Source organism: Xanthobacter pollutisoli, from assembly GCF_040044995.1.
GTDB lineage: Bacteria > Pseudomonadota > Alphaproteobacteria > Rhizobiales > Xanthobacteraceae > Xanthobacter.
This window is the reverse complement of sequence record NZ_JBDZDP010000014.1, coordinates 57,672-115,342: the sequence shown is the minus strand read 5'-3', so window position 1 is coordinate 115,342 and position 57,671 is coordinate 57,672. Positions and strand designations below refer to the sequence as shown.

Below are 57,671 nucleotides of genomic sequence, written 5' to 3'. Positions count from 1 at the left end.
AAGATGGAGGCGCCGGTGGATTTCAGGCTGGTGAGATATTCGCCCTGGTCCACCATCTGCTGGAGGGTGTCGCCGGCGGCATCGAGGCTGAGGATGGCGTAGTCCTGCGCCAGATTGTCGATCACGTCCCACAGCAGCACCGGATATTGGAACCAGCTGTCGCCTTCCGAGACGATCACCGGCCCGTCGTAGCCGCCCGCCATCCGCCGCTCGAAGGCCATGCGGCGCTTCATCCGCTCCACCCAGTTGAGGCTGGCGAGGGCGATGTCGCCGCGGGCACGCGCCTCGGCGGTGGCCGGCATGTCCACGGTCGCGGGATTGGGGGCAAGCACCGGCCCGAAGGGCTGCGAGCGTGTCTCGTCCACCACCAGATAAGGCCGGAGCGCCTCCGGGGGCGTCGCCGGATCGGCGATCATCTGCTCCAGCTGGCCGAGGCTGATCCGCCCCGGCGGCACGACGATCCCCGCCGGACGGGCACCGCCCGCCGTCTTGCGGGCACCGGCGGCGGGACGGGCCTTCGCCGTCGTCTTCGGCGGCAGCGTCTTGGCGCTGGTCATTTTAGGGCTGGTCGTCTTGAGGCTGGCCGTCTTGGGGCTCGCCGTCTTGACGCTCGCGGTCTTGGGGCTCGCGGTCTTGGGGCTCGCGGTCTTGGGGCTCGATGCCTTGGACGCGACGCGCGACGCCGTCGCGCTCTTGGCCGCCGTGCCTTTTGGCGCCACGGCTTTGGCGCGGGCGGGCTTCGACGGCACCTTGATGGATTTCGTGGCCATGCTGCTTCTCCCCCTGCCTGCCCGAGCGGCCGAGCGCCCGCGCCGAACGGACTGCGGTTCCCGGGTTCGCAAACGTGTTCGCATGCCGTCCTTCACGCACGATGGATCGATCCGACCGAACGTCCGGAAGGTCACGCGGCGTAGTTCATCTGGTCTTTCGTGAATCGTCTGCTGGATAAGCGCGATCCAGAACGTACGGATTACGTCAGATCGTCTTCGATCTGCCCAACGTCGACCTAGTCGTTCGGCCGAAGAAGAACGATTCTTTTGAACAACGAATTCTGCAATAGAATAATATTATCCGAGATACCAAACTGGACATGCAGATTTACGCTCGAGCGTCCAGGATTCAGGCAAATAGAAATCTCAAATCCCGCATGGGAGCCTATACAGGCACGTGCCGGGCAACATCCCTAATTTGGGGGAAGCGGTGCTTTGGTTCGAGGCCGGTGGCAGGGGGCTCGGCCTAGGTGCCGAACACCCCTGCCTTGGGTTCGCGCCGGCCGATGCTCTTGACGACGTCGCCCCCCGCCTCGCCCTTCCACACCTGGATCTTGCGGTAGATCGTGGAGGGGCTCACCTCCAGAAGAGCGGCGGCGCGGGGCACGTCGTTCTCGGTTGCCTCCAGGGCGGCGAGGATGGCGTCCTTCTCCAGCTGCCACAAAGGCTTGATGCGGGTGTCGGCGATCGCGGCCGGCACCGGGGGCAGCACATTGCGCAGCTGCGACGTGCCCTCCATGGCGCCCACCGGATAGAGCGGCCGCGGTAGCATGTCGGCAGTCACCGTCTCGCCATCGTGGAGGATCACCACATTGCGCAGGACGTTCAGCAGCTGGCGCACGTTGCCCGGCCAGTCATACGTCCGGAAGATCGCCTCCACCTCCGGAGCAAGCGTCTTGAACTGGCGCCGCTCCTCCGCGGCCACTTCCTGAAGGTGGTGGCGGGCGATCAGCAGCACGTCGTCGCCCCGCTCGCGCAGCGGCGGCAGATGCACCGGCACCACATAGAGCCGATAGAACAGATCCTCGCGGAATCGCCCGGCCGCCACCTCAGCCTGGGGATCGCGATTGGTCGCCGCGATGAAGCGCACGTCCACGTTCTGGCCCCGGCTGGCACCCACCGGCTGGGCGACGCCGGTCTGCAGAAAGCGCAGCAGCTTGGCCTGAAGGTCGTAGGGCATCTCCCCGATCTCGTCGAGGAAGAGGGTGCCGCCGTTCGCTTGCTGCGCGGCGCCGATCCGGTCGGCGGTGGCGCCGGTGAAGGCGCCTTTCACGTGGCCGAAGATCTCGCTTTCCAGCAGTTCCTTGGGGATCGCCGCGCAATTGAGCGTGACGAAGGGCGCGCTGCGCCGCGGCCCGGACAGATGGATCGCCTCGGCCGCCAGCTCCTTGCCGGTGCCGCTCTCGCCGGTGATGAAGACGCTGGCCTTGCTTGGCCCCACCGTCTCGATGATGCGGTAGACCGCACGCATCTCGTCGCACGCGCCGATGAAGCGGTGGAACTTCTCGCGGTCGAGAAATTGCTGGTAGCGGGCGATCTCTCGGCCGAGCTGTCGGCGCTCGGCGGCGTTGCGGAGCGTCACTTCGAGGCGCTCGGCGTTGAACGGCTTGACCAGGAAATCGAAAGCGCCGGCGCGCATGGCTTCTACCGCCGTGCCGATGGAGCCGTTCGCCGTCACCACGATCACGGCGATGGACGAGTCCTTGGCGTGGACCTCGCGCAGCACGTCGAGGCCGTTCATGTCCGGCAGCTGGAGGTCGAGAAGGATCACGTCGGGCCGCTCGGTCTCCAGCGCGGCGAGCGCGGCGGCGCCCAGCTCCACGTGGCGCACGTCGTAGGGCATGTTCGCAAGGTACATCAGGTAGAGCCGCGCGATCGGCACGGTGTCCTCCACCAGGAGGACCTTCTGCCGTCCCGCCCCCTCGCGTTCCTGGGCCATCCTGCGCACTCCGGTGCCCCCGGCACCGAGTTGCAATCCAGCCGGGAGCCCGGTGATCTTACGTCACGGCCGATGGCGCGCAAACGTCAATCCATGTGGGCGATACCCCGCTTGAATGTCCACAGGACGAAGACCGGCACCGCCACCACATGGACGATGACCATGGACCAGGCCACACCGATGAGGCCGAAGGGTGCGGCCGCGGCCATGCCGAGGCCCAGCAGCACGGTGAGCACGACGTTCCATGCAAGGTCCGCCCCAGGCCGCCCTGCGGCGCGCAGGATCTGCGAGCAGGCGTCCGACAGCGCCCGCGGCATGGCCGAGAGGCAAAGCACCATCACCACCGGCACCGCCGAGGCCCATTCGGTGCCGAACAGGATGGGCACGTAGAACGGTACCGCCAGCGCCTGGGCCAGGATGATGAGCGGCACCGTCAGCGCCACACTGCGCAGCGTGCTGCGGGCGTGGGCGCGGAACACGCCGGAGCCGGCCCGCGTGTCGCACAGATGCGGCAGCAACGCCACGGACAGAGCCCCGAGAATGGATTGCGAGATTCCGAGACCCGCATTGAAGGAGAAATAGTAGATGCCCAAGGTTTGGACGCCGAACATCAGGCCGATGAGTGGTTTGTCCAGCGTCACCCGCAACGTCTTCAGGACTTCGACGCCGAATACCCGCCAGCTGTAGTCCAGGACGGACTGCCAGCCGGCCCACCCGCTCTCCCGCGTCGGCGCCCAGGGGCGTGCGGCGCGATAGGCCAGAACCCACAGGAGCGTAGAGGCGAAGCGCGGCACGATCACCGACCAGACGCCGAACCCGGCGATCGCCAGCGCCGCTGTCGCGATGTTGTCCACGAGCAGGGTGGAGCCGCCGATCAACCCCGTCAGCCGCAGGCCGTTGGCCCGCTGGACCAGGAAGACCGACACCATCGACCAGGGAAACATAAGGTGGAGGAAGGCGAGGCTGAAGATCATCCAGCCCAGCTCGGGTGAGCCGGCCGCCAGGGCGATGGGATAGGCCAGGGCGGACTGGATCACGAACAGCGCGCTGGCGAAGATCCAGTTCAGGCGGTTCGCCACCGTGCAGACCTGCTGCAGTTCCTGCGGCAGCGCCTGAATGATCTTGATGCCGAGGCCGGCCGAACCGAGGGCGCGCACCAGATCGTGCGTTGTCAGGGCGGTGGCCACAATGCCGAAATCCTCCGGCAGGAACACGCGCGCCAGCGCAATCGCTGTGACGAGGCGCGACACCCGGCCCATGGCCTCGGACACCCCGAGCCATCCCAGATTCCGGAACAGGCGCCCCGCCCGGCGCGGGACGCGGACACCAGCGGTGGCTGAAGCGGTGCTCATCACATGGCTTTCAAAAGGAGCGCGATCAGGCCGCGGCGCGGCGCGACAGACCGCCGTCGGCGCGGGGTGCAAGGTCGAAGAGGTCGTCGGCCTGCACGAGCTCGAGGAAGGCACCGAGCGCCGGCCCGACATTCTCAAGCCGGAACGCGCGGCCGGCCGCGAGGCGCGCGCGGCGCGCGGCCAGGAGCTCCGACAACAAACAGGCGTCCGGCGCAACCACTCCGGCGACGTCCATCGCCTCGCCATCGGCGCTAAAGGAATGGAGCCCGCCCCGACGCGCCCGCTGCGGCGCGGTGGGTGCGGGCTGGGGCTGAGGACTGCCGGCTCCCTCCTCGGGACGGACACGGATTGCGGTGCACATTCTGGTCATGGCGGTTCCTGATCGGTCAGTCATTCCCGCTGCGATTGGCAAGAGCCGTGCCATTCAGCCCGGGAAACCCGTCATCCGCTTCAGAACGTCGAACAGATGCTCTTCCGAATAGAGGTCGATGCCCAGCGCCGACTTCAGGAGATAGATCGAGAAGGCCAGCCCCACGACAGCGAACAGGAGAAGAAGAGCGAGCGCCGCCACGGCCAGCGCCAGCCGCACGCGGAAGCCGGCGCGCGCCTGCTGCGAGGCGACCGCCTGGCGCACCGCCCGCCGGCGGTCTTCCCCGATCAGAAGCACCACGTAGTAACGGCGGAACGGCCCGCGCAGGAGGAAGCGCCAGTCCACCATATGGCGCTTCTGGGAGCGCGTGATGCCGAGCGCCTGAACGATCGCATCCATCTGCTTCTGCGTCAGCGAATTCTGGATGTCGCGCGGAATCGCATTGATGACGTTCTGCGCGAACGGGTCGGATTCAATATCTGCCAAGGGTCCACGCTCCCGCACCGGCCGGCCGGCGACATCCACATCCTAATTCACGCCGCCGCGTCCCGTGAGCCGGGCCAGTTCGCGCAAACTGCGGCTGGGCCGCACGCTCATTCGCAAATTGCATCCGTGAATGCGAACGGTCGACAAAAACACCCGAAGACCACCACGTCTAATGCCATCTAACGGCAAATAATACCTCACTTCTTCTGGCACGTCGCTTGCGGAAACGCCGAACACTTCATCCAGAAGAAGAGTTTTACCATGACCACGCTCATCTCGGGATCGGACCGCATCGCGCCCGCGCCGTTCTTCGTCCCGGCCGCGACCCGGCGCATCTCCCTGCGCCTCTTCGACATCGGCCTCGCCCTGCTGCTGGTGGCGATCACCGCGCCCCTCATGGCCCTTCTCGCCTTTCGCAGCCTCGCCACCCGCGGGCGCGTGCTGCGGCGCGAGCGCCTGCTTGGCAAGGGCGGCGCCATGATCCACCGCCATGCCTTTGCCGCGCGAGGGCCTGGCCGTGCGCTGCCGGCGCTCTTTGACATCCTCGCCGGGCGCCTCGGATTCGTCGGTCCGCGGGCGCTGGCACCGGCGCGGCTCCCCGCCCTGCCCTTCGTCGCGCGCGGCCGCTTCGCGGTGCGTCCGGGTCTCGTCTCCATCCGCGACGTGCGCCAGCACGCCGGCCTTGCCTACGTGGTGGACGATGCTTTGGATCTTGAGGAGATCCCGCGGCTTGGGGCGCTCTACAGCATCGGCCTGATGCTGCGCCTCGGCGCCGCCGCGCTGATGGGCGGCACCGCCACGGCCAGCTCCGGCACTCGGGTGACGCTGTTCGGCGTGGGCGTGGCGAACATGACCATGGCCGAAGCGGTGGGCTGGATCCTGCGGCGTGCCTCCGGGAGCGCGCCGACGAACCTGTGCTTCGTCAACGCCGACTGCTTCAACCATGCGGCCAAAGACGCGCACTACCGCGCCGTGCTCAATGCGGCCGACTGCGTGCTGCCCGACGGCGCCGGCGTCGCCATGGCCGGCAAGATCCTCGGCACGCCCTTCGCCGAGAATGTGAACGGAACCGACCTGTTCCCGCGGCTGTGCGAGGCGCTCGCCGGCACCGGACACAGCATCTTCCTACTCGGCGCCCAGCCCGGCGTGGCGGAAACCGTCGCCCGCAACATGACCGAGCGCATTCGGGGCCTGCGCATTGCCGGCACCCGGCACGGCTATTTCTCCCCCGAGGAGGAAGACAGCGTGCTGGACGAGATCAACGCCTCCGGCGCCTCGATCCTGCTGGTGGCCATGGGTGCGCCGCGCCAGGAGAAGTGGCTCTCGCGCCACCACCACCGCCTCACCCCGGCGGTGCGCATGGGGGTGGGCGGGCTCTTCGACTTCTATTCCGAGCGCGTGAGCCGCGCGCCGCTCTGGGTGCGCGAGGTGCGCCTGGAATGGGTGTGGCGGCTGATCCAGGAGCCGCGCCGCATGTGGCGCCGCTACCTCCTCGGCAACGGTGTCTTCCTGCTGCGCCTCGCCCGCGACGTGGCATCCATGCGCCTCGGCGTCGCCCTGCGGGCCTAGGTCCCGGCGCGACCGCCACCGTCAGCTCCCTCCCGCCGCTGCTGGATTTCGCAACATGAGCAAGATCTTCCTCTCGGGCTTCTACGGCATGCGCAACACCGGCGACGATGCGCTGCTGGCAGTCAGCGCCTGGGGCGCGCAGACCTATCTCGACGCCGACTCCTGCCGGGTGACGGCGGGCGAACTGCCGCGGCTGCCGGGGCTCGCGCAGCTGAGCCCCATCTTCCGCCCCGCGCCCGCCGCCCACGACCATGACCGCGGCGTGCGCATGGAACGGCGGCTGCGCAGCTTTGGCGCCGCCCTGGGCACGCGGCGGGTGCTGTTCGGTGGCGGCTCAGTCTTCCACACCCACGGCGATCTGCGCGACAAGCTCATCGTCACGCGGTGCTCGGGGGGAAGTGGCCATCTCGCCCTGGGCGTCGGCGTCGGGCCGTTCCGCGACACCCGGGCCGAGCGCACCTGCGCCGAGCTGTTCAAGCGCTTCGCCTTCATCGGAACGCGCGATGCCGAAAGCCTCGAGATCGCCCGGACCCTCGCCCCCGACACGCCGTCCGCCCAGACCTTCGACCTCGCGCCGCTCTTGGGCGAGGCGCTGAACGTGGCGCCGGATACGGCGCGCGGCACGCGGCGCGGCATCGGCATCGCCCTGTGCAAGGACGAACACGCCAGCGACCGGGATGCCCGGGTGGTGGACAGCATCGCCCGCGCCATCGGCCGCGATGCCGGCGCGATCGACGAGATCGTGCTCATCGACTTCAATGGGCATGAGCGCCTCGGCGATCACCCACTCCACCGAGCCCTCGCAGAACGCATCGCATCGTCGGTGCCCATTCGCCATTTGCCGTACGATCCCAACCCCGCGGCGGTGCTCAAGACCATCGGGCGGCTGCGCGGCATGGTGGCCATGCGTCTCCATGCGGCGGTCTTCGCCTATCTGGCGCGGACGCCCACCGTCCTCCTCTCATACCACCCCAAATGCATGGGCTGGGCGCGGGACGCGCGGCTGCCCGCGGCGGTGGTGCTGGATCGGCCCGACCCTGCCCCCGAAGCGCTTTACGCCGCGCTGGAAGCCGCACTGACGGGTGGCGGCAAGCCGGGCCTCGCCCTGCCAAGCGCCATCGCCGCTGCGCGCCAGAACTGGCTCCTGGCTGCGCGCGCCGTGACCGGGGTCGGCACCGTCAGGCAGGCCGTGCGCGCGGCGTTGTAGGCCCGCACCTCTTCAGACCTCCCGGCGCCGCCCCCTCGCCGGGATGTGTCCGCGCCGCTGTGGTGCCGGTTCCTCCGGGGCCCCGCAGCGGCGCGGTTCTTTTTCGGCAGGACCGCACCTGAAGGAACGCTTGGCACGCCGCTTGCGCTGGGAAGCTCGTCGCCCAGCCACGAAGGGTCTCATCACCCGGCAAACCCACGGTCTTTCATCATGACTCCGAGCCCGATCTCCCGTCACTCGCAAATTGCATCGCAGCTTGAGGCGCGATTTTCGCCGCAGGCCATCGCCACCAGCCGGCGCAGGGCGGCACGGGTGCGCCGCTACTGGACCTGGCGGCGCGAGGTCGGCGGTCGCGCCAAGCGCGTCCTGGACATCGGCGTCTCGGCCGGCCTGCTCGTCGCCGGCCTGCCGTTCTTCGCCGCGCTTGCCGTGGTCATCAAGGCCGATTCCTCCGGCCCGGTGCTGTTCCGCCAGACCCGCATCGGACGCGGCGGGCAGCCGTTCGGCATGTGGAAGTTCCGCTCCATGCATGTGGATGCCGAGCGCCGCCGCGCCGAGCTCGCGACCCAGAATGAATCGGCCGGCGGCGTGCTGTTCAAGATGCGTCACGACCCGCGCGTAACTCGGGTCGGCCGCTTCATCCGCCGCGCCTCCATCGACGAGCTGCCGCAGCTGTGGAACGTGCTGAAGGGCGACATGTCCCTCGTGGGCCCGCGCCCGCCGCTCGCCGCCGAAGTGAAGTCCTACGGCCAGCGCGAGCTGAGACGTCTCGACGTGGTGCCGGGCATCACCTGCCTCTGGCAGATCTCGGGGCGATCCGACCTGTCGTTTCCCCAGCAGATCGAGCTCGATCTCGCTTACATCAACCGCCAGACCTTCAAGGCCGACGTCGCGATCCTCGCGCGCACCATCCCCGCGGTCGTGACCGCACGGGGGGCGTACTGAACTCGCCGAACAGCCTCAGGCATTGGGAAATAGCGCCATGAAAGCCATCGTCTATTGGGATCGCCGCGGCCATGACCTGGCGCCGCTCACCGATCATCTTGCGGTTTGCCTCCATCCCATCGCCGGGCGCGCCCTGATCGCCCTGGCGCTGGACCTCCTCGCCGACCTGCGCATCCGCGACGTGGCCATCGCCTCGTGGACCCGGGACGACAGCGTCGCGGCCGCACTCGGCAACGGCGCGCCCTGGGGGATGGAGCTGCGCCAGCTCCAGCTGAACTACCACACCAATGAAGTCGACGTCTGGCTGGAGGGCACGCAGGACGACGTGCTGGTGGTGCGCGGCGACGCGCTGATCTCGCCGGTCCTCGAAGCGTTCATCGCCCGCACCGGCGACCTGTCGGGCAGCTTCATCCATGGCCTGCTCGACGGCCACCCGGTGCTGGCGCTCGCCCGGCCGTGGGCCGACGGCTCCTGGCACTTTCCGGTGGAGCCGTTCGGCGGCCGCGACCGGCCGAGCCCTGTGGCGCGCAGCGTGACCCTCGATGGCGATGCCTCGCTCATGGAGAGTCTCGCCGCCTACCACGCGGCGCATCTGCGGGTGGTCCGCGGCCAGTTCGCGGGCCGCAAGCCCTTCGGCCGCGAGCAGGACCACGCCGTCGTCGGCGCCCGCGCGCGGATCGCCGCCAGCGTGCAGGCGCGTGGCTCCGCCCATGTCGGCGCCGGCAGCGCCCTGCGCGAAGGCGTGGTGCTGGACGGGTCGGTCGCCATCGGCGAGCGCTCGGTCATCGACGCTGACACCACCATCAGCGACAGCGTGATCCTGCCGGACACTTATGTGGGCCGCCACCTGCGGCTCAGGAATGCGATCGTCGCGGGCAACATCCTGATCCGCGTCGACACCGGCGCCGTGCTGCGCCTGGAGGACGACTTCATACTCGCGCCGCTCCGCCCCAAGAGCTGACCGCAACCGAGCCGACCGACGATCCGGATGGATCGTCCAATCACCAAGGTGTCCTGGAGGAAGACATGCCCGTCGTTTCAGTCGTGATGCCCGTCTACAATGTAGAAGCCTATGTCGCGGATGCGATCCGCTCGGTGCTGGCGCAAACGTTCACGGATTTCGAGCTGATCGTGGTCGACGACGGATCGACCGACGCCAGCGCCGCCATCATCGCCGGCTTCGACGATCTGCGCCTGCGGGTGATCCGGCAGACCAATCGCGGCCTCGCCGGCGCGCGCAACACCGGCATCCGCGCTGCCGCCGGCCGCTACATCGCGCTGCTCGATTCCGATGACCTTTGGACGCCGGACAAGCTGGACGCGCACGTCCGCCACCTCGACCGCGCCCCCCACGTGGGCGTCAGCTATTCGCAGTCCGACTTCATCGACGACTCCGGACGCCGCCTCGGCCTGCGCCAGGCGCCCAAACTCACCGACGTCGATCTTCTCGACGTGCTGACGCGCAATCCCGTCGGCAACGGATCGGCGCCGGTTCTGCGGCGCGCTGCGCTGGACGAGATCGCCGAGCCCATCGCGCGCGACGGACGCATCGAGCCCGCCTATTTCGACGAGACCTTCCGCCAGTCGGAAGACATCGAATGCTGGGTCCGCATCGCGCTCCGCACCCAGTGGCGGTTCGCCGGCATCGGCCGGCCGCTGACGCTGTACCGCGTCAACTCCGGCGGCCTGTCGGCCAATCTCGACCGCCAGCTCGCCTCCTGGGAGCGCATGATCGCCAAGGCCGCGCGCTACGCGCCCGAGACCATCCGCCGCCACGCGCCCCTCGCCCGCGCCTACCAGTACCGTTATCTGGCGCGGCGGGCGGTCCGCATGCGCGACCGGACCAAGGCGTTGCCGCTGATGGTGGCGGCCCTCAGGAGCGATCCGGCCATTCTCTGGCAGGATCCGGGCCGGACCCTGACCACCCTCGTCGCAGCAGGGATGCTCTCGGGCATTCCCGCCGCCGTGTACGCGCGGCTGGAATCCGCCGCCATGGCCATCACCCCGACCGCCCGCGGGGCCGCATGACGCACCCAGCCTGATCCCTAACCCATAGGTTTCCCCATGGTCTCCTCATTCACGCACAGCCATCGGCGCAGGGGGGCGCAAGGCGGAGCGTCGGCCGCGCAGCATCCGGCAGCACCGAACCCCGGGCCTCGGACCGCGGCGGACGAACCGAGCGGGGTCGACGCGGGCCCGCAGGCAGACTTCCAGCGCCTCGCACAGCTCGCTGCCGAGCTGTTCCGCGCGCCCATGGCCGTCATCACCGTCACGGTGCGCGGCGAGCCGCAGGTGAAGGCGCTGGTGGGGCCGCAGGAGGCGGCCGAGGCGATACCCTTCTGGGAACACGCCGTGACGGCCGCGGGCGCGCTGATCGTGCCCGATGCGGCGCAGGCTGGGCGATCGTACAAGCTGCCGCCGGGGCCGGCGCCCGCCTCCGTCCGCTTCTTCGCCGGGCACGTGCTGCGCGCGCCGTGCGGCGAGGACATCGGCACGCTCTGCATCATGGACACCGCCCCGCGCGCTGGCGTGACGGAGACGGCGCGGCGCCAGCTCGCCGTGATCGCCCTTACGGTGATGGACCGGCTGGACCTGCTGCGGGCGCACGACATCCTCGTGGCCGGCCGAAACCAGTTCGAGAACATCGCGACGACCTCGCCCGACGCCATCATCTGCTGCTCGGCGCGGGGGCAGGTGAAATTCTGGAACAAGGCCGCGGAATCGCTCTTCGGCTACGTCGCGGCCGAGATCCGCGAGCTTTCCATCGCCTCCATCATTCCCGACGGCATGCGGCGGGCCTACCGGGCCGAATTCAATCGCCTTCTGCGGCGCGGGCCGGCGGAGCCGCCGAACCGCACCATCCAGCTTCTCGCCCGGCGCAAAGGCGGTGGCGTGTTTCCGGTGGAATTCTCGGTCTCGACGTGGGAGGAGGACGGCACGTTCTGCATTGGCGCCATCGTTCGCGACATCAGCGAGCGGCAGGCCAACGAGGAGCGCCTGCTGCAGCTGGCCTCCCACGACCCTTTGACCGGCCTGCCCAACCGCAGCACATGGCACGCCTGCGTTACCGATGTCATTGCGGGCGGCGCCCCTGCCACCGTCATGCTGCTCGACCTCGACGGGTTCAAGACCATCAACGACACCCTGGGCCACAGCGTCGGCGACGCCGTGCTGCAGGAGGTGGCCGCGCGGCTGGTGGAGACCTGCGGCTCGGTCAACATGGTGGCGCGGCTCGGTGGCGACGAGTTCGTCCTGCTCCTCACCGGCGACGACGAATGCGACGCGCAAGCCTATGCGGCGCAGCTCGTCGCTGCCCTTTCGCGGCCCTACAGGGCCACCAATGGCCGCAAGACGGTCGGCGTCAGCGTGGGCATCGCCTTCGCGCCGCAGGACGGCAGGTCCTGCGAAGAGCTGCTCAACGCCTGCGACCTCGCGTTGTTGCGCGCCAAGGCGGCGGGAAAGGGACGCCACGACTTCTTCACCCCGGACCTTCGGCAGAGGGCCAATGCCCGACGGGCCTTCGAGCACGAGCTGAGACACGCCTTTGAAAATGGCGAGTTCGAGATGTTCTATCAGCCGCAGGTGTCCACCCACGACCGGCGGCTGACCGGAGCGGAAGCGCTGATCCGCTGGAACCATCCCGAGCGCGGACTCCTTACCCCCGCTGCCTTCATCGAGGTGCTGAGCCAGAAGCCATCGGCGGATGCGGTGGGCGAATGGACAATCCGCACCGCCTGCCGACAGGCGGCGCAGTGGCGCAAGATCATCCCCAGCTTCCGGCTGGGGGTGAATCTTTTCGACGCCCAGTTCAAATCCGGCCGGCTGCTCGGCGTCGTAGAAGACGCTTTGAAGGAATGCGCCTTGGCGCCCGACGCTCTCGAGCTGGAGATCGTGGAGAACGTGCTGCTCCAGAACGACAGCAAGACCATCGACCTGCTGCACGCCCTGCGCGGGCTCGGGGTGGGCCTTGCCTTCGACGACTACGGCACCGGCTTCGCCTCGCTGAGCCTGCTGAAGACCTATCCGGTGACCCGCCTCAAGATCGACCGCTCTTTCGTGCGCAACATGGCTACCGACCGCGAGGACGCGGCCGTGGTCAAGGCGGTGCTGTTTCTGGCGGAGAATTTCGGGCTGGACGTGATCGCCGAAGGGGTGGAGCAGGAGGAGCAGTTCCGCTTCCTGCACCGTTACAACTGCCACGAGGCCCAGGGCTATCTCTTCGGCCGTCCGGTGAGCGCCAAGGACTTTGCCGCGGCGCTGCCGCCGGTTGCGCCGAGAAGCAGTACGCAAGGGGGAACTGCGCAGGGCGGCGCGCAGGAGAACGTGGGATCGCACGGAGAGCCCCCCGCCCCCAGCAGTCTGTCCTCCCCCGCCATGCGCCCGTCGGCGGCGCCGCGGCGTTTCGGGCGCGATGCATCGGGCGACCGGGCATGACCCAAAGGAGCCCTCCCCATCTCAGGGCGGTGCGCCCGGCACCGCGGGTTAAGTCCCGGCTCGCCGGCGTGCGCCTGTTGCTGGCGGAGGACAACAGCATCAACCAGGAGGTGGCGCGGCGCGTTCTGGAACTCGAGGGAGCGACCATCACGGTGGTGGGCGACGGCCGCGCGGCGGTGGAGACCATCGCGACGCACAAGGACGCATTCGACGCGGTGCTGATGGACGTCCAGATGCCGGTGATGGACGGCCACGAGGCAACCCGCCACATTCGCCTCACCCTCGGGCTGGCGACCTTGCCGGTCATCGCCCTTACGGCGGGCGACATCGAGGCAGAGCGCGGGCCCGCGGCCGCGGCGGGGATGGACGACTTCATCGCCAAGCCGTTCGACGTGGAGTTGATGGTGGCGACGCTGAGCCGCCACCTCAGCCTCGGCGTCGACGACCCCGCCCGCAAGGCCGCGTCGCCGCCCGTTGGAGCCGCACCCGCCCTACCTTCAGCGCCGATTGCTTCAGCGGTTATCCCTGGCGTCGACGTGGAGACGGGTCTGGTGCGGGTCAGCGGCGACATGCGCTTGCTGACCTCCCTTCTCGCCCACCTCGCGCGGCAGTTCTCCGACGTGGCGGAGCGGGTGCGGAACGACCTCGACGCCGGCCGCCCGGACGACGCCATGCGCCTGCTGCACGCGTTGCGCGGCGCGGCCGGCACGGTGGCGGCGACGGAGGTCTTTTCCATCGCATCGCGGGCCGAGCACGCCATCCGCGCCGGCCGGACCGCCGAGGCCGATACCGTCCTGACGCAGCTCGCCCAGGCCATGGCCGCCCTGGTCGCCGGCATCGCTTGGCACGCCGCCCCGCCCCCGGCTGCGCCCGCGGCGGAGGCGCCCGCAATGACGCCGGACGATCTGCGGGGCTTGCTGGCGGACCTCGATACGAACAACATGCGGGCGGTAGAGGCGTTCGAGCGGCTGCTGCCCCAGTTGACCTCCGCCTTCGGCGCGGATTTCGTCGCGGCGATGGCGCGCGCCATGGACGATCTCGATTTTGCGGCGGCCGGCACATCGCTGCGCGCGATCATCCGTACATGACCTTGAACGCGGTCGGCCCCAAGCAACAACGGACGCTCCGGTGAACTCCCTTTTGCCCGCACGCATCTTGATCATTGACGACGACGTCGGGACCATCCGGTGGCTGTCGGCCGCCGTTAAGGGGATGGCGGAAGTGTTCTTTGCCACCAGTGGCGATGCGGGTATCGCCATGGCGCGCAGCCGGGCGCCCGACCTGATCCTGCTCGATGCCGAGATGCCGGATCTCGACGGCTTCGCCGTCTGCCGCATCCTGAAATCCGATCCCGCCTTTTCCGACGTGCCCATCATCTTCGTGACGGCCCATTCGGATCCGCACATCGAGGAGGCGGCGCTGGATCTGGGCGCGGTGGACTTCATCACCAAGCCATCGAGCGCCGCCATCGTGAAAGCACGCGTGCGGAGCCACCTCGCCCTCAAGCAGAAGACGGACGAGCTGCGGCGGCTTGCCACCGTCGATCCCCTGACCGGGGCGTCCAACCGGCGCGCCATGGACGCCTGCCTGAGCACGGAATGGCGCCGCGCCTGCCGCTCCAGGTCCAATCTCGCGCTGATCCTGGTGGACGTGGACCATTTCAAGCGCTTCAACGACCATTACGGTCACCAGGCGGGCGACGAATGCCTGCGCGCCACCGCCGCCGCCCTCATGCGGACCGTGCGCCGCCCCGGCGAGATGGTCGCCCGGTACGGCGGCGAGGAATTCGCCGTCATCCTGCCCGACTGCGACGAGGCGAACGCGCTAAGGATGGCGGAGCGCCTGCGCCAGGCGGTCATCGCGCTCCACATTCCCCATGCCGGGTCCGAGACCGAACCCCGGGTGACGGTGAGCCTGGGCATCGCCGGCGGCCCCTCGGACTGGGGCCAGATCGTGTTTACCTCTGTGGGCGAGAGCGAGCCCGAGGGCGATATCGCCATGTCGAAACGTGGCCCCGAGCAATTGATCGCCGCCGCCGACCTCGCCCTTTACGCGGCCAAGCGGCAAGGCCGCAATCAGGCGGCGCTGCGCCGCTGGAGCGACCGCTCGGCCGAGAAGGCGCCGCTTCAGTTCAGCCAGGCGAAGAAATAGCCAAGCTCGGCGGCTCCGATCGGCGTCTCGTCCTGCCACCGGCGCTGCGGGTGGCATGGATGATGCTGTGGTCTGGTGGACGCCCGCGCGCGCCGGTCACGCCGAAAGATCTCGGGTGGTATTGGGCGCCGCGCGACGCCGCAATCAGGGACCATTGCGAGGACGTTCCGTCATGGGCAAGGGTGATACAGTGCTGGTGTTCTCGGTGGCGCTGAACCACTACGAACACATCTATGATCGCAATATTGCGAGCCACCGTGCCTATGCGCAGCGTCTCGGCTACGAATATGTGTGCGTGTCCCGCCCGGCCTGGACGACTGTCACCGAGGCGGTCTGGCTCAAGATCGAGCTGATGCGTGCCGCGCTCGCAAAAGGCTACGGCTGGGTCCTATTTGTAGACGCAGATTGCGAATTGCGACCCGGCGCGCCCCCCGTTTCGCAGGTCGGTGTCCCGGGCCGGTCGGTCTATCTCGCCGCCGGCTTTTCCGGGAACGTCAATTCCGGAGTCATCATCGCCCGCAACGACGACGCCTCGCGCGCCTTCTTCGACCGGGTGATGGCGCTCGCGCCCGCCCCCGTCCCCGAGATGGACTGGGGCGAGAACGGCCACGTCATCCATGTGGCGAAGCAGGCCGCGGCGGTGGCAATCCTCGATCGGCGCTGGAACAACAATGCCGATCCCGCCCTCGACGATTTCGTGCGGCACTACAGCGCCGGCGGCCCCATGCGGCCGCTCTACCGCATGGGCGCGTCTGCCCGCGCAATCCAGTACGCCGTCCGCGCGCGCCTGAAGCTCTTGAAGCTCGCCAACCGCCATATGATCGCCCGCGCCGAGATCCCCGCCCGCATGGCGGCCTTGGCCCGCCGGTGCGGCCAGTTCTACCCGCAGTTCCGGAGCGCCTGAGATGACCGCCTCGCCCCAGATCTCCATCGTCATCCCTTGCTACAATGCGGCCGAGACCATCGCCGAGACCCTCGCCTCGGCCTGCGCCCAGACGCTGACAGACACGGAGATCGTGGTCGTCGACGACGGCTCCACCGACGCGAGCGCCGCCATCGTCGCCCGCGCTGCGGAACGCGACGGCCGCATCCGCCTCGTGCGGCAGGAGAATGGCGGGGTGGCGCGGGCGCGCAATGTGGGCGTCGTCCATGCCCGCGCGCGCATCATCGCCTTTCTCGACGCCGACGATCTGTGGGCGCCCAATGCCCTCGCCCAGCATCTGTCGCACATCATGATCCGGCCCGGCCTCGGCGTGAGCTTCGCGCGCGTCCGCTTCATGCGCCGCGACGGCACGGACACCTCCACCATTTCCTCCGGCGCCATCCGGGACGTGTCCGCCGAGCGCTTCCTGTTCGAGAACCCCACCGCCACCACCTCCACCTGGGTGGTGCTGCGCCGGGCTTTCGAGGACGCGGGTGGTTTCGACGAGACCATGCGCCACGCGGAAGACCAGGAATTCCTGTTCCGCCTTCTGACGCGCACCGCGTGGAAGGTTTCGGGACTCGACACCGTGCTGGTGCGCTATCGCGCCAGCGGCGGCGGCCTGTCGTCCGATCTTGCCCGGATGGAGGAGGGCTGGTGCGACCTCATGCGCCGCGCCAAGGCGCTGGCGCCGCAGCTGGTGGACGCCCACGGGGCACGCGCCCGCGCGGTGATGATGCGCTATCTCGCCCGCCGCGCGGTGCGCCTGCGGGGCGGCATCGTCCCCGCCTTCGCCTATATGGGCCGCAGCATCCAGGCCGACTGGCGCCTCGCCTTCGCCGAGCCGCGGCGCACGCTGCTGACCTTCGCCGGGGTGTGCGCCTATCCCCTCATGCCTGCCGAAGCCACGCGCGGCGGCTGAGACGACGACCGACGCGGGCGCGACACGCGCCCGCTTTTCCTCCCCAGGCGGGACAAGCCATGAACGATCTTTCCTTTTCCCCCCGCGCGCACTGGCGCGCCACGCGGGTGACGATGCAGCGCAACCTCGCCGCCGCCCCCCGCCCGCTTGCGGAACGTGCTGTGAAGGCGGGCCTTCGGCTGGCCGGGGCGCTGCTGCGCTGGCGGCCGCTGGAGGCCATGCTGGAGGAACGCGCCTGGCGGCCGCGCCTCGAAACCATTGAATTGCGCATGCCGGGCCTACCCGCCGGCTTCGACGGGTTGCGCATCCTGCACGTCTCCGACACCCATCTGGGTAGCCGCCACCACCGGCTCGCCGGGCGCATCCGCGACCTTCTCGACGGCGTCTCGGCCGATCTCGTGACCTTCACCGGCGACGCCAATTGCGACGCGCTGGAAAGCCCGCCGGAAATCGGCGCCCAGTGGCTCGCCCACGCCCTCAGCGGCGTGCAGGCGCCGCTCGGCACCTTCGCCGTGCTGGGCAACCATGACCCGGCCGGCATGGTGGAGGCGCTGGAGGCCTGGGGCATCCGCGTGCTGGCGAATGAGCATGCGATCGTCCGCCGCGGGGGCGACGCCATCTGCATCGCGGGTACCGACGATCCGCACGCCTTCTGGACGCCCGGCGCGGACGCCACCCTGGCCCATGCGCCGAAGGACTTCTATCGCATCGCGCTCATCCATTCGGCCGCCTGCCGGGAGGCCGCGGCGCGCGAGGGCTTTCAGCTCTATCTGTGCGGTCACACGCACGGCGGGCAGATCTGCCTGCGGCCCGGCCGGCCGCTGCTCGCACTTTTCGGCACCGCGCTCGGCTTCGCCTCCGGGGTGTGGCGGGAAGGGCGCATGATTGGACATACCTCCCGGGGCCTCGGGACCTCCAGCCTGCCGGTTCGCATCCAATGCCCACCCGCTGCGACCCTGATCGTGCTGCGCGCCGGACCGGCATCGGCGGGAGCGGCGGCATTCCCTATGGATAACCCGAACTGACAGCTCGGTAGTGCATCGGATAAAATGCAACACTTGGTCCTACTGAGTCGCGACTGGCCCGCATGGCGAATGCTTTCAAGCATCTGACAATGCTGCTGTTTTTATCAGCATGCTCCGTGCCCGGTCCGATGGTGGAACCGGGACCCGAGCTGTCGAACGCCTACATGCCGCAGAACCGTCCGCCCGGCGCGGAATGGAACGCGTGCCCGGGCTCCGGCGGCGTCGGTACGGACATGCCGGCGAGCACGGCATCCCTGCACCGCATCCCCTCCGTTCCCCTCTCCCCTGGGGACGAGGTGGACGTGCGCGTCTACAACGACACGTCCTTCACCGGCGTCTTCTCGGTGAATATGGACGGTACCCTGACGGTGCCCTACCTGAAGGATCTGAAGGTGGCCGGTCTGACCACCGACGAAGCGGAAAAGCGCTTCGCGCGGGCGCTGGTGGATGCGGGCTTCTATCCCTCCACCTCGGTGCGCGTCAGCATCAAGCCGAAGCGCTGGGCGCCGATCCAGATCAGCGTCGCCGGCGCGGTGTTCCAGCCGGGGCGCGCGCTGGTGGGCGAGCGCAAGCCAGAGATTGTCGGCGAGGACCAACTCGGCGACAGCACCCCCGGGCGGTATCTGAGCTACGCCATCAAGGGCGCCGGCGGCATCCGCCCGTATGCGGACCTGCGCCACGTCCAGTTCATCCGCGGCCAGCACACGCGCACCATCGACCTCACGGGCGTTTTCACCGGCGCGGCGGTGGACGATCCTCCTATCATCTTCGGCGACCGGGTGGTGGTGCCGAGTTCGGGCTGCATCCAGTCCAACTACATCCGGCCCTCGCAGATCACGCCGCCGGGTATCCGCGTCTTCCTCTCGAACCTCACGGTACCTGCCGCGGGCAATGCCCAGTCGGCCGTCACCACGCAGGCCACCAACGTGCCCTACGGCACGCGCCTGCTCCAGGGCGCGATCTCCGCCAATTGCGTCGGTGGCACCCGCACGGTGAATGCGGCGCGCAGCGTGGTGCTCGTCACCCGCAATCCCATCACCGGAGAGACCGAGGTGGTAGAGCGCTCCATCGAAGCGCTGGTGACGGAGAAATATCGCGATGCCGTGAACCCCTATCTCATGCCGGGGGACGGCCTCGCCTGCTATGATTCCGCGGTGACGAACGGCCGCCAGGTGGCCGGCACCATCAGCGAGATCCTGGCGACCTACGTCATCGCCCGCGGCCTGTGACGATGTCCATCCAAGCGAGCCCCTCGCCTGCAGCCCCCGCCGAAGCGCCGATCCGCCGGATGCCGGGCAGCGCCAAGCTGAACGTGCGCGACCGCATGCTCAAGGGGTTCGGCGGCAACCGCCAGCGCCGCTACCTGAAGCTTGCGGCCGCCGGGCTCGTCGTGCTCTGGCTGCCGGCGGTGCTGTTCGTCACGCTCAGCCCGCCGCAATACAAGTGCAGCTGGACCATGATCCTGCCGGCGGCGGGCGGGAATGCCAACGTCAGCCTCGACAGCATCGGCAACGCCACCTCGAGCACGCCCTCGCCCTATGGCGGCGCGACGCTGAGCCCCACCGCCAACTACAAGGCCATCGCCACCAGCGACGGCCTGCTGGATGTGGCCGCCGAGAAGATCGGCCTGACCGGGGGCGGTTTCGGCAAGCCGCAGATCAAGCTGACCGATCAGACGTCCGTCATTGATTTCAGCATCAAGGGGGAGACGCCGGAGCTGGCGCGGGCCAAGGCTGTCGCCTTCATCGATGCGCTCCAGGACCAGTTGCGCCGCCTGCGCGCGGACGAGGCCAAGAGCCGCGAGGGCGGGATCTCGGAGAACCTGCTGGTGTTCCGCCAGAAGCTGGAGGCCGCCAACGCCGCGCTTCTGGCCTTCCGCATGAACAACGACTTCATCACGGTGGAGCAGTTCAAGGATCTCGCCAAGAATCTGGAACAGCTGCGCCAGCAGCGCGCCGCCCTCATCGCCCAGCGCGAGCATCACGCCGGCGTCATCAACGCTTTGGGCAGCCAGCTCGGCGTCAGCTCCGAGCAGGCCGCCAAGGCGATGATCCTGCAGAACGATCCCCTGTTCGCCAAGCTCTACAGCCAGTGGAGCGACCTGATGGCGGAGCACGCGCGCCTCACCTCCACCATGGGCGAGCGGCACCCCAACGTTGCCATGGTGGCCGAGCAGGAAAGGAACATCCGCAAGCAGGCCGAGAGCCGCTCGAAAAAGCTCGCCGGCAACATCTCCGACGCGGTGCTGCAGCTCGTAGTGCTGGCACCCACGGATTCGCGCACCGGCCTGTTCCAGACCATGCTCTCCACCATCGCGGAGGAGCGCGGCCTCGCCTTCCAGGCCGAGCAGGTGGGCCGCGAGATCGCCAATACCGAGAAGCGCCTCGATCTCGCCGGCCAGCAGCTGGCGAAGCTCGACGATCTGACCCGCAGCCAGCAGGTGGCCGAGGCGGTCTTCAGCTCCGCCGTCGCGCGGGTGGACGTGGGCAAGTCGGACCTCTACGTCTCCTATCCGCTGCTCCAGGTGCTCCAGCCGCCGGAACTGCCGCAGAAGCCGGACCGGTTGGCCAAGCTCCTCGCCCTCGTCGGCGCGCTCGCCGGCAGCGTGATGTATCTCGGCGGGCTGGCGCTCCTGTGGGTGCGCATGCCCATCATCCGCAAGCTATCGAAGCTCCTGTGATGGCGGCGACCGCCGCACTGCTGCCGGACCGTTCGGACTTCACGCCGGAAGAGCGCATCGTCTGGTTCTGCATCTCGGCGACCTGGCTGTTCTATTTTGCCGGCGCGCTCTACATCATGGCGCCGGTGGTCGGATGGCTGCTGACGTTGCTTTTGGTGGCGCGCAAATACCTGACGCCGGAGGACGGCCCGGAACGCTCGCAGGTGGTGATGCCGTTCGGCGTCATGCTCTGGATCGCCGGCATGCTGATGATGGAGGTGGCGCTCATCATGGGCCACCTGGACTTCGCCCTGGGCGTGCCCTCGCTCATCAAGTCCAGCATCGGATGGGCCAAGGGCTGGGCGCTGCTCGCGCTGTTTCCGGCGATCGGCGCCGGCCTCTTCATCCGCCCGGCGCTTTTCTATCGCCTGAGCTGCATCGTCGGGCTGCACGTGCTCCTGCTGCTGCCGGTCTTCATCCTGGCCTTTCTGTTGCGGCTGCCCCAGCAGCTGTACGTTTCCCCGCTCCAGATCGTCGGCGGGCCAGGGCCGGAATTCTTCTCGGTCACGCTCTACAACATCGACGCCACCACGGGCGACGCGCGCTGGCGGTTCTTCACGCCCTGGGCACCCGCCGCCGGCTTCGTCGCCAACATCTACTTCGTCCTCGCCCTGCAGGAGCGCTCGCGGCGGTGGCGCTGGATCGGGCTCATCGCCTGGACCCTCGTCGCCATCCTCAGCAAGTCCCGCCTCGCCCTCGTCGTCCTGCTCCTCGCGTGGCCGCTGACGCTCCTGCTCAGCAACCTCACCCGGCCGCGCGCCGTCATCGCTCTGGGATCGGTCGTGGCCCTCGCGGGGCTGGTGGGCGGGGCGCTGATGGACCTGTTCACAACGGTCATGGATGCCTTCACGGCGGCCCGGCCGGAATCGAGCCGCGTGCGCGCGACGCTGGGCCGGATGGCGGTGGACCGGTGGCAGGGCGAAGCGCTGATCTGGGGCCACGGGGTGGTGGAGACGGGTCCCCACATCGTCGAGCGGATGCCCATCGGCTCCCATCACAGCTGGTACGGCCTGCTGTTCGTGAAGGGCATCGTCGGCTTTCTCGCCCTCGCCATACCGCTGGCCTGGACGGTGGTGGAAATGCTCGTGCGGGCACAGAAGGACCACACCGCGCGCGTAGCCCTAAGTCTTTCCATCATGCTCGTCTTTTACACCTTCGCGGAAAACCTTGAGATCCTCGCTTATCTCCTTTGGCCGGCCCTCATGTTCATCGGCATTGCCATGCGGGGCGAGCGCGTGCCGCGCGCGGCAGGTTTGCAGTGCACTCCGGCGTAGAAGGAAAGTAATATGGTAGGATCACGCCATAGCTTTGCTTGCGTCCATTTGCGGAACCCCTCGCGATCGCACAGTATCGGCCGCCCGGCGCTGCGGGCTCCGGTGGACGGGGGCCGGTGGGCATGCGTCCGGTCGGCCAGATCTTGGGCACTGCCAGGGACATGAGCAAATCGTCGCCGCACCGGGCGCTGCCGGTATTCCTTCTGGTGCTGGGGCTGGGCCTCGTCTTCAGCCTGCTGGCGGCGCACCAGACCCAGCTGCGCAACGCCGGCGTGCGCACCAAGGAGCTGACACGCGCGGCTGTCACCGCTGCCGATCTGGTGATGGAGCGCATCAATCTCTACCAGTACGGACTGCGCGGCATGCGCGGCGTCGTCCTCACGCTCGGCGCCGACAAGATCACCCGCGACGACGTCTACCGCTACGGCCTGACCCGCGACCTGGAGCTGGAGTTTCCCGGCGCCCGCGGCTTCGGCTTCATCCGCATGGTGCCGCGCGCCGACGTGGACGCCTTTCTCGCCAGCGCCCGCCGCAACACCACGCCGCAGTTCGCCATCCGCCAGATCGCCCCGCACGACGGCGACCTCTTCGTCATCGAGCTCATCGAGCCGCTCGAGACCAACCAGGCGGCGGTCGGGCTCGACATCGCCTCGGAGACGAACCGGCGCACCGCCGCGCTGGAGGCCGCCCGCACGGGACAGGTGCAGATGACGGGGCCCATCACCCTCGTCCAGGCCACCGGCCTGCCGCAGCAATCCAGCCTCATCCTGATGCCCATCTATTCCACCTTCCGCACGCCGGCGACGGAGGAGGAGCGGGTCGCTACGGCCATCGGCTGGTCCTACGCGCCCCTGACCATGCCGCAGGTGGTGGACCTGCTGCACACCGCCCGCGACAAGACCTCGCTGGAAATCTGGGACAAGACTGACCCCGACAATCCCCAGCGCATCTTTGGCGGGGCAAGCCCGATGGACCGCGGCCTCGAAATCCCGCACCAGGGCGTCACGCGCGAAGTCTTCGGCCGGCTCTGGGAGATCCGCCTCATTGCGCTGCCGGCCTTCGAGCAGAGCCTGAACCTCACCGCGCCGGGGCATGTTCTGGGCGGGGGCGTGACCGCCAGCCTGCTCCTCGCCGCGCTGGTGGGCGCCATCGCCGTCAACCGGCAGAAGGCGCGGGAACTGGCCGAGCAGCAGTCCACCTTCGCCGCCATCGTCAAGGGCGCCAACGACGCCATCATCGCCGAGACGCTGGAAGGCACTGTCACGGCCTGGAACGAGGGCGCAACCCGCATGTTCGGCTACAGCGCCCCGGCGGCGCTCGGTCAGCGGCTGGCCGACATCATCCCCGCAGACGACCGCGCCATTCTCGACGCTTCCGGGCAGCCGCAGGCCTGGAGCGGCCATTTCATCACCAAGCTGCAGAAGAACGACGGCTCCCTTCTGGATGTCTCCATCGGCGTCTCGCCGATCTTCGGCGAGAGCGGGGAGCCTATCGGCCGGGCCAGCACCATCCGCGACATCAGCCGGGAGAAGGAAGCCGAGCAGAAGATCCGCGAGCTGAACGCGACGCTCGAGCAGCAGGTGATCGAGCGCACGTCGGACCTGGAAGGCGCGCGCCGCATGCTGCGCACGGTACTGGACGCCGTGCCCTCCATGATCGGCTATTGGGACAAGAATCTCGTCAATCTGGAGGCCAACAAGGCCTATCATGACTGGTTCGGCCTGCCCCCCGGCGCGCTGCGCGGCATGCGCATGCAGGACCTTTTGACCGACGGCATCTTCGAGGAGAACGAGCCGCAGATCTCCCGCGTGCTGCGCGGCGAGACCCTGTCCTTTGAGCGGCGCATACGCCGGCCGTTCGGCAAGCCGGAGCGGCACGCCCTCATCTATTATTTGCCCGACATGGTGGATGGCGAGGTCCGGGGCCTCTACGTCGTGGTCCACGATGTCAGCGAGCTGGTGGATGCTCGGCTCAAGCTGTCCACGGCGCTTCTGGAAAACCAGGTGCTGCTCGACACAATCAACGAGCAGTTCCTCTATTCCGTCGCCGACGTGGAAGGCACGATCACCGACGTGAACGAGAAGTTCACCAAGCATTCCGGCTATCAGCGCGAGGAGATCGTCGGCCAGAATTACCGGATCCTTTCCTCCTCCACCCATCCCTCGCAGTTCTGGCAGGACATGTGGCGCACGGTGCAGGGGGGCGGCGCCTGGCACGGCGACATCCTGAACCGCACCAAGGACGGGCATCTGTGCTGGCTCAACACGGTCATCGCCCCGTTCATCGACCCCGACGGCAAGACCACGCGCTACATCGCGCTCCAGACCGACATCACGGCACGCAAGAATGCCGAGGCGGAGCTGGCGCGGCTCAACGACCTGTTGAGCAACGTGCTGCGCGCCGCGTCCGACATCTCCATCATCGCCAGCGACCCCTCGGGCGTCATCACGGTGTTCAACACCGGCGCCGAGCGCATGCTCGGCTACGCAGCCGACGAGATGGTGGGCAAGGCAACCCCCGCCGCCCTTCACCTCGCCCGGGAGATGGAGGCGCGCGGCTCCGACCTCTCAGCGAAGTACCAGCAGCCCATCGGCGGCTTCAGGATCCTCGTCCACGAGGCGGACCTCGGCGCCACCGAGACGCGGGAATGGACCTATGTCCGCAAGGACGGGACCCATCTCTCCGTCCTGCTCATGGTGACGGCCATGCGCGGCGCGCGCGGCGAGATCAACGGCTATCTCTGCGTCGCCACCGACATCACCACCGCCAAGCAGCAGATGAACGAGCTGACCACGACGCGCGACCAGCTCGTCATGGCGGCGGCGGTGGCCCGACTCGGCATCTGGACGTGGCTGATCGACGAGGATGTCATCTTCATCAACGCCGAGATGCTCGACATCTACGATCTGCCGCCGGACCATGCGCTGCAGATGTCGTATGCCGCCTGGCGCCAGCTGATCCATCCGGACGACATCGCGGCGCTGGAGGCCGACATCGGCAATGCCGCCACCCATGGCGGCAGCTTCGAGGCGGTGTTCCGCGTGCTGCACGACAGCGGCAAGGTCACCTATGTGCAGGCGCGCGGGCTCACCGACACCTCCGGCGGCGTGCGGCGCATGGTGGGCATCAACCGCGACATCACCGAGCAACGGGAGATCGAAGCAACCCTGCGGCACGCCAAGGAGGAGGCCGACGCCGCCAATGCCGCCAAGTCCACCTTCATCGCCAACATCAGCCACGAGATCCGAACGCCGATGAATGCCGTCATCGGCATGCTCCAGCTCGTCCGCCGCACGGAGCTCAGCACGCGGCAGCTGGACTATATCCAGAAGGCGCAGTCGTCCGCCTCCTCCATGCTGGTGCTGCTGAACGACGTGCTGGATTTCTCCAAAGCCAGCGCCGACATGATGCGCATCGACGCGCATGAATTTGTGCCGGAGGAGCTGTTCTACGATCTGGCTTCGGTGCTGTCGGGCAGTTCCAGCGACAAGGACGTGGAGGTCATCTTCGATATCGACCCCGACATGCCGAAAACGCTGGTTGGCGACCGGGTGAAGCTGCTCCAGATCATGGTCAACCTTGCCGGCAACGCACTGAAATTCACCGAGGCCGGGCTGGTGGAGGTGGGCGTGAACGTCATCCGGCGCGACGGGGAGGACATCTGGCTGCGGTTCTCCGTGAGTGATACCGGCATCGGCATCGACACCCAGCAGCGCGCCCGCATCTTCGAGGGGTTCGTGCAGGCCGAGGTTTCCACCAGCCGCCGCTACGGCGGCACGGGGCTCGGCCTGTTCATCTGCAAGAAGCTGGTGGAATTGATGGGCGGCGACCTGCTCCTCGACAGCGAGATCGGCCGCGGATCGCGCTTCTGGTTCGACATCCCCCTGCAACTGGGGCCGGCGGCGACGGCCGCGATCCCCGCGCCGCGGTTCCCGCCCCTGCGTGTTCTCGTGGTGGACGACACCCCGGAAGCCAGCCGGGTCATCGCGCGGAGCCTCACGCCGCGCGGCTTTGAGGTGACCTGCGCGGCCGACGCCGAAGAGGCCATCGCCCTGGTGCACGAGAGCGCGCAGGACAACCGGCCCTGGGATCTCATCCTCATGGATCTGCGCCTGCCGGGCATGGACGGGCTCACCGCGGCGGAGCGGCTGCGGGCTGATGCCGACCCGCTGGTCGCCGCCATCCCCGTGGTTCTGGTCACTGCCTTCCGCCATCGCATTCCCATGCGCGAAAGCGCCCCCGGCACCGCCGTTCTGGACGTTCTGGCCAAGCCCTTCTCGCCGCGTCAGCTGGTCGAGACCGTGGAACGCGCCATCGCCCGCTCGCCCCACGACTCCCACGCCAAGATCGCGCCCACGGCGCACCGCGGCCGGCTCGCCGGCGTCCGCCTGCTGGTGGTGGAGGACAATGCGATCAATCGCCAGGTCGCCTTCGAGCTGCTGACGCAGGAAGAGGCGGTGGTGACCCTGGCCGAGGGCGGCCTTCAGGGAGTCGCCATGGTGGTCGAATCCGGCCAGACCTTCGACGCGGTGCTGATGGACGTCCAGATGCCGGATTTCGACGGACTGGAAGCGACGCGGCGCATCCGCGCCGACCGGGCATTCGCCACCCTCCCGATCATCGCCATGACTGCCAACGTCGCCCAGGCCGACCGGACGGACTGCCGGCAGGCCGGCATGGATGCCCATGTGGGCAAGCCCCTGCATCTCGACAGCCTGATCGAGACCATCCTCCAGTTGCTCCCGCCGCGGCCGACGGACGCCGCCGCCTCCTCGCGCCCTGCCGCCGTCCCCGCCCAGATCGATCGTGCGCAGCCGGCGGACGATCCGGCCCAGGTGGAACCCATGGCGCAGGTTCTCGAACGGTTCGGCGGCGCGTCGCAGGTCTATTTCGAGATGTACGGCAGCTTCCACGACGAGATCGAGCGCCTCTCAACGGTGCTCGAAACCCAGGTCGCGCAGGGCAAGGCCATGGACGCCGCCGGCACGCTGCACACCCTCAAGGGGCTGGCGAGCACCATGGGCGCCGCAGCTCTGGCGCGGAAGGTGTCGGCGCTCGAGGCCGCCGTCCGCGCCGATCCCGCGGCAGCGATCCCCGCCCACCTCCATGCCGAGACGGGCGCGGAGCTGCGCCACATGCTGAAGGTCGCCGACACGCTCCTGCGCCAGCAGCTGGACGCCGTGGGCACCTGACCGAGGCCGCAGCGGGGGACTGCGGCGGCTGCGGCCTGGCGCGGCCGCGCGCACCGGTCGCAGGAGCCGATGGCCGATCCCACGTCGATTCGAAGGAAGATTGGAGCGGGTGAAGGGAATCGAACCCTCGTATTCAGCTTGGAAGGCTGCTGCTCTACCATTGAGCTACACCCGCATGCCGTGAGGCTTACCACGCCGCTCCGGGACGCGGAAGACCGGCCGGAGCCCGCGCAAGCCGCTGGCCGCAAGCCGTCGGCCGGCAAGCCCCGCGGCCGGACCGCGGCGCGCTGCGCCGGGCCGTGCGGCCCCTTCGACGACGGGTGGTGGAGGGGGTTGGATTCGAACCAACGTAGGCAGAGCCAACGGATTTACAGTCCGTCCCCTTTAACCACTCGGGCACCCCTCCATAACGACGCCCGTCGTCGCGGACCCACCTGCAGGGCAGGAAGGCTTCGAGCCGAACTGGTGATGCTAGGAGACACGCCAGCGGGCCGAAGGCAGCGACGAGCAAAGCTCAAACCGCCGTCCGAGGCCGGGTTTATGTGAAAGCGGCGCGCCGAAGTCAACCGGAAATCGCCGCTGCGGCCGTCGCGCGGGCGCGGCTGTGGACACACGGGCGACCCCTCGCCCCTCCCGCCGGGCTCACGGTCGGCGCCGCCTCGCCCCTTGCGCCGCGCCCCACGGTCTGACAAAGCCTCAGCATGTCCGATCGTCCGCCCCGCGAACCTCGCCGTCCCGGCGCCCGCCCGCCCTTCGCCGGCCGCGGCGGCCGCACGCCCGGCGGCCCCTTTCCGCCGCGCCGGGGGAAGGGGCAGGCCAAGGGCGGCAAGGCGCCGCCCTGGGCGGGGGCGGACGACGTGGCCCTGCTCTACGGCTGGCACACCGTGGCCGAGGCCATCGGCAACCCCAAGCGTCGGTTCCGCCGGCTGATGGCGACGGAGAACGCCATCCACCGCCTCGCCGAGGAGGGGCTGGAGCCCCCGGTCGCCCCCGAGCTGGTGCGCCCGGGCGACATCGACAAGCTGCTGGGGCCGGACGCGGTGCACCAGGGCCTCCTGGCGGAGGTGGACCACCTGCCCTCCCCGCACCTCAAGGACATCGCCAAGACCGACCTGGTGCTGGTGCTCGACCAGATCACCGACCCACACAATGTGGGCGCCATCGTGCGCTCGGCGGCGGCGTTCGGCGTGAGCGCCATCGTCACAACCGCCCGCCACAGCCCGGCGGCCACCGGCGTTCTGGCGAAGAGCGCGTCCGGCGGGCTGGAGCACGTGCCGTTCTGCCTGGTGCAGAACCTCGCCCGCGCCCTCACCGAGCTGAAGGACAACGGCATGCTGGTGGTAGGCCTCGACAGCGAGGGCCCGGCCGACCTCGAGGACACGCCGCTGCGCGCGCCCCTCGCTCTGGTGCTGGGCGCCGAGGGCAAGGGCCTGCGCCAGCTCACCCGCGAGACCTGCGACGTGCTCGCCCGAATCGACCTGCCGGGCGCCATCAAGAGCCTCAACGTCTCCAATGCCGCAGCCCTCTCCATGGGCATCGCGCGCCGGGTGATGAAGCGCGGCTGAGCCGTCGCCAAGCCCGAGAAGGGCATCAGCCCGGCTGGAGCGCAGCCATGGCGCTGCGCCGCGGCGGTTTTTTGCCCCGCACCTACGACCAATGACCAATCGTAAAGACGCCACAGACTCGCCATGGTACCGCCTCGGCGCATTATGCGCCCAGCCCTGCTGGATATCCGCACGCCTTCAAGATGCGGGACCACGGGGGAATGCCGGAGGAACGCCCCATCACCGCCGCACGCCCGTGCGCGCGGACGAGCGGCGATGCGCCCGTCACGCCCCCCTCCACGCAGGACCTGAAACGGTTCGACATCCGCCGCCGGCGGAGCCCTGAGCGATGGGAGGAAGTTTTCATGAGCAGCGTGACGACTGCGGGCGCGGCAGCCAAGCCACGGCCCATGACCCGGGAGGAGAAGAAGGTCATCTTCGCCTCGTCCCTCGGCACCGTCTTCGAGTGGTACGATTTCTACCTGTACGGTTCGCTGGCTGCCATCATCGGCGCCCAGTTCTTCTCGGCCTATCCGCCGGCGACCCGTGACATCTTCGCCCTGCTCGCCTTCGCCGCCGGCTTCCTGGTGCGCCCGTTCGGCGCCATCGTGTTCGGGCGCGTCGGCGACCTCGTCGGCCGCAAGTACACCTTCCTCGTCACCATCCTCATCATGGGCCTGTCGACCTTCATCGTCGGCATCCTGCCCAACGCCAACTCCATCGGCATCGCCGCGCCCATCATCCTGATCATCCTGCGCCTGCTTCAGGGCCTCGCCCTCGGCGGCGAGTATGGCGGCGCCGCGACCTACGTGGCGGAGCACGCCCCGCACGGCCGCCGCGGCTTCTACACCTCGTGGATCCAGACCACGGCGACGCTCGGCCTGTTCCTGTCGCTCATCATCATCCTCTTCACCCGCACCCTCACCGGTGAGGAAGCCTTCCGCGACTGGGGCTGGCGCATTCCCTTCCTGGTCTCCATCGCGCTCCTCGGCATCTCCATCTGGATCCGTCTCCAGCTGTCCGAATCGCCGACCTTCCAGAAGATGAAGGACGAGGGCACCACCTCGAAGGCGCCGCTCTCCGAGGCCTTCGGCCGCTGGTCCAACCTGAAGTTCGTGCTGCTCGCGCTGTTCGGCCTCGTCGCCGGCCAGGGCGTGGTCTGGTACACGGGCCAGTTCTATGCCCTGTTCTTCCTGCAATCGATCCTCAAGGTCGACGGCTACACCTCCAACCTGCTGATCGCCTGGTCGCTGGTGTTCGGCACCGGCTTCTTCGTGTTCTTCGGCTGGCTGTCCGACAAGATCGGCCGCAAGCCCATCATCCTCGCCGGCTGCCTCATCGCCGCCGCGAGCTACTTCCCGCTGTTCAACATGATCACCTCCTACGCCAACCCGGCGCTGGAAAAGGCGATCCAGAACGTGAGGGTGGTGGTGGTCTCCGACCCGGCCAATTGCGGCAGCCTGTTCAACCCGGTGGGCACCCGCGTCTACACCCAGCCGTGCGACGTCGCCCGCGACTTCCTGGCGAAGTCCTCGGTGAAGTACACGTCCGAGGCCGGGCCGGCCGGTTCCCCGGTGCAGCTGAAGGTGAACGACACCGTCGTGCCCTTCTCGCCCGACTTCAGCAAGGCGGCTACCGCCGCGCTGCAGGCGGCGGGCTATCCCAACGCGGCGACGAACAAGGACGTCATCAAGATGGCGCACCCGTTCGACATCTTCCAGCCGCGCATCGCGGCCGTGATCGGGCTGCTCTTCATCCTCGTCCTGTTCGTGACGATGGTGTACGGCCCCATCGCGGCGGCGCTGGTGGAGCTGTTCCCGGCCAGCATCCGCTACACCTCCATGTCGCTGCCCTACCACATCGGCAACGGCTGGTTCGGCGGCCTGCTGCCGGCCACCGCCTTCGCCATGGTGGCGGCCACCGGCGACATCTACTACGGCCTCTGGTACCCGATCGTGATCGCCCTGATGACCTTCGTCATCGGCCTTCTGTTCGTGCCCGAGACCAAGGACCGCAATATCGACCACTGGCACTGACGGCCCCCGCGGCACCGCCGCGCCGGTCTTCTGGCCCGACGAATGCGAACGGCCCCGCCCCAGGCGGGGCCGTTTTCATTTCGCCGCCGGCCGCAGTGCTTGTCGGTGCCCCGCGCCGCTGGTAGACGGAAAGCGTCCATGCGAGGCGCACGGAGCCGGTTTAGCTCAGCGGTAGAGCAGCGGTTTTGTAAACCGAAGGTCGGGGGTTCGATCCCCTCAACCGGCACCAGTCAATATATTGATATATAATAGAAAAAGCTCTGATTGCGAGACATTGAAGTCGGATAGTTGGCCTTGTGTCGCCACCGTGTCGCCACCGAACGGCCATTCGTGGTGGCGGACGCGCCTCTATCGTGCAATCCACACACAATCGATCTGCTATCCCCCGCTGGGATAGCTATCGGTTCTGTTCGCGCCGGAGGAGCTCCGCGAGCCTCGGATCTCCGCACACCTCAGGCCTTGCGCTAAGCGCGTCGAGAGTGCGCCGCGTTTGGTACGGCCACAGCCATGGATCATCCGGAAGGGCCTTCCACAGGAGGTCGAGAAGCTGGAGGGGGTGTCTGTTGGCAATACCCTGCTCAACGTCGATGAACGGGCCCATATGCAGCGAGCCGCCGGCGATCGGACCGAGCAGCGGAAGGGTTAGTCTGACGATCTCCGGGAATCGGTCCGGCACCCCCAGGGCGAGGTTCACGAGCCTGGCGGAGGTGCGTGGGGTGCGGATGGCCCGCTGGCGTGGCCATACGTTCGTCAGGAACGGAACAATCCGTTCGCCCCATTTGGAGCTTGGATCTTTGGACCACTCTTCCAGATACCATAGCATCTGGGTCCGAAGGTCGTCCTCCGCGTGTATCAGGACCTCGCGCAGTTCGACGTCCGGAATGAGCGCGTCGTTCGCCGCCGATTCGTCGCTGCCGGCCCATCCTAACAGCAGCATGCCCGCCAACTTGTTAGCGCGCTCCCTTCGGTTGGCGCCGGACTCCGCGAGCGAGATGAACGCCGGCTTCAGTCTTTTGTATAGCGGGAACTGCGGCGCCCCGGCGGCCCAAAAGTAGCCGTCCCAGAAGGCCTGCGCATCGGGACCCTCGCCATCCGCCACGGCGAGCAGGCGGCTCTCCGACCACTCTGGATCGATGTAGTAGAGCCAGTTGAGGTGAAACGAAATCATCGCTATCGCGTGCCGGCGGGAGTCGCCGGGGAGCGCCAGAAGTTGGTCGAGCCGTTGCTTCCATTCCTGCGGGAGGCACTGCCCCCCCTTCAGATCAGCCTTCGTCGTGTCCTTGAACAGTGCGTCGACAAGACGGCCAGATGGCTGGTTGAGGCCATCGTCGACCCAGCTCCGATCGGGTCGCCTGAAGCGCCCCTTCGGAGGATGGGCGGCCAGCGCCGAGGTAAGGGTGTCCCATACTGTCTGGAACGTCTTGGGCTGCTGTACGATGAGCGCCTCCGCCCGGTCGCTCATCCACTCGCTGAGGGGGTGCCGGAGCTTCGCCACATGCTCCAGCGCTAGCCGCGCGAGTCTCGCCGCGATGGCTTGGAGGAGCCTCTTCTTGACCGCAACCTTACTCGTCGCATGAAGGAGTGCGGCCCACTCATGTTCTGGAAACTCGCCCTTGCGGGCTGCGTCGGTCAGGACCGCGAGTGCGAAGGCTGGACGCTTCTCCGCGAGTCCAAGGAATGGTCGACGGTTGACGAAGGTCTCGAAGTCGCGGCCAGCCGCATCTCTGGCGCTGGCGAGGACACGGTCGATAGGCAGTCCCTCGATCTTTGTGGGGTCGGTATCGGTTGACACGCTCCTGACCCTGCCAACGTGCGGCTGGGCGGTGCTGTTCGCAAACCTAGGTTCCCAATCGATCGCGATCTGCCGGATCGCCGTCATCTCCACTTCAAGGTCGAATCCGAACTCCACGCCCCGATTGCTAAGCCACTGGAGCCGGTTGAGACGGCAGTGCGCGTTTAATATCGCGAGGTCGTCGCGCGACTCTGGCCACGGGAAGGAGCCTGTCAGCAACCGCTGTTCTAGCCGTTCACGATCGGCCTCGCTCATCTCGGACCACCGGTCACGGATGGCATGCAGCAGGTCGCGCTCCTGCTGGTCGGTCCAGAACGTCTCCTCGTCGAGCGAGAGGAAGACGGCGGCCGCCTGACCCGGGTCGAGGAGCGCGGGCTGACCCGCCGCCCAGATGCGCAGGCGGCTGAACACTTGGTTGTTGTTCAAGGGCCAGCGGTCGAACTCGGCCTTGGCCGCAACCGGATCGGCCTTTGCAAGCCTGGTCATCATGTTGACGAAGGTGGCGAGGAGGCCGGTCATTCGGAAGCCGTCCTCGTCAGGCTGCTCCCCGTCCTCGGGCCATGTCGTGTCGAAGTAAACGCTGTTGCGTCGCCCGATTTCCCCCTCAAGCGTGATCGCGTGCTCAATATGCCTTCGAAGGAGAGCGAGAGCGTAGGGGAGGTGCTCCGGCGGGATAACTAGCGGCTCATGAGGGCGCGGATACTCCACGTCCAATCGCAGGATATTCTCCGTCTGGACATCTTCCTGGCCTGGTGCAAGCCATGTTCCGATGGAAGGCTCGACGACGAGCAGGGGCCGATACATGTCGATCGTCGCCCTGACCGTCTCGGTTGACCAGCCCGACTGCCCAACAATCGCCTCCAACTCGTACCGGCGTCTGTTGGGGTCGGGCCGCTCCTCGCGCCATGCCGCGATGAGCATGTACCAAGCCTTAGCGATGCCGGCGGGAAATCGATCCGTCTTATGGCGCAGCTCCCACTCGAGCAGCCCCACGATGTCCGGGTGCAGGTTGTCCTGCTGTGCGGCCCACCAGATCGCCGCAGGCTGATGGGCTACTCGCACCAGATAGCTGCCGAGGTGCCAAAGTCGCGTCGGCAGCTTCGAGGCCGTGGCCGCGCTCGAGCCCCGCAGACGGCCGGTCGCTTCAGAGGACAGGCGCTCGCGGTCCGCGTCAGTCGATGCGAACAAGTCCAACGCGTCATTCGGCACCTCGCGGCGCGTAAAGCGGTTGTCCGGATCTGTCGGCAGAGGAGGACTGTCCGAGTCGAGTCCGAGCGCGTTAAACGGGTCGACCCGCTCGCTCGTGTCCTCGTGTGTCTCAATGGGGCCAGGCGGGGCGTAGCGCATTTTCGGGTCGAAAACGCCCAGCCACTCGGCCGGAAGAAGGTTGCCCTTACCGGCGAGGCGCCGCGCTCCGTCACGCGTTGCAGCCAGATGGGCGACGATTCCGCGCTCGTGAGGGAGAAGGGCAGCCGGCCCGTCGGCAGCCATGGCTATCACGCGCTCATGCCAGGCCTCCACATCCCTTGCGCGCGCGGCCCAGGCACGAAGCGTCTCCCAGAGCGCCGCGTGCCTATTGGCACTGTTGTAGGGGATCGGCTGAACACCCTTGTGCTTCCACTGTGCCGCCGCTTGGTCGACGCTGCCCGCTTGAAACGCGTAGAGGTCGTTGCGCGGTTCGTCGCTTCGGCTCAGCGCTTCGAGAAGATACTGGACCGGTGGATCGTCGGCCGAATATCCGACGAAGACGATCTTGAATCGCTGGAGGAGCGCCTGGATGTAACGCGTCGCCCAGCCGTCGGCGAGATAGGCGCGTCCGAAGTCCGCACTCGAGAGGACAAACTCGTCGTCGCATGCGCGTTGGTAGTCAGCATCCACGCGGCCGTGAATATGGATGACGCCCCTGAAGTCCTTCAGTCGTCGGGGATCCGGTAGATGCGGCGGATTGGACGAACTGATTCCGTGATCGCAGTCCTCGAAGAGCCGGTCGAAGTTGGTGGTAATCAACCTGACCACGCCGCTTGCGTCGCGCGACAAGTCGAGCAGAACGCGGTGCGCGCCTAGTCCGTGGTCTCTCGGCGGCATGAGGGCCGTGGCCACCGCCTCGCGGACCTCCTCGGGATAGAACTCCTGCTCAAGCAGGCCGAAGATACGATCGGTAGCGACGACTCCCGTGATCCCGGTGACATTCTCGAAGTCTTGGCTTGCGTCGAAAAGGCGCCGGGCGGGGCTATCCAGCGCCGAGCCGAGCGAAGACAGCACCCTGCCGGCGAGAGCGGCGAAGTTGGGCAGGTGGGCCTCGGCCTGCGAGACTCCCGCGCCGCAGAAGAAGAGCACCTGTCCCGCGTCGCGGGCGGTCAGCAGTTCGTCGGGGATCACGGGGCCGTCAGCAATGAATCTCATAGCTGTACTTTAAGGGGCAATCGAGGTGGGCGAGAAGCTCCCCTGCGAAGGAGGCAGGAGAGCCGCTTGGGCATGTCCACCATTGCAGGGAATGCATTGGATGAGCTGGGGCGACAGACTATTTCCGCATCGGCCGGCGTTGAGTTAAAAGTGGACCGTCCGATTGCAGATACACGTCATTAACTTGGCACGAGAACTGAACATATCCAGAAGTTGGCATCTACAATGCTCAGAGAGTGCTCATACGCGAGGGGCGCGCTAGCGTAGCAGTCTTCTATTCAACTGATCAACAAGCACTTTATTCCGCCGCAGATCCCAGGATCCGGTAGACCGATGCCCGGCCGATCCCCAACGCTTTCGCGACCTCGGTCGGGCTCTTGCCCTGGCCCAAGAGCTGGCGCACCTCGCCGGCCTTTGCCCGCGCCGTAGGAGCGCGGCCCTTGTATTTGCCTTCGCTCTTGGCCTTGGCGATGCCTTCGCGCTGGCGCTCGAGCATGATCTCGCGTTCAAACTGGGCGAACCCCGCAAAGATAGTGAGCGTGAGCCGCCCGGTTGCGCTGGAGGTGTCCACAGTCTCGCCGCCGAGATTCAGGATACGCAGCGCCACGCCGCGGCTCTGGAGGCTTTGAACGAGTTCCCAGAAGTGCAGCGTAGAGCGGGCCAACCGGTCGATTTTCGCAACAACGAGGGTGTCACCTTCCCGCAGGAAGGCCAGCGCCTCCCCAAGGGCCTGGCGCTCCGCAACCGAACTGACTCGCTCTTGCCAGATCTTGCCGCACCCCGCGGCTTCCAAGTCCCGCACCTGGGCGGCGAGCCCGGCGACCTGCTCCGTAGTGGAGGTTCGCGCGTATCCCACCAACATACCCATTGTCGTCTCCTGACTGCCTCACTCACGTCTAACACATTGTGAGACGTTGCGTCCAAAAGTCAATCCCCATTTATGTGAGACGCGAAACCGGGGCTGTTGGAGGATACGGACTGCGTCTCACATGGGCTTGCCCTATTGGACACCTTGTCGACATGGTGACGGTGGGCCTTTCACAAGCCCTGACTTTCCACCGCCTCCATCGCCCGCCGCAGATCCTCGTCATGGGCGTGGGCGTACTTCGTGGTGGTGGCGACATCCTCGTGGCGCAGCAGTTTCTGCACGAGCTTCAGGTTGCCGCTTGATCGCAGGAGCCGCGTCGCCGCCGTGTGGCGGGTGTCGTGGAAGCGGAAGTCATTCAGCTTCGCGGCGGCCTTGGTGCGCCGCCAGTGCGTCTTGAGCCCTTCATAGGTTATGGGCCGGCGGTCGCCCTTGCGGATCTCGCCATCTGCCCGATCCGCCACATAGGTGAAGACGCGGACTTTGTGACCGCCCTGCAACGGCCAGAGGTGGGCGCGCAGCCCGGCGGTGAGCGGGATGGTTTCCACCTTGTTGCCCTTGCCGCGGATGGTGATGGTCCGCCCGCCCCAGTCGATGTCGTCCCATTCCAGGCCGACACATTCGGCAAGGCGACAGCCGGACATGAGGGCGAACCCCACCACGGCGTGATAATCGGGCCGCAGCGCGGCGAACAAACGGATCTCCTCGTCGGAGCGCAGCTCGCGCACGCGCTCCCTGGGCTCGGGCAAAAGGAAGTCGCGCCACGCGATCTCCTGCACCTCCTGTTCCCAATGCTTGCGCGCGCGGGCGAGCACCCGGCGCAGCGGTTCGGTCACGGTGCGGTTGACGGTGGCGTTGCTGACGCCATCGGCGCGACGGCGGGAGACGGCCTCGGAGACCTGCCGCCGGCCGATCTCGCAGAGCAGCAGGCTTTTGCCGAGGTGCGTGGTGAGCCACTCGAGCGCGGTCTCGAAGGTGGTGCCGTAGCCCCCGCGATAGTGCTGCCCCACCTCCAGCCAGAAGCGATCCATGGCGGCGTTGACCGTCATGGCCTCTCGCCCCCGCGCGATGCTTACCGCGCGCTTTGCCGCTTCCTTGCGCTCGGCTTCGAATTTTTCAGCTTCTCGGCGCGTTGTGCAGCCCGTCGAGCCATAAAATCGTACACCGGCACGTTGGAAGTCATATTGATAGTGGGGGCTGCGCTTGTCCTTATAGACTGACATGTCTCCCTCTCCCGCCGCCGGTCCACAAATGCCTCCAGGTCGGCCGGATCGAACAGCCGGCGCTTGCGTATCTCGCCCCGCCCCATGGAAATGAACGGAATTTCCCCGTGGCGCACGTGCTCTCGCAACGTGCTGGTGCAAATGCCGAGTTCCTCGGCAGCTTCATCCATGTTCAGAAGCCTGCGCATGCTCACCTCCCACAGTGCATCATCGCCAAAATTTCCGCTGCCGCCCCGTCATTCCATGGGCGGCGCGCCGGGCTGTAGCCGGAGCAGGTCGGCCTTGATGCTAGCCAGCAGCACGACTTCCCGGCTGTCCGACCATATGGTCGGCTCGTTGCCGAGGGTCATGTAGCATTCCAGAACGTGGATCTTGCTGAACACATCCCGCGCGTCGGTCGCGGGGGTCCCCATGATGGCCCTGGCGATGTCACCATCGCGGTCCCTGTCTTCGTCGTCATCCTCGGCGCCTGCCTCGATGGCAGCGACGTCGGCGCGGGCGGCGAGCCATTCTGCATAGAGGCTTGTGATCGACTTGCGCATGTTCATATCCCCATGGCGTGCGGTGCGAACGGGAAGAGCCGGCACAGGTCGGCCACCAGCGCCACCGCGTGGCGGCGCTCGATCTGTTCGAACTCTTCGAGCTGCTCTGTGAGGAAGGCGGCCTTCAGGCCAAGGTCGGACGGACGCACGGCGGGCGTCGCCATCAAGCCATCGTCCGCCGCCCACAGCTCCGCAAGGGCGGCCTGCGCGGCCTGCTCGTCTGCATCGTCGTCCGATGCGTCGGCCATGACGGCCGCGGTGGCCTCCTCGGCGGCGCGTCGGAGAGCTTCGCGCTCGCGGTGGAGGGCGGCAAAGGTGGGCGAGAGGTCGCCACCACCGGGAGCCGGCGACGACGGCGCCACGGCCACCGCGCCGGAGGGCTCGCCGGCCAGCGTGCCGAGGTTGGCGATCAAGCCGCGAAGGTGGTCAACCACCCAATCGTCGCCCGCCGGTCCTGGCGCGAGGGCCTCCGGCTTCTCCGCCGCATAGGCCAGCATCCGGGCTTTCATCAACAGCCCGGCGAAGCCCTTCGCCTCGGTAGTGCGCGTGGCCTCGGCGATGGCGTCGAGCCCTGCGAGGATCTCCTGCTCGCGCGCCTGGGCGGCGTCGAAGGCGGTGGCGAGCGGATCGGATCGGATGGCCTGATAGGCAGCTTCTCCCGTTCCCGCCGCCGCGATCATGGCGCCGGAGAAGGCCGCGCAGGTGCCCACGCTCTGCTCCCGCTCCACCGCCAGCATGGCGAGGAGCCGCTGCGCCTGGGGCCACCGGGCGCAGAGGGCCGCGTCGGCCTCTGCGGATTCGGCCTTGGGGAGCACGGCCACCGGCACCGCGAGCGCGGCGATAGTGCCGAGGGCACCTGTGGCCTTGAGCAGGCCCCGGCGTGTGGTGGGCAAGGCGGTGGCGTCCGCCGCCCGGGTCTGCGTCGTCATGGTCGGTTCCTTCCTATGGGTTGCGGTGGTGAGGGCGCGGCAGGCGCCTCAATGGGCCGGTCGGTTCGGCCCCAGCGGTGTCAGAGGCCCGCGTCGTGCGCGGCTGCTGTCAATCCGGTGACGCGATCCCGCGCGGACTGGATCAGCGCCACCCACGCGCGCGGGTCCGGGTGGTGGTCGGCGTGCTCGGCCGCGAGCAGCGCGAGCTCTATCCCGTCCAGGTGATGGCCGAGCCATTCGAGTTCGGCTTCGATCCCGCCGCCGCTGGCGAGGCGGGCGGTGGTGGCGACGGCGCGCGCGCGGGCGGCGGTCATGGCCGGAGCGCATTCCGGCAGGTCGGCGGCGATGGGGCCCATGGTGTTCTCCTTCGTTGGCGGGCGGGGTGTCAGGCGGTGGCGCCGGCCCGGATGGCCTCGTCAGCCGCTCGGATCTTGGCGAGGGCGGCGGCGAGGGGCTCGCCGGGGGTGAAGCAGACGCGGTGGGCGAGCGGCGCGGGGGCATCGAGGCGGAAGCCGGCGCCGGTGGTGATGAGCCGCGCGAAGGTGTCGCCGTCCCGGCGAAGGGTGAAGCCGTTCCCCTGGCGCTTCGCCACGTAGGCGCGCCGCCCACCGCACGCCTCAAGGGCGTGGAGCATGGCGCGAAACTCGGCGCCCAGCCGCTCGGCGTCGCGGGGCGAGTCGACAAAATCGAGATTGGCGAGGGCCTCTTTGAGGCTGGCGATGCGGGCGGCGCGCTCCGGCGCTGGCATGGCGGCCACCGCAGCCGCTGCCTTGGCTTCCTGCCATGCCATGCGGAACGCGGCGCCCATGGCTTCACGGGGGCGGTTCCGAAGGATGCATCCGAGGCCGCCGAACTGCGTCCGGAAGAGGTGCCACGCGCGGTCGAGAAGCTGGCGGCGGTTGATAGCGGTCGGCATGGCGGCTCCCCTTCGGTGTCAGGCGGCGAGGCCGGCGGCGGCCTTCTCGGCGCGCACGATGGCCTCGAGGTTGGCGACGCGCATCATGTCGGCGCTGCGGTGCTTGCCAGCGCTCCAGTTCCGGGGCGCCGCTGCGCGGCTGTATCCGGCGAAGCGGCTGCGGGCGGTGGCGAGAGCCAGCTCGGCGCGGGCGATGATCTCGGCGCGCGACATGCCCCGATGGCAGATCACGTAGCGCTGCAACACGGGCCACGCCGTCACCGGGGCCTCGCGGGCCTCGGCCCAGGCCTGCCGCAGGTGGGCGGCGAAGGCGGCGCGATCGAAGCGCAGGGCCATGGACTGACGGAAGAGGCTCCAGGCCCGGCGCATCACGCTCTTTCTGTCGATGGTGGTCATTTCGCTCGCCCTCGCTTCAACTTGATGTTAATAATATCGGGTTATCCGATTTAGTCAATATCAATCGGACAAGGTGATATCAAAATGTTGATTACGGCGGGCCAATGTAGGGCGGCGCGGGCGATGCTCGGATGGTCGCAAGACGATCTGGCGGCTCAATCGACGGTGGCGAAGCCCACAATCGCGGGCTTTGAGTCCGGGCGCCGGCAGCCATATCCGCGCACGCTGGCGGACCTTCGCCGGGCACTAGAAGCCGCGGGCGTGACCTTCCTTGCCCTCGGCGAAGCGTCGCCCACCGGGGGCCCCGGCGTGCGCCTGGATGCGGTGGGCGGCGAACCTGTGGAGGATTGATATGCCGGACGCGACCGAGGGCCACGGCGGACGTTTTGCGGGCCTGCACTCGCCTTTGGATCTTGGGCGGTGGTGCGGCATTTTACAGACGTGGCCAATCGCAGAGGGGGCGGCGCCACCAGAGGGTTTCGCGGGGCGGCTGCATGAGTTCGATGCGGCAGCATCCCGCCTCGCGCCGTTGCCGGCCGACCTGATGTGCCCGCTTCTTGAAGATGATCTTCAGTTCGCGTTGGGGCTTGAGTTTGCCAGCGCGGCGGACCGGTGGCGGGCCATCACGGTCCGGGCCTTAGAAGTGACCTGGCGGATCGCGGAGGCCCAGGAGGAAGAGGCCGCAACTCTGGCAACGCTCTCGCGTGTGCGCCACGATCTGCGGCACTTCCAAGAGGAGCCCTGGCGCGCCGCCTTGGATCTTCTCTCCCGCAGTGCGGGCCTTGATGACCAGACCGGTTCTACCGAGCGCGCGAATGATGCTTCGGCGCTGGAGCGTCTCGCGGCTGTGCATGGCGCATTGGAGAGACTGGCGCGAACGAAGCGCTTGGGCGGACGGCCGGATCATCCGCGCACCTTTTTCGCGGCGCGCCTCGCCGAATGCGCCGTGCTCTCGACGGGCTTAGTCCCGCAGCTATTTGCACCCGCCGGAGCATGGCGCGAACTGTTGCGCGCGGCGGAGATTCTGGTGAGCTTCCCCATGGCGCCGAGCGGTCAAGGCGTTGAAGACATGATGCGCCGCGTCGCCGAACTGCCGCTGTGGTCAGACCGTATCAGCGAGTTGGCGCGGCTTTTCGCGCCCGATGCCATCCCGCGAAAAATCTGGTGCGTTGCCGATTTGCCCTCCGCCGGGCTGGAAATACTCGCTTCCTGATTCTCGGCTCCCGCCTGAGATACACGCATCGCGCACGCGGATTGTGGTGGAAGGCGCCGAAAATGGCGAGTTCAAACCACGATGCGTGCAAGGGCGTTCGCGCGCTTCATGGCTCCTGATGCCGGACCTTAGCCCGGCAGGGAAAGGAGCCATCCTGTTATGCCCAGCAACGACAATAGCGCCACCGGCGCGCCAGCTTTCACCCCCCTTATCGACACTGCCGCAGCCGCCAAGCTGCTCGGCCTCGCGCCGATCTCGCTCGCAAAAATGCGCGTCCGTGGGGACGGGCCTCCCTACGTCCAGCTCGGCCGAGCCATCCGCTACAACCCTGCCGCCGTGATGGCCTGGGCTGCGTCGCACACCCGCCGCAGCACGAGCGAAGCCACCGTCGCCGCGGCCCGCGGTGAGGCTGCGTGATGTCCGCGCCGATCTCGCCCTTCCTGATGAGCGAGGAGGAGCGCGCGCGCCTCCTCGACCTCATTCGCGCCAGCCGCAGCGGCCACATCCCCACCGCAGCGTGGGTCATGGACATGCTCCGCAAGATCCTGTTCGCCTGCGGCGTGGAATTCCTCGCCGCCCTGGCGCCCCTCTCTCGCCGCGGCGACGGGATCTTCTCGCTCGCGGGTTCGCCGGATGCCGAGTGCTGGCCCGCCGGCGCCGCGCGCACGGCGGACTCGTCCTTCGCCCCCGGCGAGGTGCGAGTCGAAGGCATCTCGGGGGCTTGGGAAGACGGGAACGCCCGCCAACACGCGATCGCCTGGGGCGAGGCGGTGGCGGGCCGTATCTGGCGCCGCCCGGATGATCCGTGCCCCTCGCTGGAGGCCGTGGAACGCCTTTTCGCCCTCGCCGGCATCGCCATCCTCGCCGAGCGCTATGCCGCCCGCGGCTATCGCACGGACGGCGCGGACGATCTCCCCTTCGCCGCCGACGCGCCGCCGCTGGTGCCAGAGATGCCGAGCGGCGAGGCCGAGCCATCCGCCGCGCCGGAAGCCCCGCCACCGCCTGCAGAAGACGGCCCTTTCGTCGTCCTGCCGTCGCTGGTTGTCGACGCCGTGGTTGCCATCGCCGATGGCCTCAAGGAGTTGGCGGAAAACCCCGACTGTGCCGACGCGATCCGCGCCGGCGGTGCGGAGCCCGATGTGGTCGCCCGTGCCTCCGAACTGGTGCGCGGGCTCGCGGGCCGCGCGCTTGATGGCGAATGGGGCCCGCCGTCGGCCCATCATGCCGAGCGCCCCGCCGAGGTGGTGAGCCTCGCCCGCGCCCGACGCCATCGCGGCAGGCACCTACGGGCAGTGCCGGGGGCGGCTTCGCCCACCGCGCCGGCCATCACCGCCGAAGGGCTGCGGGCCGCCGCCCGCACCATGCGGGAGATGGCGCGCGCTGCCTCCGACCCTGCCCAGGCCGACGCGCTGCGGGAGGCAGGGCTCCGGCCGGATCTCCTGGTCCATGGCGAGCGCCACGCCGCCCGCCTGCTTGCCGATGCCGACCACATCGCCCGCCTTTTCGCGGCAGGCCGCAACGATCCCCCGCCCGCCGCCTGATCGCGGCGGGCCTTCCCTCTCCGAAACATCCAAAGGAACCCAAATGCGCACCAGCATCCTCGCCCACATCGGCGCCGCTACCTTGCTCCGTCGCCTCGCCGCCCGCGAGGAGGCCCGATGCGAGGAGGCCCTTGCCCGCGTCGGCACCGCCCTCGTCATCGTCCGCCGCACCGACCGCAATGATCCCCTGCCTGCGGCCTGACTGCGCGGCGGGCGTGCCACATCCTCTAAACGAAAGGAAAAGAGCCATGTATTCCACGACAATTCACCTCGTTAAGCCGCTCCTCACGCACGGCGGCCCCGTCTCTGTTCTGGTGCTCTCTGAGCCCACCGGCCGGGATTACCTTCGCCTCGGCGAACCGGTCGTCTGGGGCCGCAACCCCGATGGAACGGTATTCACGGCGGAGAATGAAGAAGTCATCCGCGGCTACATCGATGCTTCACTTCCTGATTCCGTTGATAGCTTCGTCATCGATCAGGCATGCCTCGAAGATGCGATGAATATCAAGGCGGCCGTGCTGGATTTTTTCCGGGCCGCACAGGGTCGCCGGTCGGCGCAGTCATCGACTACCTCGTCTTCGACGCCCGAATAATCGACGCAGCCTCGTGCGGCAGCATGACTTTCACCGAACTATTCAATTGGGCTGAGCGCGCCATCCGGCGCGCCAGCCCTCCCCACAGGAGGGGATGACGAATGCGCACAATGGAAGCACGGGCGGTCATCTCCGCCGTGGACAAAACCGGGAACGTATTCCGACAGGTGGCCGGCAAGATCAACCATCTGCAGGCGGCGTCGACGCGCGTGGGGCGCGCTTCCGCCTCCGTCTCGCGCTCCGGCGCCACCGCGCTTGCGGCCATTGGGCGGTTCGCCGCCCCGGCTGCGCTCGCCGCCGGGGCGGTGGCGGCATCGAAGAACTTTGCGGCCTATGACCGGCAACTCAGCTACCTCGCCAACACGGCGGATGCCACCGCGGAGCAGATGGCGGGCGTTCGCAAGGAAATAGGCGCTACGTCTCGCCTGGTGGCGGAAACGCCTGATGAGGTCCTCAAGGGGACGCAGACGTTCATCTCGGCCCTTGGTGACCTCGACATCGCCACGAAAGCAACACGCGAGACCGCCCGCGCAGCCAAGGCGTTCGGGACCGATATCACCGATCAGGCCGCGGCGGGCGTGGCGGTGGTCCAGAACCTCGGAATCGCAGTGGACCGGCTGAACCGGGCGAACGAAATCATGGCGGCGGGCGCGAACATCGGCATGTTCGAACCGCGCGACATGGCGAAGCATCTCCCATCCATCGCCGCTGCGGCGAAGGAGTTGAAGGTGGTCGGCGAGGCAGGCCTCGGCAAGCTGGTGGCGCACCTCGAGGTGGTGCGCACCGCCACCGGCGACAGCGCCACCGCCGCCAACGATTATTACAACTTGCTCTCGAAGATCGTCGCCCCCAGCACCATCGATGCGGTGAACGATATGGCGAAGGACCAGAAGAAAAACATCGATCTTCTCAAGGAGCTCGACAAGGGATATGCCAACGGCACCGATGCCGTTCAAACATTCCTACGCGTCGTCCGTGAATTGACCAAGGGAGATCCGAACAAAATCAAGGAACTGGTGCCCGACATGCAGGCGAACCGCGCTCTGACCGCGCTCATCGCTCTGTATGACAGCCTCGATGACAAGATCAGAACCGTGCTCAACTCGGTGGGGCTGGTGGACAGGGCCTTCGCCCGCGTGATGAAGGACCAGCAATCCAACCTCGACCGAATGACGCAGGCGTTCGACCGGTTGATGAAACTCGTCGGCGAGAACACGGGCCTGAACGCCGCCGCGGGCGTGGTGGCGGCCGGCATCAACGCACGGGTGGACGTGGGCGAAATGACTCCCTCCGAGCGCGACGCCTATGTCGAACAGAGCCAGCGGAACTACCGCTCTGGCGTCGCGGATGCGGCGAAGCGAGATCAGGAGGAGGCCGACCGCCGCCGCGCGGCGGACCTACCGTCCGAAATCGCCCTCGTGCGCCAGCGCGGCGGGCGCAATGCCGAGGCCCGCGTGATGGCGCTAGAGGAGGAGCTACGCCGCCTGCAGGGCCAAGGCTCGGCCGCGCTGCAAGGGCGCCGGTGGGACGCCGCCACCGCACGCCTCGCCGCTCAGGCGTGGCCGGAACCGGCGCTGCCTCCGCCCACGTTCGCGCCGCTCCCCGGTCCCGCGCCGCTGCCGCCACCAAACCCGCTCCGGCGCCGCCCGCGCCGCTCCGGCAATCCCCCGCTTCCGGCGGAAAGGCCGCTCCCGCCGGTGAACCCGATGCGATTTCCTTCCATCCCCGAACCTGCCGACGTGGGCGCCGTCCAGGGCGGTCAAGTCAAGGCGGTGGTGGAAGGCCCGGTGACCGCCACCGTCACCGGGCAGGCGGACGTTAATGTCAAAATCCAGATCGACGCGCCGGCATGGATGAAGGCCGTTGTCACCGAGGCGCTGAAACCGAAAATGAACCTCCGCTCGGCGCCGACGGGACGCTCGATGCCGGAGGCCGAACCGCCAGGCGGCCAATGGCCGGACTCCGGGTACTAGGGGGCACGAGGTGAGCGATACCCCCACCGGACCCACCGCGCCCGGCGCCGCCCCCAAGGTGTCGCCAGAGGCCGCCGCGCGCATTGCCGCACTCGTCACCGGCGAGGTCATCCCCGCCGCGGAGGCCCTTCCGCACGTCGATGCCCCGCCGCTGGCGCCTGATGGCCCGCCAGAGGCCGAGGACGCCCCGGCGGCTGCCGATGCCGCCGCGCCGGCCCGCCGCCGCCGTGGGCGGCCGCGGAAGGCCCGCGGTGGGGCAGATGGCGAGGGCGGCGAGGGTGAGGAGAAGCGCCCGCCGCGCGTCCGCTCCACAAGCGCCGAAACGGTGGGCGGCGTGCTGGATGGCGTGGAGTTCTGGCATTCCACCGACAATGAGCCCTATGCGACCGTCGAAATCGACGGGCACCACGAGCACCTGAGTGTGCTTGGGAAGTCGTTTGAACTGTTCCTGGCAGAGCGCATCTATGACGTGGCCGGCTCCGCGCCCACCACGAACGCACTGCGCGACGTGCAGCGGCTCTGTTGCATTCATTCGAAAAAAGGGCCTGAGCACGAGGTGTTCCGCCGCGTCGCCCGCGCAGGCGGGTGCATCTATGTCGATCTGTGCGATCGGACTTGGCAGGCCATCGAAATCACCAAGGATCGATGGGCGGTCATTCCCTCGGCGGCGCATCCTGTTAAATTTCTCCGTTCGCGGGGGATGCAGGCCCTCCCCGAGCCGGAGCTTTCCGACCGGGGAATCGAGGAGCTTCGCGAGTTCGTCAATGCGGACGGGCCGGACGACTTCACCCTTGTCGTATCTTGGCTTCTGGCGGCCTTCGGCGGCCTTTCAGCCTTCCCGATCGCAGTCCTCTCCGGTGAAGCGGGCTCGGGGAAGTCCCGCCTGGCGGAGAAGATGCGCGCCCTCACGGATCCCCACATTGCGCCGATGCGCTCGCCGCCGCGCGACTTGCGCGACCTGTTCGCCGGCGCGTCGAACCAATTTATCACATGCATTGACAACATCAGCCGAATGGAAACCGACCTGTCGGACTCCCTCTGCCGGATGGCGTCCGGCTCGGCCGAAGCAACGCGCGCGCTGAACACGAACGCGGAAGAGGTTTACCTTACCGGTGCGCGCCCCATCATCTTGACCGGAATTGGCGACCATTGGGGACAGCAATCCGACCTCGCCACGCGCTCGCTCGCCATCAAGCTCGCGGCCATCCCTGAGACCGAGCGGCGCACGGATGTGGACCTTGACGCGGCGTTCGCGGCGGCTCGCCCGCGCATCATCGGCGCCTTGTGCGACGCGGTGTCCTCCGGCCTCAGGCGCGAGGGTACGGTGCGGCTGGAGCGCCTGCCGCGACTTGCGGATTTCGCTCGATGGGTCACGGCCTGCGAGCCCGGCCTCGGCTGGGAAGAGGGCACCCTCGCCGCCGCGCTCGAGGCAGGACGCCACGAATCCTCTGCCACCGCGTTCGATGCTGACGAGGTGGCCAAGGCCATCCACGCCTTCATTCTCGATGACCATCCGGTGGCGGGCTGGGAGGGGACCGCCGGACGCCTCCTGACGGCTCTTAACGCCCGCGTCAGTGAGGAGGTGCGGCGCCTGCGCTCCTGGCCCGGCAACCCGACTGCGATGGGCACCCGCATCGAGCGCGTGGCAGGGCTCCTGCGTTGGAAGGGCTTCGCAGTGATCCGGCGCCGCGGTGCCGAGCGGACCATCGCCATCAAGCCTCCACCGACAAAGTAGCGTGCCCCACCTTTCCGCCCGCGCCCCCGCGCCTATCCGCCCCGCGCGACGCCGAAGGCTGGCTTAAGGGCCGACCGGGGCCATTCGCCCCGGCCTCGCGGTGGGCGCTGGTGGCCTCCGCGAGGCGATTGGAGATCCGCCCCGCGCTGGCGGCGGGGCACACTGTTGCGGCGGCGCCACGGGTGCCCCCCCCATGTAGGGACCGTGTGCGGCCCGGCCTGCCGCACGGGGCCGCTGCCTCCCGGCTTTTGGGTAGTGTGCGACCACGCATCCGGTACACGCGACACGCTTTTCCTGGCTCTTTTGACCGTGCTGCACGCATCTTCGCACGCCACGCGCGCGAAAGTTGTGCCGCGCGGCCGGGGCCGGCTGCCCTGGCGCGCCGGCACCAAGCCTAAGGGCATGTTTCTCAAGAGGAAACGCGGCGCCGGCCTAAACTTGAGGCTTGAGGTTTAGGCCTTCTCTGCCGGGAGGTCGGGAGGCAGCGGCCCCGTGCGGGACAAAAGGCGCCAAACGGTCCCTATAGGAGGGGGGTGGCCGTGGCGCCGGCGGCGCACTGTTGCCTGCGCGCATCGTTGCCGCTGCCTGGGAAATTCTCGGTGAATATTCGGCGCTGGGAATTCGAAAAACACCCGGAAAATTCGAATTAAATGGGCTGGAGCCGTCAAATCCCACACCACCGCACCATTTTCTTGCATTTTCTCGACACGTTGCAGCACTTTACGACACCGCCTTGTCACGTTATAAATCCTCATAAGCCATTGATAACAGACGTTTTTTTACACCTCGTCACGTTGGGGACCCCCTTCCTTTTAGAACTTTAAAGGAAAAATAGAGGGACCGGCGGCAGGCGGGCGCCGGGGGAATTTATTTTGCGCAGTAGTGCGAAATAGGGACAGGCGTCGAAAGGCGACAAAGCGTAAATTATCCTGAATTATCATATGCTTAAAGGTGTCGTGGCGTGAAAATCAGGGTGTCATAGGGCGTCGAAGGCGTCGAAAACGGCGGCTCCAGCGGTGCTGGAGTGTAGAAAGTCGCCGCTCGGGCGGGGGATTTTCCGATTTTCCGGCATTTATTTTGAATTTCCGCCGCCGAAATTCGCGATGGCGTCCTGGCGGGGCAAGCTCGATGGCTCGCGCCGGTGATGAGCGGCCACATGGTGCAGCTCGGCGGACCACCCGAAGCCCTTCACCGCCGCCCCGCGGGCGATGATCGCGCGCCCACTTTAGCCGGCGCGGCGGCTCTTTAGCGCTCGCGGATCGCGGCTCGCCATCAGGTTGCACCACCGCCCGCCTTCATGGCTCGGCTGTCATCTCCCGCCGGGGCTCCGCGAAGCGTGAGAAGGGGCGGGGGAAATCAACCCACAGGCGGGCGGCGCTTCGGCGGGCGCCTGCGGATGGGGACCACCTCCGCCGACGCCTCGGTGGGCTTGAGGGGCTCTCCCATCGCAGCGGCGAGGCGGGCACCGATCGTCTCGGAGGCAGCCCGGACGGGATCGTCCGCAAGGTGGGCGTACCGCTGGGTTGTCGCGGCCTGGCTGTGCCCCAAGAGGCGCCCGATCATCTGGAGCCCCAGCCCCGCGCCGGCGCCGATGCTCGCGTGGGTATGACGGAGGTCGTGCAGGCGCACCCTTGCCCGCTCCTCGGTCACTGGCTGCCCATGCCGGTCAATCTCCGGCTTGCCGTCCGCCCCGAGCTTCTCCACCGCCTCGATGAAGCCCGCCCGCCTAGACACGAGCGTCCACGGCCGCTGAAGGTCGGCGCGGGGCCTTTTTGGATCGTCTCCTGCGATCACGAAATCGCCCACGCGTGGAAGCCCCGCGAGGATCGCCAGCGCAGGGGCATTGAGGACGATGGCTTTTCGGCCGGTCTTGGAATCCGGCAAGAGCAAGAGCCCCCGCTCCATATCCACGTGGGCCCACCGCAACCCAAGGATTTCCCCCAGCCGAGCCCCGGTGAAGATCAGGAGACGGATGGCCGCTGCCGCGTGCGGCGAGATCCTCGTGCGGCGGTTCGCTTCGCGGGGCGCGTGTTTCACCTTGCCATCCGGGCGCGGCTCCCACGGAACCCCTTCGGTCTCGGCCTCGCGCAGGGCATTGCCGAGCCGCACCATCTCCTCGCCGGAAAGGAAGGCCTCCCGGCGCGTCTCGCGGAACTTAGCGAGGCCCTGGCAGGGATTCTGCCCCTTGGGAACGATGCGCGCCCTCTGTGCCCATGAGAAGGCCGCGGAGAGCGCGGCAACGGTCCTGTTGGCCGCCACCGGCGCGGTGGTGCCGACGCGGCGGTGAAGGCGGGCAACGTCGGCCTCGGTCAGGGCTGCCGCCTTGCGGGTGCCCAGCGCCGGCACGATGTGGTTCCGCACGAGCGCGGCATAGCCTGCGGCCGTCCTTGGCTTCTTCTTGAGGGTGACCTCCTCCCGGAGCCACGTCTCCGTCATCTCGGCCACAGTGGGCGCTACGCGCTCGGCGGCCCTGGCGCCGGCCGGATCGCCACCGCGCCGCACATCGGCGAGGGCATCGCGGGCGAGGTCGCGCGCCTGGTCCGGCGTGAGTTCCCCATAGCTCCCGAGCTTCAGGCGCCGCTTCGCCACGCTGCGGCCACCGCCACCCGGCCGGTACTCCACCACGAAGGTTTTCAGCCCGGCCGGAGTGACCCGCAAACCGAAGCCCTTCAGCTCGGAATCGAAGAAAATGCGCGGCTTATCCACCGGGGGGAGGCTGTCCACGGTGCGTTTGGTGAGCCGGAATCGTTCAGCCATAAGCCCTGAGCCCCTCGATGCGAGTCGCCACCACGTCGCCACGGGCGACGCAAACCGTGGATATCACCAGCCAACACTAAGCATCAAGGATCGTTCATTTTCATGGGTTTCGGCACCTATGGACAACAACAGCCATCCATGGGAAACAGGTAAGATCAGATTTGTAAACCGAAGGTCGGGGGTTCGATCCCCTCAACCGGCACCACGAGCGCGACGGGGGCAGCGCCTGTTCCATCGCGTCAGCCGGCTCTGCGAGCAGACCTCGGTCATCGTCACCACCCACCTTGCCTTCAACGAATCGGTGAGCGTCTCCACCGACTCCAGGCAGATTCCCGCCGAATGACATCCAACGGGAGGAAATCTCACCCGCTTCGCCGTTTTAAAACCCATCAAGGAACAGGACCGAACCCGGCGCGTTGGTTCGGCGCAGCACTACAACCAAATCCTTCCGGGAGGCGAACCATGCGCATACGCAAATGGGCGCCGCTCGCTGCGGCGCTTCTCATAACGACTATTCTGACGCCTGCGATCCCCGCCGCTGCGGACGAGGCCACCTTCCTCTCGCGCTTCGAGGGAAAATGGTCCGGCGGCGGATCCATGAAACCAACGGCCCGGGCCCCCGGTGTCCCTCTCGATTGCGTAGCCAGCGGCAATTCCGGCGCGCGTACCCTTTCGCTCGGCGGCAAGTGCAGCGCGGTGATCCTCAGCCGCGGTCTGTCGGCCGACCTCAAGTACGATCCGGGCACCAATCGCTACACCGGTGTCTACATCACCGAGGGTGATCCCCCGGCGGCGCTGAATGGTACGCGTGCGGGCGATGCGCTGGTGCTGGCTGTGAAGTGGCCCAAGCCGGTTAACGGCGACAGTGACGCCACCATGATCATCCGCAATGCCGGCAACGGGAAGTTCAGCTTCACCGTCCGCGATGCCGTCGAGCCCGGTGGTCCGATCATCACGACGGCGAACTTTACGCTCAGCAAGTAGGGCCAGGCAGACCGCGCTGCGGAGCAGTCCTTCGGGGACCGGGGCGCTAATGCCATGAGTACACGTACGCCGCGGTCAAACGCCGCTTAAGTCAGCTGGAACGCAGACGCTCTTGAACGCCCGCTTGGGCGTCTCGACGGCAGCACAGTTGGAAAAGCTCACGCCCACGTTGAGCACGGGAGAGAGCGCGCCCGTGAGATGCCGTGGCCGCCGGGCCGGCTCGATGAATTGGCCTGCGACCTCGAGAGCTGTTAGCGTAAGATGGCCGCCGGCCCGCAATTTCAATCGCGATCGTTTATTCCAAGATCCATATTTATTACTTCGCTTTGGCCCTTGCTGGGGTGCACTGATCTCGCAGTGCCTCCGGCGGGGCGAAAGAAAATTGGGCATCGAAGGGCGCTCGTGGCCAAGGATATCCTCGCGACGCGCTGATTCATTGGTATTATAGTTGGACTGAAGATTTCACGTGGAGTGCGCGGCCAGATGCCGAACGAGAAGCGTGCGGGGCTTGGACCGAATGCGAAGACCGCATCCCGGAGCCAGGCGGTACCCCAATTGTTTGAACGCAACTGCTCGGTCGGACGCACAATCTCCATCATGTCGGATGCGTGGAGCTTCCTCGTCATCCGCGAGGCCTTCTTCGGCGCGCAGCGGTTCGAACAGTTTCGGACGGCGCTCGGGCTGCCACGCGGCACGCTTGCGGAACGGCTGAAGCGCCTCACCATGCGCGGGATTTTCCGGCAGGTGCACTATTCGGCGAATTCAAGCCGGGCGGAATATCATCTCACGCGCTGCGGAATGGAGCTGTACCCGAGCTTCGTCGCACTGATCCGCTTTGGCGACCGATGGCTGTCGGGGGCGGAGGGGCCGCCGCTGCGCCTGATCCACGCCACGTGCGGCGCGGACTGCGAGCCCTATGTGGCCTGTTCCCACTGCCTCGGCGAGGTGAAGGCGAACCGCGTGCGCTATCGCGACGGGCCGGGCGCCGGCCGCACCCCGGTGGAGCCGGCGAAGCGGGCGCGGCGGACGGCGGAATCCGCAAGCTTCTCGCGCGGTCGCCCGAGTTCGGTGTCACGGTCGCTGGAAATCATCGGCGACCGCTGGAGCTTTCTCATCTTGCGCGAGGCGTTCTTCGGCGTGCGGCGCTTCGACCAGATGCAGACCGAGCTGCGGATCGCGCCCAATATTCTCACCGAACGGCTCGGCCGGCTGGTGGCACGCGGGGTGTTCGCCCGGGTCAAGTATCAGGATCTGCCCGAGCGCTACGAATATCGGCTCACCGAGATGGGCAAGGATCTCTACGGCGCATTCATCACCATGGGCGCGTGGGGCGACCGATGGCTTTCAGCCGGGGACCCCCCGCTGGTCCTCACGCATCTCGACTGCGGGCACGATTTTTCCGCGGTGGTGGTCTGCGACAAATGCCGCAAGCCCATCGAGGCGCCGGACATGCGCTACCGCCTCAATTACGATCCGGCGCAGTATGGCGCTCCGTTGGCCGACGACAGGATCGTCGAGATCCTGGTGTCGGGCGAGGATGCGCCTGCTCGGGATGCGCCCAGCCAGGACCGTGCGGCACAGGATGCGCCGCGGCCGGGGAAGCGGGCGGCCCCCCGCCGGGGCCGCCCGAAGACCGCTACTTCTTGATCAGCGGGCACTGGCTCTGGGACAGCGGACGGAAAGCCTGTTCGCCCGGAATGACCTGCACCAGCTTGTAATAGTCCCACGGCCCCTTCGATTCCGAAGGGCTCTTCACCTGATAGACGTACATATCGTGGATGAAGCGGCCATCGGCGCGGATGTAGCCGTTCTTGGCGAAGAAGTCGTTGACCTTCATCTCGCGCATCTTGGCCATCACGGCCTGTGCTTCGTCGGTGCCGGCGGCTTCGACGGCCTTGAGATAATGCATGGTGGAAGAATAGTCGCCCGCATCGCCCATGTGCGGCTTGCGGCCCATGCGCGCCTCGAAGCGCTTGGAGAAGGCGCGAGTCTCGTCGTCCCGGTCCCAGTAGAAGGCATTGGTGAGCACGAGGCCCTGGGCGTTCTCAAGGCCCATGGAGTGGATGTCGGAGATCCACACGAGGAGCCCGGCGAGGGACTGCTTGCCGGACTGCCCCAGCCCGAAATCGTGCGCGGCCTTCACCGCGTTGATGAAGACGGTGCCGGAGCCGGCGACCGCGATCACATCCGCGCCCGACCCCTGCGCCTGAAGCATGAAGGAGCCGTGATCGAGGGTATTGATGGGGTAGCGGACCGAGCCCACCACGGTGCCCCCGCCCGCCTTGACTACCGACGCGGTGTCGGCCTCCAAAGCGTGGCCGAAGGCGTAGTCCGCGGTCAGGAAGAACCAGTTTTTCTTGCCCTGCTTGATGAGCGCGTTCCCCGTGCCGACGGCCAGCGCATAGGTGTCGTAGGCATAGTGGATCGAGTTCGGCGTGCACATGTCGCCGGTGAGGCGCGAGGAGCCCGAGCCGTTGATGATGGCAATGCCGTTCTTTTCCTTCGCCACCCCCGCCACGCCGATGGCCACGGCCGAATTGATGAGGTTGGCGATCATGTCGACCTTGTCCACGTCGAACCATTCCTTCGCCTTGGCGATGGCAACCTCGGTCTTGTTCTGGTGGTCGGCGACAATGACCTCGATGGGCTTGCCGAGCACCTTCCCGCCGTAGTCCTCCACGGCCATCTTCACCGCCGTTACGGATCCCTCGCCCGATTCATGGGAGAACTGCCCCGACATGTCGGTGAGAACGCCGATCTTCACCGTGTCACTGGAGATCTTGCCGGCCGCGGGGGCCTGAGCATGGGCCGGCAGCGACATGGCAAGCGCGGCGCATATCGTCGCCACGTGTGCAATTCTGGACATCCGTCTTCCTCCTGCGTGATCCGGCGCGCCTTTCCGGCTTAGCGTCCGGCTGATCTGTTCCTGCCCCGCCCGATGTCTTTCATAAATGGACGTTTGAATTGCCGCGGCCCGGTCATTTCATCCCGCAGTGCAGTATGGATGGGTGAGGGCCGCGGGAAATGCTGTCGAAGGCCGGGCATTCGGTCCCGTGTCGGTCGGTGCGGCATTGACAACAGCACTTTCAGTCTATTAATGCAAGTTACGAATTGACCAGCGGATCCGATCCCGTCGGTCGCCCACCGGCGGCGCGACGGGCGGGACAAGAACCGGTGGTGCCCGCCCGCGGGCAGTCCTTTATGGGAGGCGGCAGGTGAGCGCGCGCGAAACGCCGGACCGGCGGCAGAACTATCGACACTTCCGGGAGATCACGACGCGCTGGATGGACAATGATGTCTACCAGCACGTGAACAACGTGGTTTATTACTCGTTCTTCGATACGGCGGTGGGCCATTACCTGATTGAGACAGGTGCGCTGGACGTTGAATCCAGTCCCATCATCGGCCTCGTGGTGGAGACGCGCTGCCAGTATTTCTCGTCGCTGTCGTTTCCCTCAAAGGTGCATGCAGGCCTGCGCGTCGGGCGCCTCGGAACCACCAGCGTGCGATACGAGATCGGCATCTTCCGCGATGCGGACGATGTCGCTGCCGCGCAGGGGCATTTCATCCATGTCTACGTGGACCGCGCCACGAACCGGCCTGTTCCCCTCCCGGACAAGCTGCGCCAAGTTCTTGCGCCCCTCGCCGTCGACGAGGCAGACACCAGGGCCAGGGAGGGCTGAATGGCGGATATCGAGGTCGCCGTCGAAGATCACATCGCCACCGTCACGCTGAACCGTCCGGCGCAGCGCAACGCCATGACGCTCGCCATGTGGCGCGACGTGGCGCGACTATTCGGCGAACTTGGCGCGGACCGCGATGTGCGGGCGATCCTGCTCGCAGGCGCGGGCGCCGACTTCAGCGTCGGGGCGGACATTTCCGAATTCCCCGTGGTGCGCCACACGCTGGAGCAGAGCGTCGAGTATGAGGTCGCGGTGGATGCGTCGTCCGATGCCATCGCCGGCGCCGGTAAACCGACCATCGCGGTGGTCTCCGGCTATTGCCTCGGCGGTGGCTGCCACCTGTCCATGTCCTGCGATTTTCGCATCGCCGCGCCATCCGCCATATTCGGCATTCCAGCGGCCAAGCTTTCCATCGTCTATGGCGTGCGTAGCACCCAGCGCCTGCTTTCTCTCGTCGGGCTCACGCAGGCGAAGCGCATCCTCTACACGGCGGATCGCATCCCCGCCGAGGAGGCGTTGCGCATTGGCTTCGCCGACGATCTGGCGGACGACCCGATGGCCGCCGCGCGGACGCTCGCCGGCCGCATCGCGGCGAATGCGCCGCTCTCGGTGAGCGGGGCGAAGTTCATCCTCGACGGTCTCGCCATGGGGTCCGGGGCCCTCGATCTCGATGCCGCCCAGGCGCGCATCGACGGTGCATCCCGCAGCTTCGACTATCAGGAGGGGCGCAATGCCTTCGCCCAGAAGCGCCCGCCGCGCTTCGAGGGGCGGTGAGCTCATGCGCCCGGGGAGGAAATCGCCATGAAGATGCACGTGCTTTCGGGCGGCCGCCTGAGGATGAAGCGGCACGTCTACGAGCCTTCTGCCGACCGCAGCGAGACCATCGAGCTGCCGGTCTCCTCCATCCTGCTGCGCCACGCGCAGGGCAACGTGCTGTTCGACACCGGCTGCCACCCCTCGGTGGTGGATGATGCGGAAGCGCGCTGGGGCGGCGTGGCGCGGGCCATGACGCCGATCATGGGGCGTGAGGACAACGTGGTTTCGCAACTCGCCTGCGTGGGGCTCGGGGCCGGCGACATCGACGTGGTGGTCTGCTCCCATTTCCATCCCGACCATTGCGGCTGCAACGCCTTCTTCCGCAAGGCGACGGTGGTGGTCCACGCGGCCGAGCTCGCCGCCGCGAAGGCCGAGAATGCCGTGGCCGCGGGCTATCTGCCCGTGGAGTGGGACCAGCCAAATCCCATGGAGCTCATCGAGGGCGAGAAGGACCTGTTCGGCGACGGGCGGATTACGCTCATTCCCCTGCCGGGCCATACACCGGGCCTCATTGGCGCGCACGTTGCCCTCGATCGCGACGGTGCCTTCCTGCTGGCATCCGACGCGGTGAGCCTGAGGGCAAGCCTCGATACGGACGTGGTGCCGAAGAACACCTGGAACGTCGATCTGCATCACCGCTCCATCGCCGAGATCCGCAGGATCGAGGCTTCCGGCGCCACTGTCCTGTGCGGCCACGACGACGCCCAGTGGCAGACCCTCAGAAAAGGGGCCGACGCCTACGAATGAAGCGCAGCTCCGTTTCCCTTTTCATCTCACCCAAGGCGGATTTTCCATGGATCTCAATCTCAAGGGCAAGGTTGCGCTGGTCACGGGCGGGGCGCGCGACGTGGGGCGGGAAATCTCGCTCGCCCTCGCTGCCGAAGGCGCGACCGTCGCGCTGAACTATCGCAACTCCGCCGACGAGGCGCAGGCCGTCGTGGACGAGATCCGCGCGCGCGGCGGCGAGGCCAAGGCCTACAAGGCAGACGTTGCCGACTTCGCCGCCGTCAAGGCGATGGTCGAGGCCATCGTTTCCGATTTCGGCGGCCTGAACATCGTGGTCAACAATGCCGGCCTCGCCATCCGCCAGAAGTTCACCGATTCCACCGAGAAGGAATGGAAGGCGCAGATCGACACCTGCCTCTATGGCGCCATCCATCTCGCCCACGCGGCCGTCCCGCATCTGGAAAAGGCGGGCGACGGGCGCCTCATCGCCATCGTCGGCGACTCCTCGCGCGTGGGTGAATCCGGCCTCGCCATCGTGGCGGCGGCACGGGCGGGCACCATCGCCCTCATGAAGTCGCTGGCGCGGGAGCTGGGCCGCAGCGGCGTGACTGCCAATACGGTTTCGCTGGGGCTCGTCGAGACCGCGCACGACCGCTCGTGGGTGGAAGCCAATCGCGACAAGCTGACCAAATTCTATCCGCTGCGCCGCCTCGGCCAGCCGGAGGACATCGCGCCGACAGTTGCCCTGCTCGCCTCGCCCAAGGGGTCGTGGATCACCGGGCAGGTGATCTCCATCTCCGGCGGCTTCTGCATGGTGTGAGGACAGCCGCGCACAAGAACGCGGTCATCAACTGGGAGGAACGGATGCTCAAGGCGGATCTGATCGCTCCGGTGCCGGAGCTGTTGCGGCGGCATGCCACCGAGCGCGGCGACAAGGTCGCGTTCCGCGATGCCCGGCGATCGGTCACCTATGCCGAGCTGGAGCGGCGCACGGCGAATCTTGCGGGGCATCTCGCCGGCCTCGGCGTCGGTCCCGGCGATCGCGTGGCGATCCTGCTGCCGAACTCTGTCTCCTGGGTGGAGGCCTGCCTTGCCATCGTCCGGGCAGGGGCCGTCGCGGTGCCCATCAGTGCCGAGGCGGCGCCCGGAGAGGTGTCTTACCGCCTGTCCGACGCCGCGTGCCGGATCGTCATTACCACGGCCGCGCGCGCGCAGATGGTGGAGGCCTTGCGCGGCGAGGCGCCCAGCGTCACAGGCCTGCTGCTGGTGGAGGCCCCGGCCGGAGAGCTGCGCAGCTTCGAGGCGCTGGCGGAGCTGCCCTCCGCGACGACGGCCCGCGATCCCGCGGATATCGATGCGGCGGCCTTCATCATCTACACCTCCGGGACCACCGGACGTGCCAAGGGCGTGCTGCTCACCTGCCGCAGCATGCTGTGGGTGACGGCGGCGTGCTGGGGACCGGTCGTGGGGCTCAGCTGCGAGGACAACGTGCTCTCGCCGCTGCCCCTGTTCCATTCCTACGCCCTCAACTTCTCGGTGCTGTCCATCGTCGCCACGGGCGCCAGCGAGTACATCCTGGAGAAATACTCGACCCGCGAGGCCATGCGCCTGCTCGAAACCGGCGCGTTCACGGTCTTCCCCGGCGTGCCCACCATGTTCCACTATCTGATGGAGGCGGCGCAGGCCGAGGGGCTGACCTCCCTGCCGGGACTGCGCGTGTGCGTCTC

The 57,671-nt window shown here is 67.6% G+C and carries 47 protein-coding genes, 3 tRNA genes and 1 pseudogene (2 of these 51 cut by a window edge); 33 read left to right on the top strand and 18 right to left on the bottom strand.

What is annotated here, in order from left to right:
• The 5 genes from ABLE93_RS20830 to ABLE93_RS20810 form a co-directional block, all read right to left on the bottom strand.
• A protein-coding gene (locus ABLE93_RS20830; protein ID WP_348841746.1) for a caspase family protein crosses the window boundary here: on the bottom strand, nt 1–770 show its 5' end (the start). The gene continues 1,429 nt to the left of window position 1, outside the view; 770 of the gene's 2,199 nt are visible here — the first part of the coding sequence; its start codon is at nt 768–770; its stop codon lies off the left edge, out of view.
• Between the two features lie 466 nt (nt 771–1,236).
• A complete protein-coding gene (locus tag ABLE93_RS20825) occupies nt 1,237–2,709 on the bottom strand; it encodes a sigma-54-dependent transcriptional regulator (RefSeq protein ID WP_348841745.1) in 1,473 nt (490 codons plus the stop codon).
• An 86-nt stretch (nt 2,710–2,795) separates the two neighbouring features.
• On the bottom strand, nt 2,796–4,061 hold the full coding sequence (locus ABLE93_RS20820) for an oligosaccharide flippase family protein (protein WP_348841744.1): 1,266 nt from the start codon (nt 4,059–4,061) through the stop codon (nt 2,796–2,798).
• Between the two features lie 25 nt (nt 4,062–4,086).
• The gene (locus ABLE93_RS20815) at nt 4,087–4,296 is read right to left on the bottom strand and encodes a hypothetical protein (RefSeq protein ID WP_348841743.1); all 210 of its coding nucleotides are present in this window, start codon (nt 4,294–4,296) and stop codon (nt 4,087–4,089) included.
• Between the two features lie 189 nt (nt 4,297–4,485).
• Nucleotides 4,486–4,917 carry a hypothetical protein gene (locus ABLE93_RS20810; RefSeq protein WP_348841742.1) on the bottom strand — a complete coding sequence of 144 codons (432 nt, stop codon included), beginning with the start codon at nt 4,915–4,917 and terminating at the stop codon, nt 4,486–4,488.
• 261 nt (nt 4,918–5,178) lie between these two features.
• On the opposite strand from ABLE93_RS20810, the gene ABLE93_RS20805 reads away from it, so the two are divergent.
• The 15 genes from ABLE93_RS20805 to ABLE93_RS20735 all read left to right on the top strand — a co-directional run bounded on the left by ABLE93_RS20805 (nt 5,179) and on the right by ABLE93_RS20735 (nt 27,277).
• Nucleotides 5,179–6,486 carry a WecB/TagA/CpsF family glycosyltransferase gene (locus ABLE93_RS20805; RefSeq protein WP_348841741.1) on the top strand — a complete coding sequence of 436 codons (1,308 nt, stop codon included), beginning with the start codon at nt 5,179–5,181 and terminating at the stop codon, nt 6,484–6,486.
• 55 nt (nt 6,487–6,541) lie between these two features.
• Nucleotides 6,542–7,693 carry a polysaccharide pyruvyl transferase family protein gene (locus tag ABLE93_RS20800; RefSeq protein WP_348841740.1) on the top strand — a complete coding sequence of 384 codons (1,152 nt, stop codon included), beginning with the start codon at nt 6,542–6,544 and terminating at the stop codon, nt 7,691–7,693.
• Between the two features lie 210 nt (nt 7,694–7,903).
• Nucleotides 7,904–8,638 (top strand): sugar transferase, encoded by a 735-nt coding sequence (locus ABLE93_RS20795; protein ID WP_348841739.1) that lies wholly within the window; start codon nt 7,904–7,906, stop codon nt 8,636–8,638.
• A 37-nt stretch (nt 8,639–8,675) separates the two neighbouring features.
• Entirely contained in the window at nt 8,676–9,599 is a 924-nt protein-coding gene (locus ABLE93_RS20790; protein ID WP_348841738.1) for a GlgC family sugar phosphate nucleotidyltransferase, read from the top strand.
• 65 nt (nt 9,600–9,664) lie between these two features.
• Nucleotides 9,665–10,666: a glycosyltransferase family 2 protein gene (locus ABLE93_RS20785; RefSeq protein ID WP_348841737.1), complete on the top strand. Its 1,002-nt coding sequence runs from the start codon at nt 9,665–9,667 to the stop codon at nt 10,664–10,666.
• Nucleotides 10,667–10,891: 225 nt separating this feature from the next.
• The gene (locus tag ABLE93_RS20780; RefSeq protein WP_348841736.1) at nt 10,892–13,072 is read left to right on the top strand and encodes a putative bifunctional diguanylate cyclase/phosphodiesterase; all 2,181 of its coding nucleotides are present in this window, start codon (nt 10,892–10,894) and stop codon (nt 13,070–13,072) included.
• Entirely contained in the window at nt 13,069–14,160 is a 1,092-nt protein-coding gene (locus tag ABLE93_RS20775) for a response regulator (protein WP_348841735.1), read from the top strand. Before ABLE93_RS20780 ends, ABLE93_RS20775 begins: the two co-directional genes overlap by 4 nt.
• Before the next feature lie 40 nt (nt 14,161–14,200).
• Nucleotides 14,201–15,223 (top strand): GGDEF domain-containing protein, encoded by a 1,023-nt coding sequence (locus ABLE93_RS20770; RefSeq protein ID WP_348841734.1) that lies wholly within the window; start codon nt 14,201–14,203, stop codon nt 15,221–15,223.
• Nucleotides 15,224–15,395: 172 nt separating this feature from the next.
• Nucleotides 15,396–16,127 (top strand): hypothetical protein, encoded by a 732-nt coding sequence (locus tag ABLE93_RS20765; RefSeq protein WP_348841733.1) that lies wholly within the window; start codon nt 15,396–15,398, stop codon nt 16,125–16,127.
• Between the two features lies 1 nt (nt 16,128).
• Nucleotides 16,129–17,067, top strand: a complete 939-nt coding sequence (locus tag ABLE93_RS20760) for a glycosyltransferase family 2 protein (protein WP_348841732.1) — start codon at nt 16,129–16,131, stop codon at nt 17,065–17,067.
• A gap of 59 nt (nt 17,068–17,126) precedes the next feature.
• Nucleotides 17,127–18,092, top strand: a complete 966-nt coding sequence (locus tag ABLE93_RS20755; protein WP_348841731.1) for a metallophosphoesterase — start codon at nt 17,127–17,129, stop codon at nt 18,090–18,092.
• 116 nt (nt 18,093–18,208) lie between these two features.
• Nucleotides 18,209–19,321, top strand: coding sequence for a polysaccharide biosynthesis/export family protein (locus ABLE93_RS20750; protein ID WP_348841730.1), 1,113 nt, complete (start codon nt 18,209–18,211; stop codon nt 19,319–19,321).
• Between the two features lie 2 nt (nt 19,322–19,323).
• A complete protein-coding gene (locus ABLE93_RS20745; RefSeq protein WP_348841729.1) occupies nt 19,324–20,772 on the top strand; it encodes a GumC family protein in 1,449 nt (482 codons plus the stop codon).
• A complete protein-coding gene (locus ABLE93_RS20740) occupies nt 20,772–22,085 on the top strand; it encodes a hypothetical protein (RefSeq protein WP_348841728.1) in 1,314 nt (437 codons plus the stop codon). Before ABLE93_RS20745 ends, ABLE93_RS20740 begins: the two co-directional genes overlap by 1 nt.
• Before the next feature lie 161 nt (nt 22,086–22,246).
• The gene (locus ABLE93_RS20735) at nt 22,247–27,277 is read left to right on the top strand and encodes a PAS domain S-box protein (RefSeq protein ID WP_348841727.1); all 5,031 of its coding nucleotides are present in this window, start codon (nt 22,247–22,249) and stop codon (nt 27,275–27,277) included.
• 101 nt (nt 27,278–27,378) lie between these two features.
• Here ABLE93_RS20735 and ABLE93_RS20730 read toward each other — a convergent pair.
• Together ABLE93_RS20730 and ABLE93_RS20725 are read right to left on the bottom strand one after the other, a co-directional pair.
• Nucleotides 27,379–27,452, bottom strand: a tRNA-Gly gene (locus tag ABLE93_RS20730).
• A gap of 146 nt (nt 27,453–27,598) precedes the next feature.
• Nucleotides 27,599–27,683: transfer RNA gene (locus ABLE93_RS20725), tRNA-Tyr, on the bottom strand.
• Nucleotides 27,684–27,978: 295 nt separating this feature from the next.
• Between ABLE93_RS20725 and rlmB the strand changes: the two genes are divergently transcribed.
• The 3 genes from rlmB (at nt 27,979) to ABLE93_RS20710 (ending at nt 31,086) form a co-directional block, all read left to right on the top strand.
• A complete protein-coding gene (rlmB, locus tag ABLE93_RS20720; RefSeq protein ID WP_348841726.1) occupies nt 27,979–28,842 on the top strand; it encodes a 23S rRNA (guanosine(2251)-2'-O)-methyltransferase RlmB in 864 nt (287 codons plus the stop codon).
• Nucleotides 28,843–29,186: 344 nt separating this feature from the next.
• Complete coding sequence (locus tag ABLE93_RS20715; RefSeq protein ID WP_348841725.1) at nt 29,187–30,857, top strand: MFS transporter; 1,671 nt, start codon at nt 29,187–29,189, stop codon at nt 30,855–30,857.
• A gap of 154 nt (nt 30,858–31,011) precedes the next feature.
• Nucleotides 31,012–31,086: transfer RNA gene (locus ABLE93_RS20710), tRNA-Thr, on the top strand.
• A gap of 168 nt (nt 31,087–31,254) precedes the next feature.
• Here the strand turns inward: ABLE93_RS20710 and ABLE93_RS20705 are convergent.
• From ABLE93_RS20705 to ABLE93_RS20665, 9 genes are all read right to left on the bottom strand, one after another.
• Entirely contained in the window at nt 31,255–35,028 is a 3,774-nt protein-coding gene (locus ABLE93_RS20705; protein WP_348841724.1) for an SIR2 family protein, read from the bottom strand.
• 322 nt (nt 35,029–35,350) lie between these two features.
• Complete coding sequence (locus ABLE93_RS20700; RefSeq protein WP_348841723.1) at nt 35,351–35,920, bottom strand: recombinase family protein; 570 nt, start codon at nt 35,918–35,920, stop codon at nt 35,351–35,353.
• 170 nt (nt 35,921–36,090) lie between these two features.
• Nucleotides 36,091–36,966 (bottom strand): tyrosine-type recombinase/integrase, encoded by an 876-nt coding sequence (locus ABLE93_RS20695; RefSeq protein WP_348841722.1) that lies wholly within the window; start codon nt 36,964–36,966, stop codon nt 36,091–36,093.
• A gap of 23 nt (nt 36,967–36,989) precedes the next feature.
• Nucleotides 36,990–37,328, bottom strand: a complete 339-nt coding sequence (locus tag ABLE93_RS20690; RefSeq protein WP_348841721.1) for a helix-turn-helix domain-containing protein — start codon at nt 37,326–37,328, stop codon at nt 36,990–36,992.
• Between the two features lie 48 nt (nt 37,329–37,376).
• Nucleotides 37,377–37,682, bottom strand: a complete 306-nt coding sequence (locus ABLE93_RS20685) for a hypothetical protein (RefSeq protein ID WP_348841720.1) — start codon at nt 37,680–37,682, stop codon at nt 37,377–37,379.
• 2 nt (nt 37,683–37,684) lie between these two features.
• On the bottom strand, nt 37,685–38,611 hold the full coding sequence (locus tag ABLE93_RS20680; protein WP_348841719.1) for a hypothetical protein: 927 nt from the start codon (nt 38,609–38,611) through the stop codon (nt 37,685–37,687).
• 80 nt (nt 38,612–38,691) lie between these two features.
• Nucleotides 38,692–38,967 (bottom strand): hypothetical protein, encoded by a 276-nt coding sequence (locus ABLE93_RS20675; protein WP_348841718.1) that lies wholly within the window; start codon nt 38,965–38,967, stop codon nt 38,692–38,694.
• Nucleotides 38,968–38,996: 29 nt separating this feature from the next.
• Nucleotides 38,997–39,527, bottom strand: a complete 531-nt coding sequence (locus ABLE93_RS20670) for a hypothetical protein (protein WP_348841717.1) — start codon at nt 39,525–39,527, stop codon at nt 38,997–38,999.
• 18 nt (nt 39,528–39,545) lie between these two features.
• Nucleotides 39,546–39,923, bottom strand: a complete 378-nt coding sequence (locus tag ABLE93_RS20665; protein WP_348841716.1) for a hypothetical protein — start codon at nt 39,921–39,923, stop codon at nt 39,546–39,548.
• Between the two features lie 84 nt (nt 39,924–40,007).
• Here ABLE93_RS20665 and ABLE93_RS27015 point away from each other — a divergent pair.
• From ABLE93_RS27015 to ABLE93_RS20625, 8 genes and pseudogenes are all read left to right on the top strand, one after another.
• Nucleotides 40,008–40,175, top strand: a pseudogene (locus tag ABLE93_RS27015) (helix-turn-helix domain-containing protein); the annotation flags it as partial.
• 100 nt (nt 40,176–40,275) lie between these two features.
• Nucleotides 40,276–41,136 carry a hypothetical protein gene (locus ABLE93_RS20655; protein ID WP_348841714.1) on the top strand — a complete coding sequence of 287 codons (861 nt, stop codon included), beginning with the start codon at nt 40,276–40,278 and terminating at the stop codon, nt 41,134–41,136.
• A gap of 159 nt (nt 41,137–41,295) precedes the next feature.
• Nucleotides 41,296–41,553 carry a helix-turn-helix domain-containing protein gene (locus ABLE93_RS20650; protein ID WP_348841713.1) on the top strand — a complete coding sequence of 86 codons (258 nt, stop codon included), beginning with the start codon at nt 41,296–41,298 and terminating at the stop codon, nt 41,551–41,553.
• Nucleotides 41,553–42,677: a hypothetical protein gene (locus ABLE93_RS20645; protein WP_348841712.1), complete on the top strand. Its 1,125-nt coding sequence runs from the start codon at nt 41,553–41,555 to the stop codon at nt 42,675–42,677. The genes ABLE93_RS20650 and ABLE93_RS20645 overlap by 1 nt, the downstream gene beginning before the upstream one ends.
• Nucleotides 42,678–42,720: 43 nt before the next feature.
• Complete coding sequence (locus tag ABLE93_RS20640; protein ID WP_348841711.1) at nt 42,721–42,879, top strand: hypothetical protein; 159 nt, start codon at nt 42,721–42,723, stop codon at nt 42,877–42,879.
• Nucleotides 42,880–42,925: 46 nt separating this feature from the next.
• A complete protein-coding gene (locus ABLE93_RS20635; protein WP_348841710.1) occupies nt 42,926–43,270 on the top strand; it encodes a hypothetical protein in 345 nt (114 codons plus the stop codon).
• Between the two features lie 101 nt (nt 43,271–43,371).
• Nucleotides 43,372–45,243, top strand: coding sequence for a phage tail tape measure protein (locus ABLE93_RS20630; RefSeq protein WP_348841709.1), 1,872 nt, complete (start codon nt 43,372–43,374; stop codon nt 45,241–45,243).
• Between the two features lie 58 nt (nt 45,244–45,301).
• Nucleotides 45,302–46,978, top strand: a complete 1,677-nt coding sequence (locus ABLE93_RS20625; protein ID WP_348841708.1) for an AICE element replication initiation protein — start codon at nt 45,302–45,304, stop codon at nt 46,976–46,978.
• Nucleotides 46,979–48,334: 1,356 nt separating this feature from the next.
• Here ABLE93_RS20625 and ABLE93_RS20620 read toward each other — a convergent pair.
• Nucleotides 48,335–49,735, bottom strand: a complete 1,401-nt coding sequence (locus ABLE93_RS20620) for a tyrosine-type recombinase/integrase (protein ID WP_348841707.1) — start codon at nt 49,733–49,735, stop codon at nt 48,335–48,337.
• A 462-nt stretch (nt 49,736–50,197) separates the two neighbouring features.
• Between ABLE93_RS20620 and ABLE93_RS20610 the strand changes: the two genes are divergently transcribed.
• Complete coding sequence (locus ABLE93_RS20610) at nt 50,198–50,719, top strand: hypothetical protein (RefSeq protein WP_348841706.1); 522 nt, start codon at nt 50,198–50,200, stop codon at nt 50,717–50,719.
• 597 nt (nt 50,720–51,316) lie between these two features.
• A complete protein-coding gene (locus ABLE93_RS20605) occupies nt 51,317–52,366 on the top strand; it encodes a winged helix-turn-helix transcriptional regulator (protein ID WP_348841705.1) in 1,050 nt (349 codons plus the stop codon).
• Here ABLE93_RS20605 and ABLE93_RS20600 read toward each other — a convergent pair.
• The gene (locus tag ABLE93_RS20600; RefSeq protein WP_510183061.1) at nt 52,356–53,585 is read right to left on the bottom strand and encodes an ABC transporter substrate-binding protein; all 1,230 of its coding nucleotides are present in this window, start codon (nt 53,583–53,585) and stop codon (nt 52,356–52,358) included. The genes ABLE93_RS20605 and ABLE93_RS20600 overlap by 11 nt on opposite strands.
• Nucleotides 53,586–53,934: 349 nt before the next feature.
• Between ABLE93_RS20600 and ABLE93_RS20595 the strand changes: the two genes are divergently transcribed.
• The 5 genes in view from ABLE93_RS20595 to ABLE93_RS20575 are tightly spaced (at most 46 nt apart) and all read left to right on the top strand, a layout consistent with a single transcriptional unit that may run on beyond the window.
• Nucleotides 53,935–54,402, top strand: a complete 468-nt coding sequence (locus ABLE93_RS20595) for an acyl-CoA thioesterase (RefSeq protein ID WP_348841704.1) — start codon at nt 53,935–53,937, stop codon at nt 54,400–54,402.
• A complete protein-coding gene (locus tag ABLE93_RS20590; RefSeq protein ID WP_348841703.1) occupies nt 54,403–55,176 on the top strand; it encodes an enoyl-CoA hydratase-related protein in 774 nt (257 codons plus the stop codon).
• Nucleotides 55,177–55,203: 27 nt separating this feature from the next.
• Nucleotides 55,204–55,965 carry an N-acyl homoserine lactonase family protein gene (locus tag ABLE93_RS20585; protein ID WP_348841702.1) on the top strand — a complete coding sequence of 254 codons (762 nt, stop codon included), beginning with the start codon at nt 55,204–55,206 and terminating at the stop codon, nt 55,963–55,965.
• A 46-nt stretch (nt 55,966–56,011) separates the two neighbouring features.
• Nucleotides 56,012–56,764 (top strand): SDR family NAD(P)-dependent oxidoreductase, encoded by a 753-nt coding sequence (locus ABLE93_RS20580; RefSeq protein WP_348841701.1) that lies wholly within the window; start codon nt 56,012–56,014, stop codon nt 56,762–56,764.
• A 44-nt stretch (nt 56,765–56,808) separates the two neighbouring features.
• A protein-coding gene (locus ABLE93_RS20575) for a class I adenylate-forming enzyme family protein (protein WP_348841700.1) crosses the window boundary here: on the top strand, nt 56,809–57,671 show its 5' portion. Its footprint extends 682 nt past the window's final position; the window shows 863 of its 1,545 coding nt (coding positions 1–863); the start codon lies at nt 56,809–56,811; the stop codon falls past the right edge of the window.

Coding starts and splice junctions, on each gene's coding strand:
- ABLE93_RS20585 (WP_348841702.1), top strand. CDS start 55,204: ATGAAGATGCACGTGCTTTCGGGCGGCCGCCTGAGGATGAAGCGGCAC.
- ABLE93_RS20715 (WP_348841725.1), top strand. CDS start 29,187: ATGAGCAGCGTGACGACTGCGGGCGCGGCAGCCAAGCCACGGCCCATG.
- ABLE93_RS20700 (WP_348841723.1), bottom strand. CDS start 35,920: ATGGGTATGTTGGTGGGATACGCGCGAACCTCCACTACGGAGCAGGTC.
- ABLE93_RS20685 (WP_348841720.1), bottom strand. CDS start 37,682: ATGCGCAAGTCGATCACAAGCCTCTATGCAGAATGGCTCGCCGCCCGC.
- ABLE93_RS20795 (WP_348841739.1), top strand. CDS start 7,904: ATGACTCCGAGCCCGATCTCCCGTCACTCGCAAATTGCATCGCAGCTT.
- ABLE93_RS20745 (WP_348841729.1), top strand. CDS start 19,324: ATGTCCATCCAAGCGAGCCCCTCGCCTGCAGCCCCCGCCGAAGCGCCG.
- ABLE93_RS20680 (WP_348841719.1), bottom strand. CDS start 38,611: ATGACGACGCAGACCCGGGCGGCGGACGCCACCGCCTTGCCCACCACA.
- ABLE93_RS20600 (WP_510183061.1), bottom strand. CDS start 53,585: ATGTCCAGAATTGCACACGTGGCGACGATATGCGCCGCGCTTGCCATG.
- ABLE93_RS20805 (WP_348841741.1), top strand. CDS start 5,179: ATGACCACGCTCATCTCGGGATCGGACCGCATCGCGCCCGCGCCGTTC.
- ABLE93_RS20740 (WP_348841728.1), top strand. CDS start 20,772: ATGGCGGCGACCGCCGCACTGCTGCCGGACCGTTCGGACTTCACGCCG.
- ABLE93_RS20635 (WP_348841710.1), top strand. CDS start 42,926: ATGTATTCCACGACAATTCACCTCGTTAAGCCGCTCCTCACGCACGGC.
- ABLE93_RS20645 (WP_348841712.1), top strand. CDS start 41,553: ATGTCCGCGCCGATCTCGCCCTTCCTGATGAGCGAGGAGGAGCGCGCG.
- ABLE93_RS20765 (WP_348841733.1), top strand. CDS start 15,396: ATGGGCAAGGGTGATACAGTGCTGGTGTTCTCGGTGGCGCTGAACCAC.
- ABLE93_RS20800 (WP_348841740.1), top strand. CDS start 6,542: ATGAGCAAGATCTTCCTCTCGGGCTTCTACGGCATGCGCAACACCGGC.
- ABLE93_RS20735 (WP_348841727.1), top strand. CDS start 22,247: ATGAGCAAATCGTCGCCGCACCGGGCGCTGCCGGTATTCCTTCTGGTG.
- ABLE93_RS20690 (WP_348841721.1), bottom strand. CDS start 37,328: ATGCGCAGGCTTCTGAACATGGATGAAGCTGCCGAGGAACTCGGCATT.
- ABLE93_RS20580 (WP_348841701.1), top strand. CDS start 56,012: ATGGATCTCAATCTCAAGGGCAAGGTTGCGCTGGTCACGGGCGGGGCG.
- ABLE93_RS20760 (WP_348841732.1), top strand. CDS start 16,129: ATGACCGCCTCGCCCCAGATCTCCATCGTCATCCCTTGCTACAATGCG.
- ABLE93_RS20650 (WP_348841713.1), top strand. CDS start 41,296: ATGCCCAGCAACGACAATAGCGCCACCGGCGCGCCAGCTTTCACCCCC.
- ABLE93_RS20815 (WP_348841743.1), bottom strand. CDS start 4,296: ATGGACGTCGCCGGAGTGGTTGCGCCGGACGCCTGTTTGTTGTCGGAG.
- ABLE93_RS20605 (WP_348841705.1), top strand. CDS start 51,317: ATGTCGGATGCGTGGAGCTTCCTCGTCATCCGCGAGGCCTTCTTCGGC.
- ABLE93_RS20590 (WP_348841703.1), top strand. CDS start 54,403: ATGGCGGATATCGAGGTCGCCGTCGAAGATCACATCGCCACCGTCACG.
- ABLE93_RS20630 (WP_348841709.1), top strand. CDS start 43,372: ATGCGCACAATGGAAGCACGGGCGGTCATCTCCGCCGTGGACAAAACC.
- ABLE93_RS20755 (WP_348841731.1), top strand. CDS start 17,127: ATGAACGATCTTTCCTTTTCCCCCCGCGCGCACTGGCGCGCCACGCGG.
- ABLE93_RS20785 (WP_348841737.1), top strand. CDS start 9,665: ATGCCCGTCGTTTCAGTCGTGATGCCCGTCTACAATGTAGAAGCCTAT.
- rlmB (WP_348841726.1), top strand. CDS start 27,979: ATGTCCGATCGTCCGCCCCGCGAACCTCGCCGTCCCGGCGCCCGCCCG.
- ABLE93_RS20670 (WP_348841717.1), bottom strand. CDS start 39,527: ATGCCGACCGCTATCAACCGCCGCCAGCTTCTCGACCGCGCGTGGCAC.
- ABLE93_RS20675 (WP_348841718.1), bottom strand. CDS start 38,967: ATGGGCCCCATCGCCGCCGACCTGCCGGAATGCGCTCCGGCCATGACC.
- ABLE93_RS20695 (WP_348841722.1), bottom strand. CDS start 36,966: ATGACGGTCAACGCCGCCATGGATCGCTTCTGGCTGGAGGTGGGGCAG.
- ABLE93_RS20655 (WP_348841714.1), top strand. CDS start 40,276: ATGCCGGACGCGACCGAGGGCCACGGCGGACGTTTTGCGGGCCTGCAC.
- ABLE93_RS20610 (WP_348841706.1), top strand. CDS start 50,198: ATGCGCATACGCAAATGGGCGCCGCTCGCTGCGGCGCTTCTCATAACG.
- ABLE93_RS20775 (WP_348841735.1), top strand. CDS start 13,069: ATGACCCAAAGGAGCCCTCCCCATCTCAGGGCGGTGCGCCCGGCACCG.
- ABLE93_RS20790 (WP_348841738.1), top strand. CDS start 8,676: ATGAAAGCCATCGTCTATTGGGATCGCCGCGGCCATGACCTGGCGCCG.
- ABLE93_RS20640 (WP_348841711.1), top strand. CDS start 42,721: ATGCGCACCAGCATCCTCGCCCACATCGGCGCCGCTACCTTGCTCCGT.
- ABLE93_RS20620 (WP_348841707.1), bottom strand. CDS start 49,735: ATGGCTGAACGATTCCGGCTCACCAAACGCACCGTGGACAGCCTCCCC.
- ABLE93_RS20780 (WP_348841736.1), top strand. CDS start 10,892: ATGGCCGTCATCACCGTCACGGTGCGCGGCGAGCCGCAGGTGAAGGCG.
- ABLE93_RS20665 (WP_348841716.1), bottom strand. CDS start 39,923: ATGACCACCATCGACAGAAAGAGCGTGATGCGCCGGGCCTGGAGCCTC.
- ABLE93_RS20825 (WP_348841745.1), bottom strand. CDS start 2,709: ATGGCCCAGGAACGCGAGGGGGCGGGACGGCAGAAGGTCCTCCTGGTG.
- ABLE93_RS20820 (WP_348841744.1), bottom strand. CDS start 4,061: ATGAGCACCGCTTCAGCCACCGCTGGTGTCCGCGTCCCGCGCCGGGCG.